Origin of the sequence: Chitinimonas viridis (genome assembly GCF_030409555.1) — a bacterium.
In the GTDB taxonomy this organism is placed as follows: domain Bacteria; phylum Pseudomonadota; class Gammaproteobacteria; order Burkholderiales; family Chitinimonadaceae; genus Chitinimonas; species Chitinimonas viridis.
Genome location: NZ_JAUFPU010000004.1, coordinates 1 through 57,671 on the forward strand (window position 1 = coordinate 1; position 57,671 = coordinate 57,671).

Genomic DNA, 57,671 nt, shown 5'->3' on the forward strand with positions numbered 1-57,671 from the left:
AACGACCGCACCGAGCGGGTGGACCACAACGAGAAGATCTCGATTGGCGACAACCGCACGGAGGATGTGGGCAAGAACGAGACCATCAGCATCGGTGAAAACCGTACCGAGGATGTGGGCAAGAACGAGACCATCACCATCGGTGGCAACCGTACAGAAAACGTGGGCAAGAACGAGACCGTCACCATAGGCCAGAGCCGCAGTCAGACCATAGGCAAGAACCACACGATACAGATCGGTGCGTTCAAGCGCGAAACCATCAGCCTGGCCTTTATGGAGAATGTCGGCCTCGCCAAGATGGTCAACATCGGCGCGGCGTACAACATCAACGTCGGCGCGGCCATGGTCAGCAATGTGGTGCTGGGCCGCATGGACTCGGTGGGAGTCTCGTGGAAGGCCAATGTAGGCCAGACCTATCACCTGCAGGCTGGCAAGGGCATCACGCTGGAGGCCGGGGAGTCCATCACCCTCAAGACAGGCGCCTCCACGCTGACCATGCACCAGGACGGCAGCATTAGTCTGAACGGCAAGAAGGTCAATATCGTGGGCAGCGATATTGTGGATCTGGACGGCAAGCTGATTGACGTGAACTAAGCCATGAGTGTCGAAACCATCAACACCACGCCGTTCAGCGTATTCAGCTTTGAACACATGCTGTTCAATGGCCGCCGTTATCAGATCGTCGTGCTCAAGCAGTCGTACGGCTTGCGTGATACCGGTGCGGTGGTGCAGTTGCACCAGCAGCGGCCTGTGCGGTTGGGCGATGTCCATCTGGGCGAACGGGACCGCAGCAGCGTGCTGCTGCCCACTGATCTGATTCCCTACAAGCCCAAATGTGAGGTCATCGTGACCGGCACGGCGCAGATAGCCCAGCCCAGCGACAGCTGGCTGGCGGGCATCGCCATCGGCGACTGGAAAAAAGCCCTGCGCCTGTATGGCCCGCGCCGCTGGCAGAAAACCCTGCTGGGCCGTTGGAAGCTGACCGATGCCGAACCCACCACCGGCACGCCGCTGCTGTATGAGCACGCCTATGGTGGACACTTTGAACTGCTGAATGAGCAGGGTGAGATGACCGTGGCGGCCTATGGCCTGAACCCCCCTGGCACTGGCTGGCTGGGCGAGCAGCCACACATCACGCTGACCAAGGCGCAGCGCAAGGCACTGGACGAGCGAGTAGCACAGCTCGACACCCTGCAGGCACCACGTATCGAGTATCCGCAGCAAGCCATCGGTACGCCAGGCGAGGATATCGCGCCAGCCGGCCTGGGCGCCTTCCCAGCTTGGTGGCGGGGCCGTACCCAATATCTGGATGGCATGGCGCCGATCAAGCCCGAGCAGCAAGGCTATCCCAGCGATTTCGACATGGCGCACTGGCAACAAGCACCGGCCGATCAATGGTTGCCGTTTGCGCTCAAGGGCGGCGAAACCCTGGTTCTGGCCAATCTGCTGCCCGAAGGGCGGCAGGAGTATGTGCTGCCACGCAGCCGGCCATTCCTGTTCCTGCGCAGTCCCACGGACCTGAGCATGTCGCTCGATATGGATATCGACACCGTGCTGGTTGATCTGGATGCCCGCGTGCTGGAGCTGACCTGGCGCCGCATCGTCCAGCTGGACGAGCTGGGGCCGGAACTGCAGATCGAAGTCATCAGTTGATCCGCTGCTGCGCCAGCGACTCCGCCGAATAATCCGGGGCGCTGACAAAACCTTGTGTCGCAGTTCAGGCTGGGCGAACGCACCTAGGCAACACCTGGGACGACCCATTCGCACCAGCAAGCCAGAACGGTTTTGTTAGCTGCCCTAAGTAGTGAACATAGGTAGTCAAACATGGGTAATGAATACATCGCCGAGAAACGCGTCGAGCACTCGGCCATCGCCTGCGAACCGGACATGATTGCGCCGGACCCCAGCAAGCCGATGATCCTGCTGCCGTTTGTGACCTACGCCACGTTTGATACGGCGGTGGATACGGCCAGCCACGGCAACGGCAACCAGTACCCGCTCTACATCAGCACCTCGCACGTGCCCCACTGCCTGGGTGGCCCACCCGGTGGCGTAGGCAAAACCTCCAAAACTTGGAATGGCAAGTTCAAGACCACCGAGAAAAGCAGCACGGTGAAGGTGGGGCCAGGTTGGCAGATACACCACCAGCATGCCGGCACCATCAACAATGGCAATGCCAAGGCCAAGGTCTACACCGCCGTCAACGCCGGCAGCCCCTCGCAGAAATGCCTGGCCATGCTGCGGGTACAGTTCGAGCGGCTGAAGCAGGGCTCCAAAAACCAACTGAGCGAACGGCCCGGCGGTTTCGTCAAGGATATCGGCACGGGTGCACTGGATACCGTCAAGGGCTATGGCGACATGGCGGCCGATGCGGGTAGCGCCGCCGCCAGCCTGTTCTCCTGGGAGGGGCTCAAGTCTGCCGGCAGGGCCATCAAGGGCGCGGTCAACTCGGTGGCGGATGCCATCACCGGCACCGTGCGCGAAGTCGCCGAGGTGGGCAGCGCCATCGTCAATGAAGAGCTGTCCATCGACGACATCGTTAACGGCATAGAAGACCTGGCCAGCGAGCTGGGCGAGGAAGCACTATGCGCGCTGGCCGCCCAGATGCAGGATATCGCCGACAAACCCGAAGCCATGGGCGAGGCACTGGGCGGCCTGATGACCGAAGTGGCCATACAGGTGGCGGCTGCGCTGGTATCGGGTGGCGCCGCCAATGCCGCCGCAGCCGGCGCAAAAGCCGCCAAGGCAGCCAAGGCCGGTGGCAAGGCCATGGACCTGGGTGCAGGCCTGGCCAAGAAGCTCAAGGGCATGGGCCTGAAGGACGGTGATTCCTTCAAGGATGTGATTAAGAAACTGAAAGAACGCCGCCAGAAGGGCCAGGACAAGACCCCAGAGAAAGCACCGGCCGCACCCAAGCAGGAAGGCGACGCCCCCACCCCACCCACCAACAAGGACTCCCACAACAAGGGCAAGGCCGATGGCGATGGCGAGGTCTGCCCGCTGTGCCCCACGACCGGCAGCCCGGTCAACCCGGTGCTGGGTTGCAAGGTACTGGCTGGCGAAAGCGAGCTGGACTTCAGCCTGCCCGGCCCCCTGCCATTGGTATGGCAGCGCAATTACGTCAGCAATAGCCGCGAAACCGGCTGGTTTGGCCAAGGCTGGGCCGTAATGTACGGCATGCGGCTGGAAGAGAGCGACGGCGGCGAAGTGATGGAACTGGTCGAAACCACCGGCCGCCGCATCCGCTTCCCCCGCGTGGCACCCGGCCGCAGCTTCTTCTCGCGTTATGAGCAGATCACCCTGGCACGCAGCGCCGCAGGCGAATACAGCCTGGTATCGGGCGATGGCTCGCGCCTGTTCTTTGGCCAACGCCACCCGCAAAGGCTGGATCAGTGGCTGTGCAGCGGCCTGGCCGATGCCAACGACAACCGCATCGGGCTGGAATACCAGCCCATCGCCGCCCGCCCCAAGGGCCCCAAGCCCGCCCTGCAAGCCCAGCCCTGCTACCTGATGGACAGCACCGGCGAAGCCCTGCAACTGGATTACAGCCCGGCAGGCCGCCTGCTGCGCGTCAGCCTGCTATGCGGGCTGAGCCCCAACCAGGGCGCCAGCGGCAGCGCGATAGCGGCAGAACTCCGTAGCCAGCAGATCGCCGATAGCGTGATGGCGCGGCTGGAGATCGCCCAACGCGACCAGATCGCGCTGCAGGCGCAGGTGCTGGTGGCCTACCAATACAGTCCGGAAGGCGACCTGATCAGCGTGGTGCGCGATGGCAGCGAAGCCCGGCGCTACCAATGGCGCGACCACATCATGGTCGGCCACACCGTACCAGGCGCCCTGCAGGCCCATTATGAATACGACCGCTACGACGCCGGTGGCAAGGTCATACGCCACTGGAGCAACGTCGGCCAGCAATGGGTCTTCGAATACAGCAGCGGCCACACCAAGGTGATCGAAGCCCAGGGCACCTCCGACGAGCGGGCCACCCTCTATCACTTCGACGACAAACGCCGCTGGACCGGCCTGACCGACGCGCTGGGCGGCCGCACCATCTTTGAACTCAATCAATACGGCCACCTTGTGGCCACCATCGACCCGGACGGCACCACCACCCGCTACACCCTGGACGGCAAAGGCCGCCCCCTGGCCGTGACCGACGCCCTGGGCCACAGCACCCAGGTGCTCTGGCATAGCGAACTGGAACTCCCCACCCAGCTGATTGACGCCCTGGGCCAAGCTACCAGCCTGGAATACGACGCACGTGGCAACCTGATCGGCGAGATCGACCCAGCCGGCAACGCCACCCGCTTCGAGCTGGACTCACGCGGTCTGCCCATACGCATCATCGACGCCAAGGGCGGCAACAAGCGGCTGGAGTGGGACCAGCGCGCCCTGCTGACCGCCTATACCGACTGCACGCAGCAGACCACCCGCTTCGCCTATGACGAGCGTGGCCGGCTCAGCAGCCAAACCGACGCCCTGGGCGCCACCACCACCTACCACTACGACATGGCCGGCCGGGTGCAGTCCATCGACTACCCCGATGGCGGTAGCGAACGCTTTGAATACGACCCAGCCGGCCGCCTGATCGCCCACATCGACGCCCTGGGCCACCGCACCCGCTACGAGCTGGACGCCGACAACCAGCCCACCGCCCGCATCGACGCCCTGGGTGGCCGGCTGGAATACCGCTACGACACCCACCGCCGCCTGGTGGGCCTGATCAACCAGAACGGCACACCCTGGCAGTTCCAGTACGACGCCCTGGACAGGCTGGTGGCCGAAACCAACTTCGAAGGCAAGTTCAGCGCCTACGCCTACAGCGCCGCCGGCCAGCTCATGGCCCAGCGCGAACTGCCGGCCCACCACCCGGACAGCATCCTCACCCGGTTCGAGCGCGACGCCCTGGGCCAACTACTGGCCCGCCATACCCAGGCCAGCGGCCAGGCACTGCAACGCACCCGCTACCAGTACGACCCCGCCGGACAACTGCGCCGCACCAGCAACGCCGACGCCGCCATCGACTTCGCCTACGACCCACTAGGCAACCTGCTGCAGGAAACCCACACCACCCACTGGCGTGACGAAGAAGGCAAGCGGCAACCTCGGGTACAGCAGCTGAGCCACCAGTACGACCCCCTGGGCAACCGCATCGCCACCACCCTGCCCGATGGCCGTACCCTCAACTGGCTGATGTATGGCAGCGGCCACCTGCACCAGATCAACCTCGACGGCGAGCTGATCGCCGATATCGAGCGCGACGCCCTGCACCGCGAAGTGAGCCGTAGCCAAGGCAGCCTGCACAGCCAGTTCCAGCTCGACGCCATGGGCCGGCTGCTGGACCACCGCGTCAGCGCCAGGAGCCTGGGCCAGCAGCCCCAGGTTGGTGTCGGCGCCCAGCACGGCAGCCGCATCGCCCGCCACTGGCGCTACGACCGCGCCGGCCAGGTGCTGGAGATCAACGACGCCCGCCGTGGCCGTACCGAATACCATTACGACGCCCTCTCCCGCATCCGCTTCACCACCGGGCCCAAGCTGGCCGAACAGTTCGAGTTCGACCCCGCCCACAACCTGCTGCCGGCCAACAGCCACAGCCCGCTCAAGGACAACCGCGTCACCGTCTTTGAGGACAAGCGCTACCGCTATGACAGCCACGGCCGCCTGGTAGAAAAGCGCAGCGGCAGCAGCCAGAACAGCACCGTGCTGCAACTGGAATGGAACGCCGAACACCAGCTGGTAAAAGCCACCACTACCCGCAGCAAGGGGCCAGGCCAAGCCAACCGGATCACCGAAACCCACTACGGCTACGACGCCCTGGGCCGCCGCATGAGCCGGCAGAGCCGTGACTGGATTGCGCCGGCTGGCGCTCCCACCGACGCCCCTGCCCATACCCCTCCCGGCCACAGCGCCTGGTTTGTGTGGGACGGTAACCGGCTGCTGCAGGAAATCGTGGTCAACCCACAGGCCGCCGACCCGGCCCAGCGCAGCCAAACCCACACCACCGTCTACGAGCCAGACAGCTTTATCCCCCTGGCCCGGCTAAGCTGGCGTACCGCTGCCCAGGACACCACCCTTGCGCCACCCCAGCCAGCCGACTGGATGGCGCAACGGATCGCCTTCTTCGACCAGGCCCAGGCGACCTACAGCCAGCAACACGGCCTGGCACCGGACGATGCGGACTTCCTCCAGCAGACATCCCAAGCCCAGGCTGGCCCCAGCAAAGCACCGCTGAATCCGGTAACCATCACCTGGTACCAGTGTGACCACCTGGGCACGCCGCAAGAACTGACGGCAGCCAACGGCGATATCGTCTGGCAGGCCAGCTACAAGACCTGGGGCAATACGGCCACGGTGGAGTGGGTTGCGGCGGACGGCGCGGCACAGACACGACAGCTAGCCGACCCGGCTGCCTTCGAGCACGCCCAGGTGCAGCCTTTGCGGTTCCAGGGCCAGTACTTCGACGCGGAGACGGGGCTGCATTACAATCGGTTCCGGTACTACGATCCGGATGTGGGGCGGTTTGTATCGAATGATCCGATTGGGTTGGCGGGTGGGGAGAACGTCTACCAATACAGCGTGAATCCTATTGATTGGATAGATCCACTGGGGCTCAGTAGCTCCGTGCTCAATGCCGCACTTGGCGGCCCAGTTGGAGATCACCATCAAGCGCACCACTTGATTCCGGAAGAGATATGGGCGAAAAAGAAATCATTCTTGGATAAAATCGGCTTGCAAGGACAGCGAGACAAAGCTGCAAACGGACTGTTGGTGCCTGACAGCCAAAGCCAAGCCGCCGCAAATGGGAAAAAAGTCTACCATTGTGGTAGCCATGGTAATTATTCACAGATGGTAAGTGACAAGCTTGGAAGGATTGAACGTAGTTATAATTCCGGTGCAATTACGGCGGCTGAAGCAAGGCGACGGGTTTCTTCTTTGCAAATAAGCCTACGGAAAAAGATCAATACTGGACGAATCAGCACCAAGGCTCCATGTGGGCGCCTAAAGTAAAGGAGTGACAATGTACTATGTTTTTGAAAGGAAAGAGGGAGTCGGTCGCCCTGTTTTTATTAATGGCATGCTGCATGAGAAATTCATTGAGGGCGGTGCAAATGTTGCCATGGAATACGACTGGAACTTTGCCGCACCGCCCGATCTTCCGGCAAAACTCCCAGAAAAACTGGTTTTAATATCAAAAGACAAGAAGTATGCTTTCGATCTTGCAAGCGACTTCAACGGACAAATAATTTCAGCACGACTGCTGTCTCTGATGATGCCCTTTGGGCTGGAGGACTGGGAAATATCAAGTCTTACGGTAGTAAATCAAAAGGGAGTATCGATCGTTGATCAAGATTACTTCTTTATTCGACTACCCATAACGAAACTCCAGAAGGACATTGTTGACATAGAGAAATCCAAACTGGACGTGCGAAAAAATGGCGAAATAAAGAAGATCTGGGATTTGGCCATTCAAAGCAGATCACTCCCCAACATATTCATGTCTAATGAAATATCATTGATAAATGTCATTTTTATTGGCTCAGAGGTTGCAGAGAAGCTGCAGACAGTGCGGCTTCATGGATTTAATATCGTGCCTGCCTCTCAGGCAGGGGTAATCAAGCCGGCCTAGTTAATTAGCCCTCTCAAAACCTAGAAAACCTTGGGGGGCTTGTTTTTTGCATGGCCGATAGATCTACATTGATACCTAGCTGCAGCGGGTCGGAGGGTACCCATTTGCTACCGCTGCCATCGCACCCGCTACGAGCTGGACGCCGACAACCAGCCCACCGCCCGTATCGACGCCCTGGGTGGCCGGCTGGAATACCGGGAAAGGCATCAACCCCCAACCGCTCAGATTGCTAAATTATGAGTGGTAGACCGAGTGGGGGAAGGTCAAACAACAATGCCCGGTCCAAGCCGGGCATTGGATTCTACACAAGCCCTAACAGCTACTTGAAGCTGCTGACAGCCTTCTTGTATTCCGGTGATTCGCGTGCTGCCGCCACAGCATTCCAGAGTTCCTTGGCGAAGTCGGCGTTCTTGCCCACAAACTGCTTGGACAACATCAGGTAATAGGGCTTCTCCACCAGCGGCGTGCTGACTTTCTCTACCTTGCCGGCGAATTCCGCTTGCTGGATGGAGTTGTCACCTTCGAGCGTCTGCAGTGCCACAGCCTGCAAACGTCCGGCTACCAGCTTGCGCAGGGTGTCATCAGCGCTGCGTGTGCCATCGTCTACCCGCACACCCATGCCCTTGAGCTGATCCACAATGGAATAGCCTTGCTGGGCACCTACCGCACTGGTCAGGTTGGCAATGGTCTTGCCATCAAAATTGATATTACTGCCCTTGGCCTTATACAGCGAATAGCCGTCCATCATCATGTGTTTGGTGGCATCGGCCTTATCACTGGCACCGGGGTAAAAGCCTACTGCCAGGCGGTCGGTCTTGAAGCTAGCAGCAAAGGCGCCATCCATATTGCCTTTGCCCAAGTCATCCAAACAGCGCGCCCAGGGTGTACGCACAAACTCGATCTTCACACCCACCTTTTGTGCCGCCATCTTCAGCTGGACAATATTGAGCCCATCCCGTCCTTCCACCACCCAGGGATAAACCTCTACATTGTCAAAACAGAGCTTTATCGAAGCAGGCTTATCAGCGCCTTGTACCGCCAAGCCGGCCACTGCCAGCAATCCAGACAGAATCAGCTTTTTGCCCATTACTCACTCCTTATACTAAGCACTGGGCCCATTCGGGCCCGCCGTATTGATGGTTATGTGTTGGCTATCAGCCACCCAGACGCTTGGCCATAATGGCGTTCACGTCTATTTTTTTCAGGCCTTCGTTGAATATCTTGGCGATACGCTGGCCCTCGGCATCTTTCTTGAAGCAGATGAATAGCTTTTTGTCCTCCAGCACTTTGGCGTTCATGGTCAATTTGCCTGCAAAGGGCTTGAGTTCGGGATCGGTCTTCATCAGGTAGTTAAAGACGTTGCTATCGACCACGGCCAGATCCAAGCGACCTGCACCTAGCTTGACCAGGTTCTTGCCATCGTCGATAGCCACGTCGACCTTCTGCTGCTTGGATGCCACGCGTGCGTCAAACTCGGTGGTATTCACATAGTCCTGCACCACGCCTATTTTCTTGGCAGACAGATCGGTGATCTTGCTCCAGCTGAATGGGGCATCTACGCGCTGCGCCAGACCCAGCGGACCATTGCCCATGGGGTCAGACAGCGTGAATTCCTTGCGCAGGTCAGCCGAGTCGTACTCGGGAAAATACCCCGCATAGCCGGGGTCACTCTTGCCCAACTGCACGGCACGGCTCCACGGAAAGAACTGTACCTTCAACTCGTAGCCCATGGCCTTGAAAGCCGCCTTGGCTACGGCCACGCTGGCGCCCTGCTCAGTCAGCTTGGCGCCGGTGTACGGTGGCCATTCCAATGATGCCAGGGTGATGGTCTTGCTGTCTGCTTGCGCTGGCAGCAACGCTATCGCTGCGAGCAAAGCGCCCAGAGCCAGGGTGAACTTGCGACGTATCATGGATGTATCCCTCATTGGTCTAAACCTTGAACTGCTCCACAGTGGCCTGCAAACGCACGGCCAGGCGGGCTACCTCCTCACTGGCAATCGTTGTCTGGCGCGAGCCATTAGCAGCCTCGCTGACAACCTTCTGTATTTCGCGGATGCTGTCGGTCACGCCCACCACCACCACCTCCTGCTGACTGGAGGCCGCAGCGATTTCCTCGTTCAATTCGGCGATCTTGCGGGCGGACTCGGCCAGGTGCTGGATCACGCCCCCCGCCTCACGGGCACGCTTGAGGCCCATATCAGCCTTTTCCTTGCTGATGGACATCACCGCAACGGCGCGGCTGGTACCGTTCTGCAGTTCGGTAATCACTTGCTGTATCTCTGTCGTGGAGTCGTGGGTACGGTTAGCCAGGGTGCGCACCTCGTCCGCCACCACGGCAAAGCCACGGCCGGCTTCGCCTGCGCGGGCAGCCTCGATCGCGGCATTCAGCGCCAGCAGGTTGGTCTGCTTGGCAATCTCGTTGATCACTGACAGCACGCTGCCGATCTTCTCGCTATTGGTCGCCAACTCGGCAATCACATGGGCGGCGTTCTCGACCTCATTCGTGGCTTCACTGATGGTGCTGATGGCGGCGCTTACCACCGATTGGCCTTTCTCAGCCTCGATATCGGCATAGTTGGCCGCATCGGATGCAGCACTGGTGTTGACCGATATCTCGTGTACCTGCCTGCTCAGCTCACCCGCAGCCACCACCACAGCCTCGCTCTCTTCCTGCTGCAGCTGTATGCCGGCGCTGCTTTGCTCCATGATGCGGCTGGTCTGCTCAGCCGCTGCGGCCAGTTGTGGCGCCGTATCGGACACCTGCCGCATCACCCCCTGAAGGCGTTCCACAAATACATTGAATGATTGCGAAACATCGGCAAATTCATTCTTGCCTATGATCGCCAGGCGGCGTGTCAGGTCAGCCTCGCCCGAGGCGATCTCCTTCAGCGCATTGTTAAGCCGCTTGAGCGGGCGCAGCACCACAGCAGACAGCGCGGCAGAGAGGGCGAATAGGAGCACAAGGTCGGCAATCACGATCTGTACTGCCAGCACGATCATGCTCTGCTTCAGTGCGGCATCCACCGATCCCTGGTCCACATAGATCTTGGCCGTCGCAACGTTCTTCTTTTGGCCATTGTCATCAAACTGCAGCTGCACCTCGCGCAGCACACCGCTGATCTTGGCATCGGCAGCTGCATTGGTGGCTTTACCGTCCGTGCCCCGGGTCAGGCCGCTGAGGTAATCCTTGCCATTCACCAGCTGGATGCCGTTAAAGGTAGGCGAAACCATCTCCGCCTCCAACACCTGGCCTATCTGGGTCTTGTCGAAATTCCAGATGGCAGCAGGCAGGCTCAATTGAAGCCGCACCGCAAGCGCATCGGCCTGTTCTTGTAGCCCCCGCTCCAAGCGTGCCTTGCTGGTGTAGTGGTTGTAACCCCCCATCGTTACCAGAACGAGAGTCACGATCAGCACAAAGAGCGTATTCAGCGTCGCGCTGATGCTGCGGGTAGATATCATTGCCTGCTCCCAGTCATCCCATCCCCCAGGAAAAGTGAATTGTGTGATAACCGTTCTTAATGGCGGCTACGCGCTGATAGCACTGGCCTACTGAGCTTAGTCAGCCATGGAAAAAAACCAAGGGCAATCGCACTCCAGAGAGCAGATATACAGCCGCATCAACTGGCTTGGAGCAAGCCTATCATATGAATTAGAATATTCTGATTTTTGAATATTCATAGGCCAGCCAGCTGTGCGCTTTATGACTCAGCGCCTGTGATGAATTGAAAGCCGCAGCCCAGTCAAAATGATGGCGAACGGCGGCTAGGTCGGGGGATAACATCAGGAAGATCCTAACGGATCAGGTCGCGCCGAGCCCTAGCACCAGGGTTGCCCGAGTGCCTGCCCCGTCCGTCACCACCCAATGACTTGCGCTCAAAGCAGGCTCTCCGGGCGCTGACTACGACCCCGGAAACTACCCGGCCCTTCGCCCTGCCAGCCTTTGAAGGCGTGATGGAAGGCCGCCGGGTCGCGATAACCCAGCAGGTAGGCAATTTCACCTATGGGCATGGCAGAACTGACCAGGTAATGCCGCGCCAGCTCATGCCGGGTGGTATCGAGCAGATCCTGGAAAGCCATGCCCGCCTCGGTCAGCCGGCGTTGCAGGGTGCGGGTGGAGAGATGCAGGGCTTGCGCCACATCCGCTAGCTTGAGGCCGCCCTCCCCCAGGTTGTTCAGCACTACCTGCCGTACCTGCCCCACGATGGCAGGCTCGGTTTGGTGGCGCTCACGCAAGAGCGCCTCTGCGTGGCCCTGCAGCAGTGGCAGCAAGCCATTGTTGGCCTGCGGTATAGGCAAGGCCAGCAGCTCAGCCGGGAACACCACCCGGTTGATCGGGCAGCCATACGCCACCTCCACCCCAGCTAGGCTGGCCAGGCTGCTGCCACTCGGTGCGGCATGGGTAAACTCCAGGGCTATCGGCATTACCGGACGGCCCGCCAGCCACTCGGCGCACGTCTTGATGCCAGAGAACACCGACTCGGCCAAGGCGCCGGCCACCGCATGCGAGGCCATGTCATTGCGCCAGCTGTAAACCGCCACACCCTCTTGCTGCAACAGGCTAGACCGCCCTAGGTCATGTACCAGCGCCTCGAATCGCAATACCTGCTCCAGTGCCAACCCCAGGGTGGGGCAGGCCAGCAGCAGGATGCCATTGACACCATAGGTGGTCGGCTTCACCTGCTGCCCCAGGCGCCAGCCAAACAAGGGGTCCGTGGCGGCCAGTGCCGCCTCGAACATCGCCAGGTAATCGGCCAGCGGCATGTCGGCCTCACCCTGTGGCATGGGCGCCGCAGCCAGCAAAAGCGACTCTGCCACCCCCTCATTGCGCGCAGCGTCCCACAGTGTGCGGGCATAGGGCGCCACCACGCGAGGGATTGGCGCGATAGCACAAGCGATTGGCGGAATAACGAAATGGCTGGGCGGCATCACTGAACTAGAGTACTGACAGATAAACAATCCGCATCGTGCGGGAGATCGGGAGCATAAGCCATGCGACGCTGGAACGGTTGGGGAGAAACCACCACCACCATGAACCTGAGCGACAAGGCCACCACCATGTTGCTGGAAAAGCTGGGCCCAGGCCGGCCACAACAGGATGTCGAGCAGCAGGCCTTGCTGGCGGCCATCCCGCCCTCCCGCCTGCCAGCACACCCCTTGATCCGTACCGACCCGGTCGTACGGCTTAGCGTGGCGCTGGGCGAGAGCTACCCGGACTGGCTGCGCAAGCGCTGCGGCACCACGCCTACCGTGCCCGATGGGGTGTCCTACCCCGAGACCAGCGAGCAGGTACAGGAACTGCTGGCAATGGCACAACTTGCAGATTGGATCGTGATCCCCTTTGCCGGCGGCACCAGCGTGGCCGGCCACCTCGATTGCCCGGTATCGCCACGCCCGGTGTTGTCGCTGAACCTGACGCGGATGAATCGGCTGCTGCATCTCGATACCGTCAGCCAGCTCGCCACGTTTGGCGCCGGCACAGCCGGTCCCGTACTCGAAGCCCAATTGCGCGCGCAAGGCTATACCCTGGGGCACTTCCCGCAATCGTTTGAATATTCCACTGTCGGTGGTTGGGTCGTCACCCGATCATCGGGTCAGCAATCGCTACGCTATGGGCGCATCGAACAGTTGTTTGCCGGCGGCCGCATGGAAACCCCCATCGGCACGCTCAATATGCCCACCCTGCCCGCCTCCAGCGCCGGCCCCGACCTGCGTGAGCTGGTATTGGGTTCGGAGGGTCGCTTTGGAGTGCTGACCGAGGCGGTCATGCGGGTCACACCGCTGGCCGGCCACGAGAGCTTCCATGGCCTGTTCTTCCCCGATTGGGATGCGGCAGAAGCAGCCGTACGGCAGTTGGTGCAGATGAAACTGCCGCTATCCATGCTGCGGCTCTCCAATGCCATCGAAACCGAAACCAACCTTGCCCTGGCCGGGCACGCCAACCTGATCGCCTGGCTGGAGCGCTATCTGGGCTGGCGCGGCTGCCGTAAGGAAAAATGCCTGCTGATGCTGGGCCTGACCGCCACACCCGCTACCGCCAGGCACGCGTTGTCCGAGGCCAGGCGAGTTACCCGCCAGCATGGCGGTGTCTACATCGGCCGCAGCCTGGGCGACCGCTGGGCGCAGAACCGCTTCAAGGGCCCGTATCTGCGCAATACCCTGTGGGAACACGGCTACAGCGCCGACACCATAGAAACTGCCGTGGACTGGCCATGCGTCAAGCCCCTGATGCTGGCCATGGAGCAAGCCGCCCGCGACGCCTTTGCCGAGGACGGCGAGCGGGTGCATGCCTTTACCCACCTCTCCCATCTCTATGCACAGGGCAGCAGCATCTACTCCACCTTTGTCTGGCCCACGGCAGCGGGCGGCTACGACGCCAACATGGCCCGCTGGAAGCGCTACAAGGCCAGGGTCTCGGAAGCGATCGTGGCACACGGTGGCACCATCAGCCATCAGCACGGCGTGGGGCGCGATCACGCCCCTTACCTCGCCGCCGAGAAAGGCCCGCTGGGTATGGCTACGCTGGCCGAACTGTGCCGCCATTTCGACCCCAAGGGCATCATGAATCCAGGGAAGCTGTTGCAGGATGGCGGACCGTGGAACGTCTGAGCCGCCAGGACAAGCTGAACCGGCTGGGCATTACCGATTGGGATCTGCTGGTCATCGGCGGCGGCATCAGCGGTGCCGGGGTGCTGCGCGAAGCAGCCCGGCTAGGCTGGAAAGTCCTGCTGATCGAACAGCGGGACTTCGCCTGGGGCACCTCCAGCCGTTCCTCCAAGCTGGTGCATGGCGGCCTGCGCTACCTCAAGGAAGGGCAGTTCCGCACCACCTTGCATTCGGTACACGAGCGGCAACGCCTGATGCGTGAAGCACCAGAGCTGATCGAGCCGCAAAGCTTTCTGTTTGCCGACTGCACTGGCCGGCAGCCGGGTCGCTGGCTATTCCAGCTGGGCCTGACCATCTACGACCACATGGCGGGAGAAAACAGCCACGCCTATTGCAGCAGCCAGGCCGTCGCTCAACTGGCCCCAGGGCTGGCACCCGACAAGCTGCGAGGTGGTATGGTCTACCGCGACGCCAAGACCGATGATGCCAGGCTGGTCTGGCGGGTGCTTGAAGAAGCCGAGCACGATGGTGGCATCGCCATCAACTACCTGGCGGCCCGCACCCCCATCATTGCGCACGGCCAATTGGCAGGCATGGTACTGGAAGACATCGAAACCGGGCAGCAGATCGCCGTGCAGGCCCGCACCGTGATCAATGCCACCGGTGCCTGGGCCGACCGCTTGCGCGCCACCTTAGGCCGCAAGCCCATGCTGCGACCCTTGCGCGGCAGCCATCTTATCGTCCCGTTCTGGCGTCTGCCGGTCGCTCAGGCAGTCAGCCTAATGCATCCGCGTGATGGTCGACCGGTGTTCTTCTACCCCTGGGAAGGCGCCACCCTGATCGGCACCACCGACCTGGACCATGCCGGCGATCTCGATACCGAAGCCAGCATTACCGATGCCGAAGTGGACTACCTCCTGGAAGCGGTCAACGACCAATTCCCCGCCATCCAGCTAGGCCGGGCCGATGTCTCAGCCTGCTATGCCGGCGTGCGCCCGGTGGTGGATGAAGGCGGCAACAGCCCATCCAGCGCCGGCCGCGACCATGTGGTACTGGATGAGCAAGGGCTGATTACCCTGACAGGTGGCAAACTCACCACCTTCCGCCTGATGGCGCAAGATGCCTTGGCACTGGCCGCCAAGCGCATGAGTCAGCCCTACCAGCCCAGCACAGCCCCGGTTTTCAGTGCCGCCAGCAACCTGCCGCCGCAGTTGGCGGGCGCCATGGCCCAGCGCTTGCGCGCGCGCTATGGCCCGCATGCTGCCGAGGTCGCCAACACCGCCACAGCCGATACCCTGGCCTTTGTGCCCGGCACCCATACCCTGTGGCAGGAACTCCAGCGCGCCGCCAGGGTGGAGTCCGTGGTCCACCTTGATGATCTGCTGCTACGGCGCACTCGACTGGGCATCTTGCTACCCCGTGGGGGGCTGGATCACCTGGTCCGCATACGCGCCCTGTGCCAACCCGAACTAGGCTGGACCGATGCACACTGGGAGGCAGAACTGCTGCGCTATCAGCAGTTGATCGCCCGCCACTACAGCCTGCCACCTACCAGAACCGAAAGCGCACCATGAGCAACGATTACCTGCTCGCCATCGATAACGGCACACAAAGCGTACGGGCCCTGTTGTTCGACCTGCACGGCAACCTGGTCGACAAAGCCCAGGTCAGCATCGATACCTATCAATCGCCCCAACCGGGCTGGGTGGAGAACGACCCCGAAGACTTCTGGCACGCCCTTAGCCGCGCCTGCCAGCACCTGTGGGCCAATACCAGCGCGCCCAAATCCGCCATAAGGGGTGTGGTCATCACCACCCAGCGTGGCACGGTGGTCAACCTGGACGCGGACGGCAAGCCCCTGCGACCCGCTATCCTGTGGCTCGATCAGCGCCGTGCCGACAAACTGCCCAAGCTTTCCTGGTGGTGGCGGCTGCTGTTCCGCGCCATCGGCATGCACAACACCCTGCAGCACTTCCTGCACGAGGCCGAGGCCAACTGGATAGCCCAGCATCAGCCCGATATCTGGGCCCGCACCCACAAGTTCCTGTTGCTGTCGGGCTACCTCAACTACCGCTTTACTGGCCGCTATGTCGATGCGATAGGCAGCCAGGTCGGCTATGTGCCCTTCGACTACAAAAAAGGCTGCTGGGCCCCCAGGCATGACTGGAAATGGCAGGCCATGCCCATCTCGCCCAGCATGCTGCCCGAGCTTGCCGCCAGCGGCACCATCATAGGCAAGGTCACGGCGCAGACCGCCGCCGATACCGGCATACCCGAAGGACTGCCCGTCATCGCCGGGGCAGCCGACAAAGCCTGCGAAGTCCTGGGCGCCGGCTGCATCAGCCCGGAGACAGCCTGCCTCTCGTTCGGCACCGCCGCCACCATCAATACCACTACCAAGCGCTATGTCGAGGCCACGCCCTTTGTGCCACCCTACCCTGCTGCGCTACCCGGCCACTACAACACAGAAGTACAAATTACCCGTGGCTTCTGGATGGTGAGCTGGTTCAAGGAGCAATTCGGCCTGCAGGAGCGCCTGACTGCCGAAAGCAGCGGTGTCGCCGTCGAAAGCCTGTTTGATGACCTGGTCAACGCCGTACCACCCGGTGCCCAGGGGCTGATGCTGCAACCCTTCTGGAACCCCGGCATCAAGGTGCCCGGCCCCGAGGCCAAAGGCGCCATCATCGGTTTTGGCGATGTCCACACCCGAGCCCACCTCTACCGCGCCATCCTAGAAGGCCTGGCCTACGCCCTACGCGAAGCCGGCGAGCGCATCGCCACGCGCAGCGGCGTCGCCATCAAACGTGTACGCATCTCCGGTGGCGGCTCACAAAGCGACGCCGCCATGCAGATCACCGCCGACGTCTTCAACCTGCCGTGCGAGCGCCCACACCTGTACGAAACCAGCGGCCTGGGTGCCGCCATCCTCGGTGCAGTTGCACTCGGCCTACACCCTGATTTCGATAGCGCCATCCGCAACATGACACGGGTAGGCAAGGTATTCGAACCCGTGGCCGAGCACGCCGCCATCTACCAGCAGCTTTACCCCAAGGTGTACAAACGCATGTACGAACGCCTGCAGCCGCTCTATCACGCCATACGCGAGATAACGGGGTATCCGCGCCGGGCTTAGGAGGCATATTGCTGTGTGGCCCTCATGCACAAAACGCTGACCCCCCCGCCCAGACCTGCAGCCAATATAAGGCGGATTGCGCCCATACTCAGCGGAGGCCTTGCTGTGGCACTGGGTTCTGGCCCTGCACCCTTTCCAGCCCACGCCTTGGCCGCCGTGCTACCATCCTGCGCACCCTCGGTGGCGCGGGCGCATGCTTGGTTGCGGGAAAAAAGCGGCACCAACGATGCAGCATTCTGATTCTGATGAAAAAACCAGAAAAGGGGCTTAGCTTAGTATGCCATTCAGTCAAAGCGGTCAGCTGTCCGCAATCGTACGTGAAATAGAACGATTAACACCCAGCTCCATACTGGATGTCGGGACTGGCATGGGCCAGTATGGTTTTCTTGCCAGAAACAATCTCGAAAATATCAATCTATTCATCATCGAAGAGGGCAAGGGAAGGCAGTCGCCCAAATCCCAGTGGCGCGTCCGCATAGACGGCATAGAAGGCTTTGCCGACTATCTCACCCCCGTGCATGAGTACGTCTACAACCAGATGATGATCGGGAATGCCCTGGATATCCTGCCGGGCCTGGCGGCTCGTCAGTACGAACTGGTCATGGCCATAGATATCCTCGAGCATTTCGACATGCCCACCGGAGAGCGCTTCTTAGCCGAACTCAAGCGTGTGGCGTCCGGCCATGTGCTGGTCAGCACACCTAAATCCTTCATCCATCAAGAAGTCGAAGCCAATCCGCTGGAAAACCATCGATCCCTGTGGACAGCAGACGACTTGGCAAGAAATGGCTTCACCCACCTGATCCCCGATGCGGAAAGCTGGATCGCGGTCTGCAACATTTGATGCCTCGCCCAAGCTGGTGCATTAGATCGCCCAGCTTGGCGGAGCTCAGCGCCTGCCCCGAACTTAAGTCGATGATATGAACGAAGCCCGTCCAGAATGATGACGAACTGCGGCGAGGGGGAATGATTGTGGCTAACAGAGGAGAGCCTACAGGTTCGGTCCACGCTAACCTCTGCCGGCAGGGTTGCCCTGGTGCCAGCTCAGTCCGCCCCCCGCCAGCTACGACTTGATTTCATAACAGGCTCATATAATACGGCCACCCCTTCCACCCCTGAGGCACCCACCATGAAGATGATCAAAACCCGTGCAGCTGTTGCCTGGGCACCCAATCAGCCCCTGAGCATCGAAGAGGTCGATCTGATGCCGCCACAGAAAGGCGAGGTGCTGGTGCGCATCGTGGCCAGCGGGGTCTGCCACACCGATGCCTATACGCTGGAAGGCAAGGATTCTGAAGGCGTCTTTCCCGCCATCCTCGGGCACGAAGGCGCAGGCATCGTCGAGGCACTGGGCGAAGGAGTAAGCAGCGTGGCCGTGGGTGACCATGTGATTCCGCTCTACACCCCGGAGTGCCGTGAATGCAAGTTCTGCAAATCAGGCAAGACGAATCTCTGCCAGGCTATCCGAGCCACCCAGGGCAAAGGTTTGATGCCAGACGGCACCACAAGGTTCTATAAGGATGGCAAGCCCATCTACCACTACATGGGCACCTCCACCTTCTCCGAATACACCGTGGTTCCCGAGATTGCCCTCGCCAAGGTCAACCCCGAAGCACCACTGGAAGAAATCTGCCTGCTGGGTTGTGGTGTCACTACCGGCATGGGGGCTGTCATCAATACCGCCAAGGTCAAGCAAGGCGATACCGTGGCCATCTTCGGCCTGGGTGGCATCGGCCTATCTGCCGTGATCGGCGCCCGCATGGCTGGCGCCAGCCGCATCATAGGCATAGACATCAATACCGATAAATTTGCCCTGGCCACACAGTTGGGCGCGACCGACCTGATCAACCCCAAGGATTTCGACAAGCCCATACAGGATGTCATTGTCGAGATGACGGGTGGTGGCGTGGATTTCTCGTTCGAATGCATAGGCAACGTCAACGTCATGCGCTCGGCCCTGGAGTGCTGCCACAAGGGCTGGGGAGAATCCGTCATCATCGGCGTGGCCGAGGCAGGCGCCGAGATTGCCACCCGCCCCTTCCAGTTGGTGACCGGCCGCGTCTGGCGAGGCTCCGCCTTTGGTGGCGTGCGTGGTCGCACCGAATTGCCGCAGTATGTAGAGCGCTACCTGGCCGGCGAATTCCGGCTGGACAATTTCATCACCCACACCATGCCGCTGGAGGAAATCAACACCGCCTTCGAGCTTATGCACGCAGGCAAGTCCATCCGCTCTGTCATCCATTACGCCAAGTAAGCCCCACATGAGCCAAGCCCTGGAACAGATCGCCAGCTTTCGCGCCTTTGGCGGCTGGCACAAGCGCTTTCGCCACCACAGCGCAAGCACTGGTACCAGCATGACCTTTGCCATCTACCTGCCACCCCAGTGTGATCAGGGCACCAAGGTAGATGTGCTGTACTGGCTATCCGGCCTGACCTGCACCGACGACAACTTTGCCACCAAAGCCGGTGCGCAACGTGTGGCCGCCGAATTGGGCATGGCCATCGTGATGCCGGACACCAGCCCGCGTGGTGCCGAGGTGGCAGACGACGACAGCTACGATCTGGGCCAGGGTGCCGGTTTCTACCTGAACGCCACCCAAGCGCCCTGGGCTGCCCACTACCGCATGTACGACTACGTGGCTGAGGAATTGCCAGCCCTGATAGAACGTGAGTTCCCGGTTACGCTACGGCGCAGCATCAGCGGCCACTCCATGGGCGGCCACGGTGCCCTGATGATTGCCCTGCGCAACCCAGGCCGCTATGCCGCAGCCTCAGCCTTTGCCCCTATCTGCCAGCCAACTGCCAGCCCATGGGGGCAAAAGGCATTCACCGCCTACCTGGGCGACGATAGCTCGACCTGGCAAAACTACGACAGCTGCCACCTGCTGCAACATGCCCAGCAAGCCCTGCCGCTATTGATAGACCAGGGCGAGCAAGACAACTTCCTGCCCACCCAGCTTAACCCGCAGGCGCTGGCCGACATCGCCCAAGCACGCGGTTGGCCCATTACCCTGCGGGTACAGCCCGGCTACGACCATAGTTATTACTTTATTGCGAGCTTTATCGAAGACCATCTACGCTTTCATGCGTACTGGCTCAGGCAGGTTGTTGGGGGGTAGTTCCAAACACCCTGCGGGTGACGGGAACTGCCGCCAATCCACGCATGGCTCCATACGCAATTAATGCGGATGGACTGGTTCGAACACCAGCAGAGGCTCTATATTTAGCACGTGCGCATGGTGTGCTTATTCCCGAAGACATTATTATTGGGCTAATGAATAAATGGGCGCAAATTGATGCTGATGCAGAATATTTTGCGCAAGGCAGGAACCACAAGCCGAACGACTGAGTTGAATGGGATGACTTTTATCATTCTGGCACGGGCAAAATTCCTGTTCGCATGAATGCAGCGATGCCAAATAGCGACGAAGCACTCGTTGCTCATTTGTCGCATGAAATGCATTAACTTAACTCTCCCAGAGAAATTTTTGAGGCTAATGGTGCCGCATTGCAGGCTAAGCGGCTCAATCATTTGACCGCACCTCAATCCGAAGGTGGCTTGATTGGGAACTTGCACGAGCAAGCCTGGGATGACGCGGATAAGTTGGTTTACAAAATAAAGAGTGGAGGCTGAAATGGGTAATTCGGTACTGCTGGCTGAGCTTGAAGATTTTTTTAGTCAGTATAAAGAGGGAATTTATACCGATGGAGAGCTAGCATCTCTGTGTCTTGAGTTAATAGGGAAAGAATCGTTTGCACAGATATGGGAGGCCTGATAAATGGCCGCCTAATTGATCAGCTTAGGAATTTTTCCGACAGTGATGACATCGTGACCTTTGGCCAAGGTGATGCACAGAAAGTTAAGGCGGAGATGCTTCGCGTAAAAAACTGGCTGATGGGTCAGGGGCTACTGAAATTTGTGCAAAAGGCGCCACAGTGAGGGGCGCTTTTTTCCAAACACCACTTCCTACCACAGCTTCGGTGAGCGGTCGCAGTGCACGTTTAGAATATATGGGCAGTACACCCGATAAATTTTCCAGAACAGGTAGAGAGTTTATGGAACGGATGAGGAATGATGGCCTTATCCGCGGTGAGGGGCTGCTAGTTCGTGGCGATCCGAACAACCTGCAAGTTAAGGGTCCAGATTGCAACTGGTATCGTATTGACAATACCGTTGATATGGCGCATACAGTGGATGCGGTCAGCTGGCGAAATGAAACTGGCCGTTTCCTGAGCCCAAAATCACCTGAAATACGAGCGTTTATGTTGGATTCAAATCACTATCGATTAGAGCCAATGTCGATAAATCGATCAGCCGGTGCCTCGTTGCGACAGATATACCTGTCACCTGCTTCGCCGACATTTGACATATTGGAGTAAGAGATGAGCTCGAATCAAATAATGCTGACAGATGCAACGCATCAAGAAATTAAGCGCTTATGTGCTCTAGGCGATGAGCTGGCTCTGAGCGGCCAACATGAGGACGCTGTAGCGGAGTACAACAAGGCATGGATGTTAGTTCCTGACCCCAAGAATGAGTGGGAGACATCCACTTGGATTCTAGCGGCCATTGCAGACTCGTGCTTTTTCCTCGGAAAGAAAAAATCTGCACGGCAAGCATTGGAATATGCGATGATTTGTCCAAGCGGATTAGGAAATCCTTTTCTCCATCTGCGCCTAGGGCAAATATTATTCGATCAAGGCGAAGTGGATTTGGCTGCGGATGAGCTTATGAGAGCGTACATGGGCGCTGGAGAAAAGATTTTTGAAAATGACGACCCTAAGTATTTGATATTTTTAAGATCGCGTGCCTACATATAGGAGTTCAAACATGGGGCATCCTGTTCGGCGTCCCAAGCAAAGCGTCCGCAACTACGGACGTTCTTGCAAGTATTTATCATGGAGCGCACTCCGTGGAAGGTCAGCTGAACGTCGATAGTCGGTACATAGCCAATGCTATCGACGAAGTTGCTGGTATCTTGCTGAGGACGATCGCCGAGAATTTCTGGTCGGGCTAGGACAAGTGTGCAAACGGTTTAACTGGCGGAATCAGGCCTATTAAGCATGGATGCGCTTCAGAGAAACCATCGTAGCACTTCCATTGCCACGTCCCTTACTATCAAACTGCCCCTAGCGCACCATATCGCGCCGCGATCATACTGGCCTGTATGTAATTCCCTGCCCCGATTTTCTCGGTAGCACCTTGTAGCAACTGCCGTGCTGCAAGGTGCGAGATATTCAATCTCTCTGCAATTTCAATCGCAGAATAACCAAAACCAAATACCCATTTAAGCGCTTCCAATTCGGTCTTGCTTAGATCAGCTTCGATCTGGTCTTGGGTATCGAACAGGGTAATGACTGCCCCTGCCAGCATGTCAGTAAAATAAGCCAGCTGCTTGGCCTGGTTGATCTGCTGTTCCAGCGTACCATCGAAAGCTGCATCGCGATCCATGCTCAGCATCATTCGCCGCCGGCCACCGGGGCGTGCGGCATGCACCACGCCATTGTGTATACCAATCGAGTTACCCAACTCCCATAAATCCGCCGCGCCCGCCGAAGCATAGGTCTCCGCTGTCCAGATAATGGTTTTAGGTACCGTGGTGGTTACAACTTCAGTCGTCACCGGATCCCTTGCCACAACAGTGCCGGCGTCCCAGGTACGGTTTGGCATGCGGTCTATCCAAAACGGCGCATTGGACAGTGTCGGGTTGACATAACCCAACATGAAATTACGAAAGCCCAGCGCGCTCGCCATGGCAGAAATCTGGTCAGCCAGCTCATCCGCCAGCCTCACATGCCCCAACGAGTCGCGCAGTGCTTCCATGGCCAAGCTTTATACGCCTGGGTTGATGATAGGCTGCTGTGAGTCGCCCTGTGGCTTCACAAGCGGAGCTGGTGCTTGTTCCTTAGGCTGTTCTGTGGCGGGGCTAGGTGTGGTGACGCCGAGCACATTGATCAGCAGCAGGATAAAGAGTTCAATCACGACTATTTCCTTTGTATACGGGGTTAAACCAGTCTACGTATCATACCGAGCACATCGGCCAACTGGATGGAGCAAAAATAGTGGCCTTCAATTAGGCGGGGCTGCATAGGTTCCGCGCACAACACGAGCGCAGGCACGTAGCGGCCACAGGCTGCACGAACAGCTTGAACAAACACCGGCCAATCCGACAGTGACTCATGCACGATCAGTAGGTTGGGTGCCTGCTTGAACTGCTCCGCCACCTGCGAGTCACCCTCCACATGCCAGATATCAAACTGGCGTAGCAAAGCTCGCGTCGCTTCATAGCGGGCATAGCTGGGGTTACTGTCCAGGTCTGCCATCGCACGGGCAGCAGACTGGGCTATCATCTGCAGAGGCGAGCGCTGCATGGCTTCGAGCAGCGCCGTACCGGTGGCGTATTCTACCGTCTGGCAGTGGTACTGTTGCAATTTCACCGCAAGTTCATTTGAGAGTGAGGTGCGGCCAGGCAAGCACACTGCGATACGCGGTTCTGTCTTGCGGGTCTCGCACAGCGAATCCACATAGTAGGCCACGTGCGCTGTTTCACGCGGGCCGCTACCACAGGCCTCCAGCCGCCAGAAACGTCCCTCCCCTGGCCTGCACACCATGGCACTGGCCTTATCTGTTGGCAGGGGCTGCAAGGATATCCAGGCTCGCCCCTGGCACTCCGTACCGTTCACCGAGATCAGGCAATCCACCATCTGTGTTCCCTGGATCACCGGTGCCAGCAAGACCGAAGGCGGCACCGCGAATGCCTGGCAGATGGCCATCATGTCTTCGACATTGCGAACACCATCGCTGCTCCAGCGACTCACCGTCTTCTTGTCTACGTTCAGCGCATTCGCCAGCGTGCTGGCATGTCGACGGGGGTTGGGCTCTTCGCGGTAGAGCAGAGAGGTAATCCGCTGATAGATGAGCGCAGGCTCTGGCAGCTCTGTGAGCCCAGATAGCGCGACGCTTGGCTGTGGTAGGACGGGGCTATTCATGACTAGGGATGTTACATCGCTCATGGACACTCCATAGGGCTCAGTAAGGGGCAAAGTACTTTCAAGCCCCCTGCTGTTGCTTTTACGCTAGCAAGCCGCACACCGATACCCACGCGGGGTAATCGGCAACAAAAAAGGCGTATCCGCAGACACGCCTTTTGCTTATCCGCTGCGCGGATTGATCTCTATTTTTTATCACTGCCGCCTGGAGGAAAGCCAAATCCAGTCCACATGTTCTTGGTGCGGTCCTGCAACTGCTGCTGCATTTCCACGAACATATTGGTGCTTTGCTCCAGGTAGCTGGTCATCATGTTCTGCATGGCCGGGGCCTGAAACTTCATGAAATCCCCCCAGAGATTGGCATTGCCTGCCAAGGGGTTCTCGCCTTGACCGTAAACCGTCTTCGATTGCTCCTGCAGGCGCTGCTGCATCTGGCTGAACAGCTGCAGGTTCTTCTCCAGGTAGTTGCCCATCAACCCCTGCATGGCATGGCCGTAGAAGCGGATGATCTGGGTCAGCACGTCGTAGGTAAACATGGGTGCACCGCCGCTCTCTTCTTCGAGAATGATCTGGAGCAACACGCTACGGGTGATATCTTCGTGAGTCTTGGCATCTTCCACCACGATCTCGACGTTTTCAAGCACCAGTTGTTTTACATCCTCAAGGGTGATGTAGCAGCTGGTGGCAGTATCGTAGAGGCGTCGATTGGGGTACTTCTTGATCACGCGCTTTGGGGTATCGGCCAAGTTTGTCTCCGTATTTTTCTGTGAATCAATCACTTAGCGAGCAGATATACTTTGCTGCATTGCAGCATATTATTCTTGACGCCACAGAACCCACTTCCTAGAATGGGTTGTGTTGTGCGAAGCAGCATAACTATAACGCAAGCCTAGGCGTACAGCACTCTTCCCCCGCGCCTGCGTACTGCCAACAACAACTGGCAGGACCTGCAGGCCATGCCAAAGCGTGCCATGCAGCATGGGTGGCCCACCCAGCTCCACGGTCTTGGACTTGCACACAGCCCCTACAGGCAAACAGTACAGACACATAACAAACCTGGAGAATGACATGGCACCATCCCCTCAAGCAGAGCTCACCCAGCAGCAACTGGAGATCGCACTGAAGCTTGCCCGCATCAGCATAGACAGCGCAGAGCGCATGCTGCAGTTGCAGCTGACTGCCGCAAAAGACGCACTGGAGGACTCTGCCAAGGTGGCCAACAAACTGGCGGAAGTCAAAGATCCACAATCCGCCCTGGCTGTACGCGCCGCCCTGACTGAGCAGGCTATGGGCTCGATGCTGGGCCTGTCGCGCAATATCTACGAACTGGCCGCCCAGACCCAGGCCGAATTGGCCAAGGTAAGCGAAGCCCGCCTGGGTAATCTGCAGCAAGAGTTCCTGGCCGGCTTCGATAAGCTCGGTCAGTCTGCGCCGGCCGGCTCCGATCTGTTTTCTGCGGGCTTCAAATCCAGCATTGCAGCCAGTCAGGCCGCTTTTGACAGTCTCACCAAGGCCAGCCGGCAGGTAGCTGAATTTGCCGACGCCAGCATCAAGGCCGCCAGCACCGCCACCGCCGATGCCGTCAAGAGCAGTAGCCGCAAGTAAGGCGCTACGCAGAACTGCCCCGTATCAAGGCCACGCAAGTGGCCTTGATACGGGGCAGTCGCCCAGATCGTACTACCGCAGGCAAAAGAAAAGCCGCTATATCAGCGGCTTTCAAGTCATCACAAGGCTTCCCGGCGCCCCTTATCTCCCCCGCGGCCCAACCACTGCCTGCCCTTGGCAGGTTACAGCGACCAGCGCCACGCTTTCACCGGGAGCGATAGCCTCCCTGGAGGTCTATCGCGCCTTGCGCCCGGTCAGCGACCGGGAATCGCGGCCAGCAATTTCTGCGTGTAAGCGTGCTTGGGCTCGCGGTAAAGCTCATCAGAATTGGCGTATTCCACCATTTCACCGTGGTGCATCACCAGCACCTCGTCCGAAATGTATTTGACCACGCTGAGATCGTGCGAAATGAACAGGTAGCTCATACCGTATTCATCCTGCAGTTCCTGCAACAGGTTCAGCACCTGCGCCTGCACAGACACATCCAGCGCCGACACCGATTCGTCACAGACCAGAATCTCCGGCTTCATCGACAGGCAGCGGGCAATGCTGATCCGCTGGCGTTGGCCACCAGAAAACTCGTGCGGATACTTGTGGAAGGCTTTCTCATCCAGCCCCACCCGACGCAGCAACTGGATCGCATGATCAGCGCGGTCCTTGTCGGTGTCGTGAATGCCATGCACACGCATGGGTTCCAGCAGGATGTCACCCACGGTAAAGCGCGGATTCAGGCTGGCATAGGGGTTCTGAAAGATGATCTGCAACTGCCGTTTGTAGGGCTGGAACTCGCGGTCGGACAGACCCATCAGGTTCTTGTTGTTGTAGATCACCTCACCGCCTTCGCAGCTATTGAGGCGCAAGATGGTCTTGCCCAGTGTGGTCTTGCCAGAGCCCGACTCACCCACGATACCCAAGGTCTTGCCACGCGCCAGCTTGAAGCTGACATCCTTCACCGCAGCCACTTCCTTATGGCTGAACAAGCCTTGCTTGACGCGGAAGGTCTTCTTCAGGTTATTGACCTGCAAGATGATGGGATCGGCCGGGCTGACACCACGGCTGCGCTCGCCCTGGGGCAATTCATGCTCTCGGCCTTGCAGGAAGTCCTCGACGATAGGCAGGCGGATAGGACGCTTGTCTATGGTAGGACGGCAAGCCAGCAAAGCACGGGTGTAAGGATCCTTGGGGGCGGTAAACACGCTCTCGGCCGGCCCCTGCTCCTTGATCACGCCACGGTGCATCACCACCACATGGTCGGCGATCTCACGCACCAGCTCCAGGTCATGGGTAATGAACAATACGCTCATACCATGGCTTTGCTTGAGCTTCATCAGCAGTTCAATGATCTGCTTCTGTATCGTCACGTCCAGCGCTGTGGTCGGTTCATCCGCAATCAGCAACTTGGGTTCGCAGGCAATCGCCATGGCGATCATCACGCGCTGCTGCTGGCCACCCGACATTTCATGTGGATAGCTGTTAATCCGTGTTTCCGGATCAGGGATACCCACCTCGCGCAGCAACTCGACCGCGCGTTTCTTCGCCTCATTCTTGCTCAGGGGCTTATGCAGGCGCAGCACTTCGACGATCTGGTCGCCCACCCGGTAAACCGGGTTCAGCGAGGTCATCGGATCCTGGAAGATCATCGAAATATGCTTGCCGCAAAGGTCACGGCGCTGCTTCTCGGTCTGCTTCAGCAGATCGGTGCCTTCGAACACCATGCCACTATCGGCGGGTATCTCGGTATTGGCACGTGGCAACAGATCCATGATGGCCATGGCCGATACCGATTTGCCCGAGCCCGATTCACCAACCAGCGCAACCACGCTGTTCTTGGGAATCACATAGTTGACGCCCTGCAGCGCCTCAAAACGCTCGTTCTTGCCGAGCCTGAAGGTAACGCGCAGATTCTTGATTTCAAGCAGGTTTTCAGTGGTCATCGTGCATTCCTTAGCGGCGGCTGGCCTTGGGGTCGAGCGCATCGCGCAACAAGTCGGTAAACAGGCCAAACGAGACCACGAAGGTCGACATGACCACAGCTACCGTCGCCAATTGCCACCACTTGCCCAGCACAAGCTCAGGCATGACTTCGTTGATCATGATGCCCCAGGACACCGAGTCCGTCGGCACGCCGAGACCCAGGAAGGACAGAATGACTTCTGCCTTGATGAAATCCACCACCAGCTGCGAAAGCTGAACCAGTATCAAGTGGGAGACGTTAGGCAGGATATGTACGAACATCTTGCGGCCATGCGAGGCGCCAATGGCGTTCGCTGCCATGACATAGTCACGGCCACGCTGCTTGATGTATTCGGCACGGATGAGGCGGTAAGTACCAGTCCAGCCCACAAAACCCAGAACCAGGATCACGGTACTCACACCCTTGCCAAAAACAGCGGCAAACGCGAGAACCAACAGGATGTAGGGGACCGATGTGAAGATGTTGTAGAACCATTCCAGCAAATCGCCGAGCTTGCCACCGAAGTAACCGCCCAGCGCGCCCAGCACGGTACCGATGAACACGGCCAGCAATGCCGATGCCAGACCAATGCTGATGGATACCTGCCCCGCCTTGATCACCTTGTCTAAGACGTCACGGCCCCACTTGTCGCCTCCCAGTAGCAGCGTCCAGCTAGGCTTGACCTCAGCCTTTTCATAGGCTGCAGCGTTCTTCTCTATCTCTTCGTAGTAAGGCGCCAAGGGATCGACAGCCTTTTGCTTTTCATCAATCACCAGCACATCCTGGCTAATGATGCTGTTCTTGCCTTGTGGATTTGGGTAGTCGTCCCCCAGGAAAGACGGGTTGGCGTATGACACACCAACCTCCTCGTTCCAGTCTTTCGCCACCCAACCCATACCCGCCGCGCCTGCGACCAGGAAGTACACAACCAGAACGGCCATGCAGAATCGCGCCAGCTTGTCCGCCCAAAGGCGTTTTCCGGCGGCGCGCCAGAATCCATACGATGCTTGTTGCTGAGTCATTGTCGCCGCCTCACTTCAGTTCGACACGCGGATCGAGTCTCTTATAGAGGACATCGACCAGCAAATTGACAGCCATGGCGAACATGGCCAGGTAGACAGTGATCGCCTTGATCACCGGGAAATCGCTGCGTTGCACCGCATTGACGATTTCCTTACCCAAACCCGGGATGGAGAAAACCATCTCGATGAGGAAGGAACCCACGAACAGCCCTGGCAACGCCAGGGCCAGATTGGTCACGATGGGTACGGCAGCATTGCGCAGTACATGGACAAACATCACGCGGTGCTCGGAAGCACCTTTGGCGCGGGCGGTCCGGGCATAATCCTGGCCGGTTTCCTCCACCACAAAGGAGCGATACAAGCGCAAGCTCGGCGCGATGGAAACGAACAACAGCAGAAGAATCGGCAGCGGTGCGTAAGTGCTGACGTTGGTCCAGAAATCATCACTCCAGCCCAGCACCGGGAACCACTCCAGCTTATAGGCCAGCAGCCACTGACCCACCACCACATACAGCAATAGCGAGATGGACATGGCTGCGGTACAGATGCCCATTACGGCGCGATCGGTAAACGAACCGCGCTTGTAGGCGACGGCGACTGCCAGCGTCACGGCAACAATGGCGTCCAGCAACCAGACCTGCAACATGACGGTCAGCGAGACCGGTGCTTTCTGCAGGATGATGGCCGAAACAGCCTCGTTGGTACTCCAGCTGGCGCCAAAATCAAAGGTGAAAACCTGCTTGACGAAAATCCACAGTTGCACCCAGATCGGTGCATTCAAGCCCAACTGCTCGCGGATGGCATCAATTTTCTCCTTGCTGGCCACCTTGCCGGCAAGGATGGCGGCAGGATCGCCGCCAAACACGTTGAACAGGAAGAAGACCAGCAGCATGACCCCGGCCAGGGTCGGTATCATCTGCCAAATACGGCGTAACAGGTAGGTGCTCATTATTTAGCCTCTGCAGCCTTCTGGCCGGTGATTTCGCGGAAGAAAGCATCGGAACTCGGTTCACGGCCCAGGAACTGGCGAACCAGGTCCATCTCTGGCACTTGCGAGCCGTTCTCCAGAATGCTCTTGCGGAAACGCATACCCACTGCCGGATCCATGACATTGCTACCGAAGGCCGAGCGCATATCCAGCGCCAGCACCTCGGACCACATATAGCCGTAGTAACCGGCCGCATAGCCACCGACGATATGGCCAAATGCACCCGGGAATTCCGTACCCTTCACATAGCCCAGCGGTGTGGCGGCTTCCATCTTCTGCCACAGCTTGAGTGGATCCTGCGGCACCGGGCCTGCCAAGTTCATGTCATAGGCGGCATACAGCCATTGGCGGGCGTACTTGGTACCCGCACCAAACAGCCGCGATTCATTCATCTTGGCCACCAGTTGCATATCGATAGGCTTGCAGCTGGCACAGACTTCGTTCCACAGTGCCAGCGAAGCGGGATTACGCGCCCACTCCTCGAACATCTGCGACGGTGCCTCGACAAAATCACGCTTGGTATTGGTGCCTGCATTCAGGGTATAGCGGGTGCGGCTGAGCACACCGTGCATGATGTGACCAAACTCGTGGTACAGCGTTTCCAGCTCGTCCTGATCAAAGCCCTTGCGGTTGAAATTGGTCACCAGCGCCGAAACCGGCGTCTGACCTGTCAGCGTGCTGGACTGGCGTACCGTGAAGGCTGCAGCATGCTTGTACTTGCCATCGCGAGGGAACAGGTCCAGGTAGAAGGACGACAGGTACTCACCCGTTGCCTTGTCGAATACATCGTAGCCCTTCACATCCTCGTGCCAGACTGGCAGCTTAGCGTTCTGGCGGAACTCCACGCCATACAGACGGCTGGTCACAGCCATCATCCAGGCGATCGTCGGCTCGGTGGGGAACTGGGCGCGCACAGCCTCCTGATCAATCTGGAAGCGTGCCTTCTGCACCCGGCGCTCATAGAAGGCCTGATCCCAACGCTGCATCACAGCCTTGGGGTCTTGGGTGTAAGTAGCCTTCTCCTTGGCCAGTTCAGCCAGTTCGCGCTTCTCCACCTCGGTCACGGTGTTGCGGACCTTACCCAGGAAATCCAGCACAACTTCCGGCTTGCCCACCATGTTGTTACGCGTAGCCCAAGCCGCATACGAGGGGTAACCCATCAGCGTCGCCAGTTGCTTACGGATATTGGCCACTTCATGGAGGATGGCGAGATTCTTTGCACCGCCGCGGCGTGCGTAGGCGTACTGCATCTGCCGGCGGGTTTCGCCACTCTCGGCCGATTCCATCACAGGCAGATATTCGGGGTAGTCGAAGCCAACCAGGTAGTTACCCTTGGCATCACGCTTTAAGCCCTGCAGTACATCGTCAGACAAACCCTTGAGCTGCTCCGCAGTGAAAGCCAGCTTTTGCTTGTTCTCACGTACGTTGCGGGCAAAGTCCTGTTGCAATTTATCCAGGCGGGTAAACAGCTTGCCTGCCTGGGCTCGCTTGGCAGCCGGCAAGTTCACGCCCTTGTCTTCAAATTCGGCCAGAATGCCCTTGAGCGTTTCGGCATCAATGGCATCCGCCGGCTTCACAGCCTTGAAGCGCTGATAAAGCGCCTCTTGCTGCATCAGCTTGTTCATGGCGTCCGAAATCTTGAGGTCGCAAGTTTCTTCAGCCTGGCGCAGCTTCTCGTCTGGGTGCACGTTGGCAACCAGGCCACCGCCCCACCAGAACTCGACCAAGCCACCCATGGTCTTGCTCCAGGGCACCAGCACAGTTTGAACATTGGCCTCGGCCAGTGGCAATTTCTGCAGCTGGGCGGCAGCGCCATTCAGGTCGGCAATTGCCTGGCTGCATAGCGCCGGCACTGCCTCAGCCTTGGAAATACGGATCTCGCCACGCTCGGCGGCAAAGGCCGCCGGCAGGCAGAGCGCGAGTACGAGTGGTGTAAGTTTACGCATGCGGGTTTCTCCCGTTTCGGTCCACGTCTTTTGAACGATTCGATGTATTACTTGCTGGTGGCAGCGCGCTGCTTCTCGACATCTACATCGAGGTAGTACCAGTGCGGCATATTGTCCGGGTGCGGCTTGTAGCCACTGACCCAAGGATGAGCGATGTGGGTACGGATACGGTTGACGTTATATATCCAGGGCACATAGGCAGCCACGATACGACTCATCTGACGTAGCCGTTCGTTACGCGCTTCCGATTGGGGTTCGGCAGCAATCTGCTCGTACAGCTTGTCGAAGTCCTTATTACGGAAACGTGATTCGTTCACAGGACCGGCATTGGGGCCATACAACAGTTGCATGAAGTTTTCAGCATCCGGGTAATCTTGTCCCCAGGCACCGCCAGCGAACTGATACGTGCCGCCCTGACGATTCTTCAAGAGATCGGAGAAGTTCATCTTGACGATTTCGAGCTTGATGCCGATAGCGCCAAAGCCCTTGAGCAGCAACTCTTCTTGGTCACGGCCATCAGCACCGGTACTGGCCATATAGGTGATCGTCAAAGGCTTGCAGCCCGGCTGCTCACGCAAGCCATCGCCATCGCAATCCTTGTAGCCAAACATGTCCAGCAGCGCATTACCGCGCGACGGGCTATAGCGGCCCAGCACATTCTTGAAATTCGGATCGTAGCCGTTGATCTGCGGAGCCAACGGTGATTGTGCCGGCAGGCCCTGACCATTGCGGATAATGGACAGTTCCTTGGCCTGGTTATATGACAAGGCAATGGCACGGCGCAGGGCTATACGCTCAAGCGAGTTACCCCCCACAACCTTGTCGTCCATATTGAACATGTAATAGGTAATATCCGCCTCAGCTTCGCGGAAATAGCGCCAGCCCATCTCCTTGTATTTGGGGGATAGTTCGTTACCAGGCGCCACAATCTTGGAGTAGTTGTTACCCAGCCGTGGGTGGATATCCAGCTGTGCACTCTGGAACGACAGCCAGGAAGCCTGCGGCGTTTCAATCACGCGGATATCAATCGTCCCAATACGCGGGAAGGTCTTGCCTTCCAACTGCTTGGCGATAGCCTGATCCACTTCGATACCTGGGCCACTGACAGGCTTGTACTGGAAGCCACGGTAGTTAGGGTTCGCCACCAGAATGATGCGGTTACGCCGCTGCCAGGACTTCAGCATATAAGGGCCGGTACCTACTGGATGCGCTTCCGAATTCTCGCCATAGGCCTCGATAGCTTCGCGCGCTACCAAGCCAGTAGCGGGCGCCGCCATGATGTAAGGCAGGTTGTAGTCAGTGCGCTTGAGTTTGATCTGTACTGTGTACTTGTCCAGTGCCTGCAGGCCCTCGATCGGCTTGTCAAAGTCGAAAGGCTTGTTCTTGGCCGCCTCAATCTTTTCGTCCAGGCCTATCACCTTGCCCTTGAACATGAAGTCCCAAGGTGCGCCGCGGCTGTTGGGGTCAACAATGCGCTGTATGGTATAGATCACATCCGTGGCAACCACTTCACGCTTCTTACCCTTGAAGACAGGATCATCAGCAAAGTAGATACCAGGGCGTATCTTGAAAATAAAGGTCTTGCCGTCATCCAGCACTTGTGGGAGGTCGGACAGCCTGGGGATCAGGGTTTGCGGACGGGCCAGGTAATCATAAGCCAGCAGGGATTCGAAGATGCTGCTGTTGACTTCGCCAGAGTAATGGTCGGAATACTTGGCAGGGTCAAAACCGGATTCAGGCGCTTCGAAATAGGTATGAAGCGTCTTGTTCATGTCAGCCGGCTGCGCGGCAACTGGGCCCGCCAGGCCGGCGACAAACAAGCTCAGGCCTGCAATGGAAGCAAGTTTCATGGTGTGATGTCGCTTTGGAAAACTGCAACTGGGAAATCGCATACAGCACGGTCATATCCGCCGCTGTCATGCCCGGATGGTTATGCCATCAGGCATAGCAACGGGCAAGACCGGTAGGTCTTGCCCGTTGCATACTGCCGTAATCAGTGCTGCTGGGCGTGGAGCGTCCAGAGACGGGCAACGTCTGCAGTACCGTCTTTACCCTGCACGGTCTTCAGCATCTGCACGGCCTTGGGCTTCTGGCCAGCCATCAGATACGCAATACCGAGACGCAGCTTGGAGTCTTCAGGACGCTTGAGACCGCCCTTCTGTATGCCCTGCTCCATCATGGCAATGCCCTTGGCCGCTTGTCCGGCACCCACCAGGCTCATACCCAGATTGACCAGCAGGCTGCCATCAGCCGAGGCGTTCGCCTCTTTTTCCAGTTGTGCAAACGTGGCCGCCTCAGTTGCTACACGCTTGTTTGCAAGATCCAGCAAACGCTTCTGCCGCTCAGCTTGTGGGCCCTGGCCCAGGACATTGGCAGCGAAGCCTTTTTCAACCACCTTCTTGCCTTCGGCATTAAAGCCTTCCTGCATGGCTAGCTGGGCCATCTGCATATAGTCCTCAACCGAGGCCATATTGTTGGTGGCAAACTTCAGTCGGTACACTTCCAAGGCCAGACGATCGGCAAAGCCGGTCTTGCGCGATACGCGCGAGATCACATCAGTCCAGTAGGATGGCTTGGGATAATAGGTAACCAGCTTCTCCAGCGTCGCCAGATAGCCATCAGTATTCTTCTGGTTCAAATAGGCATTGGCCAGCAACTGCAGCTTTTCCTCAGACGGCTTGCGGCCTGCCTTGATGTCGCCCGCCACCTGGGCACTCAGTTCACGTGCAGCGCCAGCGGAATCACCGCTCATATAGCGCAACTGGGCGGACAGGCCGGTGATCTGGGCGTTGGTGCCGCCGGCACGGGTGTAGCGGTCAGCCCATGCAGCAGCACCCTTGAAATCTTTGGCACGATAGTAAGCGCTGACCAGCGCTTCCATCGCGGTCAGTTTTTCGGAGCCGGACATCTTGCCCGAATCCATGGCGGACTGAAGCGCCTTGGCGGCTGTTTGCGCATCGCCCGCGCTGGCGGCGGCAAAGCCCATCATGCGATCAACCACAAACGACTCATAAGCCGATTTACCACCGACAGCATCGGCCTCTCGGGTCTTGGCTAGCGCTTCCCTGTGCTTACCTGAACGCATCAGGTTGCTTGCTGCGGCCAGCGGCTTGCCCACCTCGGGGCGCACGGCTTCCTGGGCCATGGCAGCGACAGGGCTGCTATGCAAACTAACAAGGGCGGGGGAGCCAATGGCTGCCCAGATAAGCAGTCCAAGGCAAAGAGGACGAGCGCGCATTTTTGTTCCGAATTGGTTGGTGGCTTCTAAAAAGCAAAGCGCGGCGACACCGTCTAGACGATGTCGCCGCAACCCGTTTTGTTACATGAACTGTTCGTTACCGATCATACCGATCTTGGTCACGCCCAGACGCTGCGCGGCAGCCATCACGCCTGCAACCGTCTTGTACGGTGCCAGCTTGTTGGGGCGCAGGTGCACCTCAGGCTGTTCAGGCTGAGCGGCATATTCACGCAGCTTGGCCTCAAGCGTAGCGCGATCCGTGACGATGCCATCCACATAGATGGTTTCGTCGAAATCGATATCAATGCGATGCACAATAGGCTCGGTTGTCTGCGGCGGGGGATTACCCGCAGGCATATCAAGCTTCACTGCGTGCAGTTGCACCGGGATAGTAATGATCAGCATGATCAGCAGCACGAGCATCACGTCGATCAACGGCGTGGTGTTCATGTCCACCATGACTTCCGGATCACCGGAATCACTACCTGAGCCTACATTCATGCCCATGGCTTATCCTTCGCAATTATTTCAACTTAGCCGCGCGGCGGAGGCTCGGTGATAAAACCGACCTTGACGATACCGGCACGCTGGCAAGCCACGATTACCCTACCCACGAACTCGTAACGGGCGGTCTGGTCACCACGAATCTGGACTTCAGGCTGAGGCACCTTCACCGCCTCTTCCTTCAGCTTGGTCACCAGCGTTTCGTTATCAGGGATCAAAGCCATGTTCCAGAACACATCGCCATCCTTGTTCACGGCGATATTGATGTTTTCCGGCTTGGTTTCGTTCGCCTGGTTGGTCTCAGTAGGCAGCTTGACCGGGACGGTGTGTGTCGCGACGGGGATGGTGATCAGGAAGATGATCAACAGCACCAGCATGACATCCACGAGCGGGGTAGTGTTGATTGCCGACACTACCTCGTCATCGCCGCCGGATTCTCCGACGTTCATCCCCATGGCTTAGCCCTTTTTCGCCTGGCTGTTGCTCATCAGCACATTGTGCAGATCGGCACCGAAGGCACGCACTTGTTCCATGCCAGACTTGTTGCGGCGAACCAGCCAGTTGTAACCGAGCACGGCAGGCACGGCGACGGCCAGACCGATGGCAGTCATGATCAGCGATTCACCCACGGGGCCGGCCACCTTGTCGATGGAAGCCTGACCGGACATACCGATCTTCACCAGGGCGTGGTAGATACCCCAAACGGTACCGAACAGACCGATAAACGGTGCAGTGGAACCCACGGTAGCCAGGAAGGCCAGGCCATCCTGCAGGCGGTTCTGCACGTTCTCTATGGAACGCTGGATGGACATGGTCACCCAGGTATTGCGGTCAATCTGCTCCAGCAGGGCACCTTCGTGGTGCTCGTTGGCATTCACACCGCTCTCTGCGATGAAGCGGAAGGCGCTGCCTTCTTCCAGGGTGCCCACGCCGGCCTTGACCGAACCTGCACTCCAGAAGGACTCACGCGCTGCCTTGGCTTGGCGCATCAGCTTGAACTGCTCGAACAGCTTGGTCACCATGACATACCAGGTGCCCATGGACATGATCAGCATGATCACCAGGGTGCCCTTGGCCACCATATCACTCTGGGTCCACAGTGCCTTTAGGCCGTATGGGTTGTCAGCAGGCACGCCAGCGTCTGCTGCAGGGGGTGCAACAGGTGCTTCGGCAGCGGCATCAGCCGGGGCTGCGGCAGCGTCTGCCGGAGCAGCAGCGGCGTCAGCAGCAGGGGCGGCAGCATCAGTCGCGGCGGGCGCTGCAGGTGCAGTCGCTGCGGGCTCTTCGGCATAGGCAGCGGGAGCAACAAAAACGGTCACCGTCGGAGCGGCAACGAGGGTAAATGCCGCGAAGAGTGCGGACAGACGGTTTGCAACGGACATAATTCTTCCAGCTCCTTAGCTAGGCTGACCCGATCAAGAGTCGACACAGAAATCACCTGACAGCGAACAAGTACGCCACCAGAACAAACTTAAAAACCAAGCAACAACCGCTTAATCGTTCAACGAGAAAGGCACGTCGTAACCAAATACCTGCTCTGCGGGCACACTACACTTAAGACGACGCATCACCGACTTGACCAGATTGGCCAGCGCTGGGTGAGAGGACGACTTGATGCTAACAACAGGTGCCTCACCCGGTTTGACCGAGATACGTGCCTCAACCCTGCCCTCAGTCAACCCTTCCGCATCTGCAATCGCAGGCCACTTGTCGCTCATCTGCTCTTTCAGATCATTCACATTCGAGCAACTGCCGGACAAGGACGGAGCAGGTGCCGCAACCACTGGACCAGGCGTCGGCGGCGTAATGGACGGCGTCGGGGTGGTAGGCTGCACACTCGTCGTAGCCGTAATAGTCTGCACCGGCGTAGGCGGAGGCGTAACAGCAACCTCAGGCGGCGGAATAAACGAAGGGGGCGGAGGCGGCGCCTTGAAATCAGGCGGGGGCGGGGGCGGTGTTTCAGGCGGAGGTGGCGGCGCTACCTCCTCGATGATCTTGGTCTCAAGAGGATCCTGGATGACCTTGATGATATCCCGATGAAGGCCAATCATCAGACCGTAGGCAATACCAACGTGCAGAAGGACGACAAAGCCGATACCAGCGAGGTGCTTGGTCGGATTCCTCTGCTGCTGTGCAAAATCCATGTATCTACCCTCTAGGCCTGCCACTTGGGTAACGGCAGGGTTAAGCTAAATTAACAAGCCCAAACGGATCACGACGAGCTTGCCACTACAACCAAGCATTAACGCCCAACCCATGTGGAACTAACACCACTCTAACACCACATAGGGCGCGACGTAAATTACTCAAGCCCGCAGCAAGCCGTTATTCACCGGCCGAACCAAGCCCAGCAACAACAAGGTACCAACATCAATCCAAGACCACTCCGGCATAGCCAGCAAGTACATCCAAATCTTGATGGAACCCTAGTCAGCACTTAACACCACTTTAACACCACAAAAGAGACAACGTAAATCTGCAGTGCAACATAAATGGCAGCCTGCCAACCAACTTACCTGCGACGTTCAACCTTACAATCGCCGCAAGCTCAAACCCAAGACAATACCAAGAAAATTAGCCATCAAGAATATGGCAAAGAAGACAAGCCCGCTTTGTTGTTAAAAAGTCACAAACGCACTCAGGATCCGGCACAAGGGAAAACCCCAAAACCCGCTCCAGGCAAGGCATTCAAGGCAACCACACGCTTGCATGCGGGTAGCAAGCGATTGTCGCAATTTGATTTTGGCCTTAGCAGACCCCCGCCGTTTTACCACACCCAAAATGCAATGCACGATATTCAAAACAAAGCAAGCGATAGATAGTCGCTATTTACGCAAGTCGGCCCACGCCAGAACGCACCAAGCAGAGCCCGGCGGGGCGCATAACACGGACACGCAGAAACGACAAAGGCCACGAATGTGGCCTTTGTCGTTTTAATACTGGCGCGCCCGAAGAGATTCGAACTCCTGACCCCTTGGTTCGTAGCCAAGTACTCTATCCAGCTGAGCTACGGGCGCATTATCCTGATTCACTGAAGTGCTGCTGTTTGCTGGCGCGCCCGAAGAGATTCGAACTCCTGACCCCTTGGTTCGTAGCCAAGTACTCTATCCAGCTGAGCTACGGGCGCACTGCACAACAACAATTCAAACTTGGCGGAGAAGGAGGGATTCGAACCCTCGATACAGGTTTATGCCCGTATGCTCCCTTAGCAGGGGAGTGCCTTCGACCACTCGGCCACTTCTCCGTCTCGCTCAAGAGGGCGCCACTATAGCGGCGCCCCTAAGGCTCGTCAAGCGTTCATGGCTCCTGATCGAGAGAAAAAGCTTTGTGAAGCACCCGCACAGCCAATTCCAGGTACTTTTCGTCCAGCACTACCGAGATTTTGATCTCGGAAGTAGAGATCATCTGGATATTGATTCCCTCCTCGGCCAAGGTACGGAACATGGTGGAAGCGATGCCCACATGGGAACGCATGCCCACTCCCACCACCGATACCTTGCAGATCTTGTCGTCGCCAGAGATGGACTTGGCGCCAATATGGCCTTGCACGCCCTCCAGGATGGCCAAGGCCTTCTGGTAGTCATTACGCGGCACGGTAAACGAGAAGTCGGTATGCCCCTCTATGCCGACATTCTGGATGATCATATCGACATCGATATTGGCGTCAGCCACCGGCCCCAGTATCTGATAGGCGATGCCAGGCTTGTCGGGCACGCCGGTCACATTGATGCGCGCCTCGTCACGGTTGAATGCGATGCCCGAGATGATGGCCTTTTCCATATTGTCTTCTTCCTCGAATGTGATCAGCGTCCCCTCCCCTTCCTCCTGGAAGCTGGAGAGCACGCGCAGCTTGACCTTGTACTTACCGGCGAACTCCACCGAACGGATCTGCAGCACCTTGGAGCCCAGGCTGGCCATTTCGAGCATTTCCTCGAAAGTCACCGTCTTCAGCCTGCGAGCCTCCGGCACTACCCGTGGGTCCGTGGTATAGACGCCATCCACATCGGTATATATCTGGCACTCATCGGCCTTGAGCGCAGCAGCCAGCGCCACGCCTGTAGTGTCCGAGCCCCCTCGCCCCAGCGTGGTGATGTTGCCCTCGGCATCCACCCCCTGGAAACCCGCCACCACCACCACGCGCCCTGCCTTCAGATCAGTCCGCATGGCGGACTCATCAATGTGCTGGATACGTGCCTTGGTATGTGAACTGTCAGTCAGTATCTTGACCTGAGTGCCGGTATAACTGCGGGCATCCAGCCCGATATCCTTCAAAGCCATCGACAGCAAGCCGATAGTGACCTGCTCACCCGTGGAAATGATGACATCAAGCTCACGTGGATCGGGTTGGGCCTGGATTTCCTTGGCCAATGCAATCAGCCGATTGGTTTCGCCACTCATGGCCGACACCACTACCACGACCTCATGCCCCTGTGCCCGGTAACGGGCAACGCGGCGAGCCACACTCTTGATTCGCTCAGGCGAACCCATGGATGTGCCGCCGTACTTCTGGACGATTAGCGCCATTCCTTCCCTCAGGTATTGCGTAAAAAAGAAATCGAATCTAATGAAAGCCTTGTGTGAAGACAAGGCGGGTTTGACTACATGAATTAGAATATTTCGGACAAGCCTACAGACCGCAGGGCTATATGTCTCCCCTGATATCGCAAGCAGATACCGGTCTTGTCTAGTCAGCCTTGCCACCAGCAAGCGCTTATTCGTACCTGGTTTATTGCCATCTTCTCAAGGTTGCATAGGCCCACCCTGCGTCCCAGTATCTGGCCAGCCCCGTTCCTGAACAGGCATTGCGCCTCGAAGGAAACTGGCCGGTGATACTGTCTATCCCCCTGCTTCTGCAGGCACCCACAGCCATCAGCGAGCCGCCACGGCCTGAGTCACTGCAATCCGGGCGATACATCGCGCAACATAGGCCGTGTGGTATAAAGCCGCTTCCTTCATACTGCGCCTTTGCCCAAGCAAGCGACGCCTTCTGATGAATCGCGGTTTCTACACCATACTCGCAGCCCAGTTCCTGTCCGCACTGGCCGACAACGCCCTGTTCATCGCCGCCCTGGCCTTGCTCAAAGTGCAGGAAGCGCCCGCCTGGCATCAATCCATGCTGCTTTGGTGCTTCACCGTCTCCTATGTGGTATTGGCCCCGTTCGCAGGTTCGTTTGCCGATTCCATGCATAAAGGCCGGGCCATGATGCTATGCAATGGCATCAAGCTGTTTGGCTGCATAGGTATGCTGGTAGGCCTGCCGCCGCTGCTGGCCTATGCCATCGTCGGTTTCGGTGCCGCCGCCTACTCGCCGGCCAAGTACGGCATCATCACCGAGTACCTGCCCCATGAGAAGTTGGTGGCTGCCAATGGTTGGCTAGAGGGCGCCACCGTCAGTGCCATCATCTTTGGCACCGTGCTGGGCGGCCAACTGGCAGGCCCCAATGTCGGTGCATGGCTGGCCACGACGCCGCTGTCCTTCCTGTCTGCGCCCGTATTCGCCATAGTCGTGCTCTGCCTTATCTATCTGGCAGCTGGCTGGGTGAATATGTATATCCCAAAGCTCAATGTCGAACTCAAGCCCATACACTTTGATCCGAGCTACCTGATCCGGGAGTTCTGGGATTGTGTCGTCAAGCTCTGGCGCGATCCGCAGGGCCAGCTCTCGCTGGGTGTAACCACCCTGTTCTGGGGTGCTGGTGCCACCATGCGGCTGGTCGTCATCAACTGGGCCATCCTGTGGCTGGGCTTCAGCCTGGAGCAAGCCACACTGATGATCGCTGTCGTTGCCGTGGGCACTGCGCTGGGCTCTGTCATTGCCGGCAAGTTCATCCCCCTCAATCAAGCTTTCCGGGTATTGCCTGCCGGCGTCGCCATGGGCTTCATGGTCATCAGCATGTTGTTCATCTACGATGTCAAACTGGCTGCATTCCAGATGCTGGTCGTTGGCGCCCTGGCGGGCTTCTTCGTGGTCCCGCTCAATGCCATGCTGCAGCACCGAGGGCATATGCTGATGGGAGCCGGCCATTCCATCGCCGTCCAGAACTTCAATGAAAACCTGGGCATCCTGGTCATGGTTGGGGCCCACGCCATGCTGGTGAAATACTTCAGTACACCGTTAACCGACAATATGCACGGTCAGGCGCTCGCCTACTTCCAGAATCTCGGCGGCATTCCCCCCATGTACGGCATCATCATCGGCTTTGGCCTGCTACTGAGCGTCCTGATGCTGATCATCATGCACCGCTACAAGCGTGGCGTGGCTGCTGGCCTGATGCACGACTAGGAATCTTCCCATGATTACCGTAACCGACCTTGCCGTACTGGGCCGCTCCCTGGCCGTCGACACCGACCACCTGCTGACGCGCCTGCAGGACGGTGCCGCCTTGCTCATCCATCTGGCGCCACCTGCCGACTACCCCTATGAATCGCACAAGGTCGAGGAGCGCATCGTCTGCATCCAGGGCAAACTCAATCTTGAGACCGAGGCCGGTACCTGCCACGCCCTGCTTGCCGGCCAAATGGCACTCATACCTCCTGGCTTGCGCCATCGTTTCGCCGCAGATAGTGATGGTGTCATCCTCACCTTGTTCGGCGGCGCCTAAACCATCCCTGCCGCACGCGACTCCTGCAACAAAAACGCCGCATTAAATGCGGCGTCTTTATTGGTGGTCAACAGTGCTCCTGCTTCAGCCCGTATTTAGACCAGCGCCCAGTCTATGGGAGTCCTGCCCTGCGCCAGCAAATAGCGGTTGGCCGCCGAAAAATGGCCATTCCCTATGAATCCTCTATGGGCAGAGAGCGGCGAAGGGTGGGGTGAAGTCAAGACGCAGTGACGTGCGGTATCGATCAAACCCGTCTTGGCCTCAGCGTAAGCCCCCCACAGCATGAACACGATACCGGCATGCTCCCGCGACAACCGGGCCACCAGCGCGTCGGTAAACCTCTCCCAGCCGCGCTTGCGGTGCGAGCCGGCCTTCTCGGCCTCCACCGTCAGTACGCTGTTAAGCAGCAACACACCTTGGCTGGCCCAGGCCTGAAGATGGCCATGCTGAGGGGGATTGTGTCCAAGGTCCCGTGCGATTTCCTTAAAGATATTCTGCAGCGAGGGCGGTGGCCTGACGCCATGAGGCACCGAGAAACTCAGCCCATGCGCCTGGCCAGGTCCGTGATAGGGATCCTGCCCCAGGATCACCACCTTGATATCTGCCGGTGCCAAGCTCGCCAATGCCGCATAGCGTAGCTCACGGGGTGGATACACCGCCTTGCCCGCATCGGCTTCAGCCGCCAGGAAAGCATGGAGCGACTGCCAGTAGGGCTGGCTGGTCTCATCGCCCAACCATTGCGCCCATGTGGCAGGCAGTTCATTCATCATGGGAATGCTTTCGTTCAAAGATTTCACGCCTATGTCGCCGGAAAATAGTCTTGTCCAGCCAGTCCTGCAGCTCAGGTTCCAGCCGGTTGAATGTCACGGTCACACGTGCCCCATCCGCCATCGGCTCCACCGCAATGACCGTGGCAGGTAGTTGCAGCGGCTGCGGAATGCGGCTGGAAAGATAAAGGGCCAGCGTACCCGCCTCACCCAATGGCGGTGGTGCCGGCATGGACCAACTGGCTGTCTCGCCACTCAGCTGGAAGCTGCACACAGGTGGCCGTGGCACACCGCGAGCCAACAATTGCCCCAGCAGTTGCAAGGTCAGATCCACCCTGGCTTCCAGCGCTTGCCACCGCAATGCGTCCGGGCCATCCTCATCATCCAGATGTGGCGGTGCCGCCTCCATCAGTGCCAGCACGCGCAGCAGCAGCACGCCATCGCTGGCCGCCTCGGGCTCACCAGCCTGCCACGCCCCGGCAGCGCTCAGTTGTATGCATATTGTGGTCGGCATATCGTCTCCTGATGCCAATTATACGCTGCCGCACTCGCGACTCCGGCTCGCCGCATATCTTTGCGCCAGCGCAATGCCATAGCCGCAGCGGTGAGAGTAGAATCCGCCCTTCAGCAACGTCGCCTCCCGGTGACGCCGTCATCGTCGGAAGCAGTAAATGCACACCCATTCCTTCTCCCCCGCAGAACTCGACCGTTTTCATGAGCAAGGCTTCATCGTCATCAAGGGCCTGGCCGACGCCAGTTTGCGTGCCGATATCCTGGCGGCCGGCAAGGATCACCTCGGCCATGCCATCGAGCCGATAGAGTACGAAGCCGATACCCACTACCCCGGCGCACCCAGCTCGCGCGAGGCTGCCGGTGGCCGTACCGCACGTCGATTGCTGCAGGTCTACGCCCGCCACCCGGCCTTCCAGCGTTGGGCCATGAGTCCCCAGGTGGCGGAGCGGGTCAAACAACTCTTGGGCAGCCCTGCCGTTGCGCTGACACAGGCCCACCACAACAGCCTGATGACCAAGCAGCCAGCGTTCTCCAGCGTGACCCATTGGCACCGCGACATACGCTACTGGAGCTTCGAGCACAGCAATCTGGTATCCGTATGGCTGGCCCTGGGACAGGAAGTTCGGGAGAACGGCTGCCTGGGCTTTCTGCCAGGCACGCACACCATGGAGCTGGACACAGAACGCTTTGAGAATCGGGCATTCTTGCGCACCGATCTACCGGAAAACAAGACATTGATCGACAGTGCCGTGTTTCCTGAACTGGAAGCCGGCGACGTGGTGTTCTTTCATGCCATGACCTTCCATGCGGCAGGCTGGAACCGCACGGAGGCAACCAAGTATTCCCTGGTATTTGGCTACCATCGCCAGGACAACCTGCCATTGCCAGGCAGCCGCAGCGCCAGCCTGCCCTCCATCCCACTGGACTGACGCACAGCATGGCCGCGCCAGGGACTGGTGGTACAGACACTGGCGGCAGCAACCTATCTGGCCATACGGATCCTGATATCGCGCATGATGGGGGCGAAACGATCGTGAACAGGCTCTTACCCACGACCTCACTGATCAACAGTGCGTCCAGAGTCCAAGCCTAAGAGCCTGTTCAAAGTCTTTTCGCCGTGTCGCGGCCCGCTGGGCTCGCAGCCTTGCCAGATGAAGGGCAAGGCGCAAGCCGCGCAGCGGTACTGGTACCGTCAGCGGCTTGCAACGCCGCCGTTCACCGGCAAGGCTGCGAACCCATAGGGCTGATCTGGAAAACGGCCATTCGCTGCGTTGTGGCGCTCGGTAGTAACTTGTTATTGCCTGCGCACCACGCCTTGTGCCTGGCCATTTTCCAGATCAGCCCAGCGGGCCGGCGCACGGCGAAAAGACTTTGAACAGGCGCTTAGCAATTGGCTACGCCGCGTGCAGCAAGCCCCCAGGACTTTTCCGGTCTGACGTGGACGGATATCTACTGCCCCTTGCCTGCCTTGCGTTCGCGGACTATCAGTTCGTCGATAAAGGCGAACATGCGCTGCTCGTTGCCGGCCTGGTGTGGCGAGGTAACAAACTTCCCATTGATGATGAAGGTCGGTACGCCCTCGATCCGGTAGGTTTTAGTCAATTGCTTGGCGCGACCCAGCTGTGCACCGATGCCAAATGACTTGTAGTTGGTCTCGAATTGGGCGCGATTGACACCTCGCTTGGCAATCCAGTCGAACAACACCTGCTCGTCCCGCAACTCCACCTTGGCGCCATGCACCGCCTCGAATACCGCGCGATTGTGCTTGGGCAGCAGGCCCATCATGCGCAAGGTGATGAAGAGCTTGGCATGGCCTTCCATATCACTGCGGCCATCCCACAATACATGTTCACGGCGAAATACCACGTCCTTGGGTAGCGTCTTCTCCCAAGCTTCGACGGTAGGCTCCACCTTGTTGCAATGTGGGCAGCCATACCAGAAGAATTCGATCACTTCGATCTTGCCAGGGGTCTCTACCGGTTGCGGATTCGCCAGCGGCATGACGGGGTTCTCATTGCTATGATCGCCGCCTGCCAGCGTCTGAACGCCGGTAATCGCCAAACCCAGGGCAAGCAGGGCACGGCCAAACAATCGCTTGGTATTCATATAAGGTATTCCTCAAAGGTTGGGTTAGGTAAAGCAAATCAGCTTTGCTGCAACAGCATGGCCTTGCATCATGACGCTACTTTCTAGACACGGGATGCGGTGCGGCGGGCGGGAAGTTGAACCAGGCAATCGAGTGAAATCTGGTCCATATAGCGGCGTAGTTCGGCACGCAATCTTAGCCCCTGGCCTAGCTCCAGCAGCTCTAGGATCTGTCCATGATTGATACGCAGCGCCTCGGCATAACGATCCGGCTCCTTGGCCGGTGGCGCTGGATAATTCCTGGCCGATTCAATGCCATACCAGCGACGCAATCGTTCACGTAGCTGCGTCGCCTGTAAGCGCCGTAGCCGCAGTTCCGTCTGCGCAAGCGCTCGCAGGTGCTTGTCGCTCCCCTCCGCCAGAAATGCCTGAGACAGCTGAGCAGCCTGCTCAAGACGCCCAGCCAGTGTATCCAGCAGTACCTTTTCAGAATCCAGGGTCACAGGCTGGCCAACGGCGCTCACGGGTAGCGCACTCAAGGCCAACAAGGCGATCGCAAACAAAAGCAACCGCCTCATGGCAAGGCAAGCGTTGCCGATTGCGGCGTATAGCAAAGTCCTCGGGTTTCAAAGCAGCCCTGGTATCGGGTCAGCAGGGTAATCGGCCCCGTGCCGTCCCCCGCCAACTCCACCTTGATGCTAAAAGGCTTGGTATAGACCTGCGTGTCGCCGAAGGTGAGGTCGTTCTTGGTCAAGGCAGGCGGGAAATCAATCCCGCCTATGCGCCTGCCTGTCGTGTTCTTCAGCACAATCACCAGCTTATCCTTGTACAGGTAATAAGCCGGCGTCACCGCAAAGTCGACCATGACTGTCTTGATATCAACACGCCGGGCCTTTACCGAGAACGCCAACTCGGGTGGCAGTGGCTCGCTGGAAGACTTGTTAACCAGTTTCCCCAGCCAATCGTCAGAGCTGGCATAGGCTGGCAGTGAAAGGCCCAGGACAAGGCATAGCAATGGGTAAGAAAGGTATTTCAAGTTGAAGCTCCTGGCGCGGGAGTAACACCACTACGCCCTAGCCATGCACTGGCGAGCACCAATAAGACAGCACCGCCTATCACGAAAACGTCGGCCAGGTTGAAGGCAGGCCAATGCCAACCCCGCCAATGCAGATCCAGATAATCCACCACGGCGCCAATGCGGATGCGATCCAGCACATTGCCCATCGCACCGCCGATCAGCCCGATATAAGCAAGCGTTTCTATCCTGCTGCTTACCCCTCGCCATAGCCAGAACAGCAGTAAGCCACAGACGCCCAAGCCCAGGAGCGTAAAGAAGTAGCGCTGCCACCCGCCCGCTTGGGCCAGAAAAGAGAAAGCCGCGCCGGGGTTAAGCACATGCACGAGATTGAACCAAGGCGTCACTTCGACGCTGCCGTGTAGCGGCAGCCAGGCGCTCACGCCGTATTTGACAGCCTGGTCAAAGGCGATCAGCAACAGGGCCAGCAGCAGCCAGGGCAGAAAGTGTGTACGTGAGGTGTAAGCCATGTTCTTTAGCTCAAATGATCGCGCGTTGGCCCAGGCTGTTTGGCTTGATCCTCACCGGCTTGCATGATGGCGCGCAGTTCCACCGGTATCTCCATCGGTGCGAAAGGGCTGACATTGGCGCCGCCGGTATTCCCCAGCGGTAGCCGTCCGGTCAGATGACCAAAGGGGGTAAGGAACAAGCGCCAAAGCTGGCCGATGGCCTCGCGCGCATCACTACGCGCAAGGGCCACCCTAAGCATCCATACATGCACTACCCAGTGCGGCCAGAGCTGGCGCTGTCCCAGCACATGCGCGCGTTCCAGAAGCGCGAAGGCTGCTGCCGTATCACCGTCCTTCAGTCTATCCTTGGCGTTTTGCATGGCTTGCTGATAAGCCAGCGCGGCAGACGTGGTGCGGTTCATGATTGTCCCTTTACAGCAGGCCTAGCTGCAGCGGGTGTCGCGCATCGCACCCGGTCAGGTTGCGTTGCGCATGTCAGTTCATCTGCTTGCATGGTCACTCCGGACACAGCGCTACTTGCGCAACAGTCGCAGGCCGTTGCCCACAACCAGCAAGGCGGCGCCCATATCGGCAAACACAGCCATCCACATCGTGCCCAGCCCCATAAGGGTAAGCGCCAGGAATATTGCCTTGATGCCCAGCGCCAGGCTGATGTTCTGGACCAGTACAGCGTGTGTGCTGCGTGACAGCTGCACAAAGCGCGCGATCTTGCGCAGATCGTCATCCATCAAGGCTACATCGGCTGTTTCGATAGCGGTGTCGGTGCCTGCCGCGCCCATGGCAAATCCAATGTCTGCCCGTGCCAGCGCTGGCGCATCGTTGATGCCATCACCCACCATGCCGACCTTGCCCATCTGGGCAAAGGCTTCAATTGCCTTGAGCTTGTCCTCGGGGAGCTGATTGCCGCGCGCCTCATCCACGCCTACCTGCTTGGCGATCGCAGCAGCGGTATGCGGATTGTCCCCGGTAAGCATCGCTGTCCTGATACCCAGCGCATGCAATGCCTTGACTGCTTCCCGGCTGCTGTCCTTCACCGTATCTGCCACTGCAAACAAGGCCAGCACCTTCCGCTCGGTGGCGAGCAGAATGACGGTCTTGCCCGCCTCTTCCAGCGCAAACAGGCGTTGTTCCAACTCTGGCGAGCACACCCCAAGTTCTTCGATCAGTCGATGGTTACCCAGGTGGAGAAGCTCACCTGCCACCTGGCCGCGTACACCTCGCCCCAGCAAGGCGCTGAAATCTGCAACCGGCAGTATGGCCACATTCGATTGCTTACCAGCACGGGCGATGGCGTGTGAAACGGGATGATCGGATCGGACAGCCAGGCTGGTCGCCAGTTGCATGGCATCGACGGATGCATCCAGAATGACGCTATCGACCAGTTCCGGCTTGCCATGCGTGATGGTGCCGGTCTTGTCCAATGCCAGCCAATTCAGTCGGCGGCCTTCTTCCAGATACACCCCGCCTTTGACGAGAATGCCATGCCGCGCAGCGGCAGCAAGGCCGCTGACTATGGTCACTGGCGTGGAGATCACCAAGGCGCAGGGGCAGGCAATAACCAGCAGCACCAGTGCCTTGTATATCCACGCATACCAATCGCCCCCCATCAGCAAGGGGGGTAGCAAGGCGACAACCAGGGCAAGGACAAATACCAGCGGGGTATAGATCCTGGCAAAGCGATCGACGAAGCGTTGGGTAGGCGCGCGTGCGCCTTGGGCTTCCTCAATCGCATGGATGATGCGGGCCAGGGTACTGTTGCTGGCTGCGGCGGTCACGCGGTATTCGAACGAGCCCGCGATATTGATGGTGCCGGCAAAGATCGTGTCGCCTACTACTTTATCTACGGGGATGCTCTCGCCTGTAATGGGTGCCTGATTGACCGTCGAGCCCCCACTTACCAACACGCCGTCCAGACCGATACGTTCACCCGGCTTGATCCGCACCACAGCGCCCATGGGCACGGCCTTGGCCGCCACCTCAAGCCACTGACCATCGGCCTGCAGCATGGTGGCTCGCTCTGGCGCCAGTTGCATCAAGCCACGGATGGCATTGCGGGCGCGATCCAGGGACTTGGCCTCGATAAGCTCGGCAATGGTGAACAGGAACATCACCATGGCAGCCTCTGGCCACTGGCGTATCAAAACCGCACCGGTAACGGCGATGGTCATCAAAGCATTGATGTTGAGCTCGCCGTTCCTGAGGGCAATCCAGCCCTTCTTGTAGGTGCCTATGCCGCAGAGTGCAATGGCAGCCAGCGCCATCACTGCGCTCAGCCACTCCGGCCCTTGCAGCCAATGGACGATCTCCGCACCCAGGGCGAGGCCGCCGGATACAGCCAGCGGCCACCAGGGTTTCCTGGGTGCCGGTGCTGCAACAGGTGCCGCGTGTTCAGTAATCCCTTCCGCCGTCATGCCCAAGCTACGGATCGCCACCTCGATTGCGGGCAGCGCATCAGGGGTATGCACCACCGTCAGTACCCGCTGTACCAGGTTGAACTCCAGCCCTTGCACCGCAGCCATGCCGCCCAGCTTCTTGCGGATCAGCGCCTCTTCCACAGGACAATCCATCTGCGCAATGCGTAGCTGGCTGCGCACACAGCCTGCAGGAAGCATCGTGGATACCTGGCTCGGTTCCATGATGCCCACCAGCGGCGCCTTGGCACTCCCGCCACAGCAAGCCGGCGTACAGGCGCCCACTCCCTCGGTCTCCGCAATGGCTATGGCGGCCGCATCGTGATCGTGATCGTGATCGTGATCGTGATCGTGATCGTGATCGGCAGCATGATCATGGTGATGGTGATGGTGATGGTGGGCATGATTACCCTCGGCCTGCTGGATACCATGATCACAACAAGCTTTTCCGGCCGATTTTTCATACACATGGGCGGAAGACATGAGTGGGCTTTCCATATTGTGATGGCGCCATCTCACACCCTGAAGCTACTATAGAGTCAAGTCATGAATCGGATTATTTGGAGCGCACATGAAAATCGGTGAACTAGGACAGATCGCGCAGTGCACCGTCGAAACGGTTCGCTACTACGAAAAGGAAGGGCTGCTGCCGCAACCAGAGCGCACCGCCAGCAACTTCCGTAGCTACGGCCCCCAGCATCTGGAGCGCCTGCGATTCATCCGCAATTGCCGGGCCCTCGACATGACGCATGGTGAAATTCGCACCTTGCTGGAAGTGATGGATGCGCCCGCCGCAGGATGTGGCCGAGTCAACGCCTTGCTGGATGAGCACATTGGTCATGTTGATGCACGCATCGCAGAATTGATGCAGCTGAAACAGCAGCTTGGTGAGTTACGGCACCAATGCCAGGCAGAACAGCCCGTAGCAGCCTGCGGCATATTGCAGGGACTGGTCAGCATGGAGAGTGAGGCACGGCAGGAGCGGCACACCCATTTGGGCTGAGCGTCCATTCAATCTGCCGGCGTGTTACCTCAGCATGACGCTTGAGCCGGCGGTACAGGCCGGGCCGACTGCTCGGACGTCAGCCCCAGAACCTGCTCAAGGTGGCAAAGTGTCCTGCCATGGCCACCGTCACAGTCAGCTTCCGCAGGCACACACCGTGCCTGCCGCCTTGTACCCAGAATGACTAAGCTAGGCCATACCTCTCGAAACTTGGTATGAACCTAAACCATTGAAATACTGAGGCTCATCAAGCATGAGGATGGACGGGGGATGCAATCAGGGGAGTCCGCTGATTGAGGCTGCGCAGCAGCCCAGTCAGCACTCATCAATGACTTGAGCCCATAGGGGGCTCCCAGGAATGCTGCCATGCCCAACGCCCTGCTCTATGCCATCGCCACACTGATCTGGGGGTCAACCTGGCTGGCCATCACGTTTCAATACGGCAGTGTGCCCGCCAGCGCCTCGGTGGCATATCGCTTCTTGCTAGCCGGCCTGTTGTTGCTGGGCTGGTGCAAGCTACGCGGCGAGCGCCTGCAGCTGAGTCGCACCGAAATGGCCTGGTCGGCGTTGCAGGGCGCGCTGATGTTCGGGGTCAGCTATATGCTGGTCTACGAGGCCGAAAAACACATCGCCTCAGGCTTGATGGCCGTATTGAACTCCAGCATGGTGGTCATCAATCTGGTTGGCATGAGCCTGGTGTTTGGCCGTCGGATGGATCAGAAGTCCATCCTGGGTGCGGCCTTGGGCATACTGGGTATCGCCCTGGTGTTCTGGCCGGAATTGACCGATGTCCGCACCGCCTCAGCCTGGCTGGGTGTTGCTTGTGGCCTGGGGGCAGCCTTGCTGGCCTCCCTGGGCAATCTGGTGGCCCAGCACAACCGCAATCAGCAAATACCACTACTACCGTCCATAGGCTACGGCATGCTGGTGGGTGGCGGCATCGCACTGATCTTCACGCTCATCCATCACCAAGGCCTGGTATTCGATACCCGCCCCAGCTACCTTGCGTCCCTGCTCTATCTGTCTATCTTCGGCTCGGTCCTGGCGTTTGCCGCCTATCTCACGCTGCTGGGGCGCATAGGTGCCGCCAAGTCCGGCTATATCGCCGTTGCCGTCCCCATCGTAGCCTTACTGCTGTCTGGCTGGTTCGAGGGTTTCCAATGGCGCATCTGGACGGTAGCCGGCATAGCCTGTGCCGTTGCTGGCAATATCATCATGCTGCTGGACATCGCCCCGGTATTGCGCAAGCTGGGCCTGACCAGGCTGGCGGCAAGGCTGGTCTGAGAACGCCCCCTTCATGCCGAGAGCGTCTGGCGCAGCCGCTCATACAGGCAGATGGCCGCCGCGGCGCCGACATTGAGCGATTCCAGCCCAGCCCTCATCGGTATGGCCAGACGCAAATCGGCCAGCGCCAGCACCTCACGACTGACGCCCTGCCCTTCGCTGCCCATCACAAGCACGAGATCGCCCCGCAAATCGGCCTGGTAGAGGGAGATGCTGCCATCCAGCACAGTCACTGCCTTGCGTCCGGCAAAGTTGGCCAACAAAACAGGCAAGTCTGCCCGCTCCACCACAGGCAGCAGAAAATGCGCCCCCATGCCGGCACGCAGTACCTTGGGCGACCAGACATCAGCGCAACTGGGGCTCAGCCATACCTGTGCTACGCCAGCTGCTGCAGCAGTGCGCAGCATGGCACCCACATTGCCAGGATCCTGCACACCGTCCAATGCCAGTACCAGGCCACGCTGCAACGGTGCGGGTGCTGGCGGCGGCGCCCACAGCGCCAGTACGCCGGATGCCGACTCCAGCTCGGTCAATTCGGCAAAAAGGGCATCGGCCACCACCGAGACCGGCCCTTCGAAGCGTGCCGCCAGCGCAGCCACCTCGGCGCGCTGGGGTGCACTCTGTGATAGCAGCAGGCGTTCCGGTGCCTGCCCCGCATCAAGGGCCGCAGCAAGCAGATGGGGCCCATCCAGCAAGGTCTGACCGGTTTTCAAGCGCTCCCGCCGATTTTCCATCAGCTTGATGCAGGCCTTGATCAAGGGGTTCTGGCGAGACTGTATGACATCCATAAGGGGCGATCACAAAAGCAAACCAGGCCGGCAAAGCGGCCTGGTGGATAATTAGACAAGATGGTAGCTTACCAACGGCTATGGCCGCGGATTCAACCCAATTCCAGCCGCTTGGCCTGGCGGGTAAGGCACTGTCCCGTCATCAGGCAAACCTGCTTGAAGCCATTGTACTGCGCCTCTGTCAGCGCACCACCCTGATTGTCGGCGTAGAACAGGCCCACGGGCTTCTCCTCCACAAACAGCGACATGGCAACAAACTCCCCCTCGCCCACGGCCTGCCGCAGGCCGCGTGGCAACAAGGCGTCGTACTGCGCACGGTTGCTCGCATTCAGCCAGACGGACTGCGGCTTAAGCATCAACCGCGTAAAGATATGCGGTGCAGAGAGATCGACCTGGAAGGTCCGCAGCGGATCATTATCGGTCGCGCCCACAATGTAGCGCGTCTTCAGCAGGTTGTGCCCCGCCATCAGCAGGCCGAACATAATGCGCTTCATGCCCAGTGCCTCGGACTGCGCCCGTATGGCCAACCCCATGATCTGGTTGAAGGACGCACCACTCTGTCCCGCTTTTTGCATCTCGCGCAGGATATCGTTCAGCGAAGGCCGCGTCGGTTCCTGACTCGTAGCCCCGGGGCTGGCCTTGGCCTGCGGCTTGGGCCACTCACCCGGCAACATCACCAGCCAGCGAGCGGGCGCGAATATCTGGGCGTAAGGCCAGTCCTTGTGGGCAAAGTGCAGCATGGCCTTGCACACCAGTTCCCAGGCCTCCGGCTGTTCCACACCCAGGGTGTGGGCGGCAAGGTGCAGATCGGTGTTCAGGCTCTCGTGCCACCAGCCCTGCTGCAATCGATCCGCAAGCCGCAGCGCAGCCTGTTGCAGCAAGCTGCGCTGGCTGGAAGCCGCACTGTCATCCAGCAGGGTATTGAAGACCTCGGGCAGGCGCCAGCGGGCAAACAAGGGCAAGGCCACGCTACCCAGGTCGACTAGTGGCGCCTTATCCGGCAGGCCTATCTCCAGGTAACGCAGCATGCGCGGCAGACCTGCCAGCAAAGCAGTGATGTAGATTTCATCGAGCCTGGCATCGTAGCGCAGCACCCCAAAATCGCGCGCCAACCTGGCGGCCAGGCGTGCGGCAGCAATATCGCGCAGCAAACCAAAATAGTGTGCGGGCTGCTTGGGCAGCAGCAGCGACTCCACGCTGGGCAAGCGGGCAAACTGGCCGACAAAGGCATCCACCCCCATCAGCAGCACGACACTCTCGATGGAAACGATATCGGCGGCCAAGCTGCCGCGCTCGCGCTGGTTGATCAGCCGCAGGGCATGGGCGGTGAGCAAAGGATCGCGCAATACCAGATCGACGATCTCATCGGTACGCACGGTCTCTACCCGTGCATTCAACCCCGCCAGGGCCGCCTTGGTAGACTGCAGTATGGGTAGCGGCCGGCGCGCCCAAAAGGCCAGCCAGGCTTCATTCCTGTCATCGTGCTTGGTCGCTGCTGCCGCTTTGTCGGCAATCAGGGCATTCGCCATAAATGTAGCCTTGCGCCCTTCCAGTCGTTGACTTCGATAATACGATCCGCCGTCACATCGGGCACGGCAAAGGTATTGCTGATCAGTAAACTGCCACTGGCCATTTCCTGCCTGGCCTTTTGCCAAACCGCCGGCATGGCAGCGGGTGAAAGAAAGGCATACACCACGTCAAAATCCTGCAGCGACACGGCCATCATATCGCCGCGCAACCAGGCAATCGGGCGGCCGGTCAGGCGCAAGCGGCACCAGCCCAGCAACCACGGCAACCATGCATGCTCCACCCCCGTCAGCTGCAGATCGCTACGCCGCCCTAGCGCCGCCAGCACCGTACCGGTGCCTGCGCCGATATCGAGCACGCTGGCGCCCTTGGGCAGCAGGGGCTCAAGGGCGGCCAGTGTTGCCTGGTTGCTCAGGTATAGCGGCACCCGGCTACGATCTATCCGGCCAAACAAAAGCCAAGCCAGCGTAAATGCCAACAGGTATATCCAGGGCGGTAGATCCAGCCAGAGACCCAGCACGATGGCGGGTGCAAACAAGGCATGTATCAGCAACCACCAGCGCGGTTGGCCCAGCTTGTGTGCAGCCAGGACTGCCAACCCCACCTGCACTGGCAAGCAGTAGCCAACAGCCAACCAGCCCAACCACACCAAGGACAGACTCACAAGGCTGGCGCCAGCCTGTACCAACAAACCTAGCCAGGCCGGCGTCACGGCGTCGCCGGTACAGCAGCGGGTTCGGTCGCGGCTGCAGCACCTGCCTGGATGGCACTTGCCGGGTCGCTCACGGCTTCTGCATCACCCGCCGCCTTGCCCGCCAGCTTCATGATGTTTTCTTCGGCTTCCTTGTTCAACACGATGATGCTGATACGGCGATTCACCGGATTCGCCGGATTGGCCACATCAAAAGGCACCGAATCGGCCAGACCTACCACACGCAATATCTTGGTTGAGGCCATGCCACCGGTCAGCAATTGCCGCCGGGAGGCATTGGCCCTATCGGCCGACAATTCCCAATTGCTGTAGCTGTTATCACCAGTAGAGAAACCTGCCGCATCGGTATGACCGGAAAGTGAAAGGCGGTTGGGTACCTCGTTCAGGATGGTGGCGATCTCCTTGAGTATCTCGCCGGCATAGCCTTCCATCTGGGCACTACCGCTTTTGAACATAGGGCGATTCTGCTGATCGATGATCTGCACCCGCAAGCCTTCGGGCGTGATATCGAGCAGGATCTGATCCTTGTACTGGGCCAGCTTGCCGTCTATGGCCTGCTTGATCTTCTCTTTCAGCTCATCCAGACGCTTCTTTTCCTTGCCGCCGTCACCACGGCGCTGCTCGCCGGCCTTCTTGGAAAGGTCCATGCCGCCACCCTGCAGCACGCTTTGCGATTCGCCCGCACCGGAACCACCGCTCAGGGCGACCTTGAGCGGGTTTTGGAAGTACTCGGCAATGCCGCGCAAATCACCCTTGGTGGAGGAGCCCAGCAGCCACATCAACAGGAAGAAGGCCATCATGGCCGTCACAAAGTCGGCGTAGGCGATCTTCCATGCCCCACCGTGGTGGCCATGGCCGCCTTTCTTGATCTTCTTGACGACTATGGGCCGTTGCGAATCGTCGCTCATCGTCTCTCTCCGCTATAAACGCTGACGATCAGCCTTTTTTGTTCTTCACGAATTCTTCAAGTTCCAGGAAAGAAGGACGGATGCGACCTTCCATGGCCTTGCGGCCAAATTCCACAGCGACCTGCGGCGCATAGCCATTCAAGCTGGCCAGCAATGTCACCTTGATGGTCTGGAACACCCGCGTGCTATCGGCCGCCTTGCCATCCAATATCCAGGCCAGGGGATTGATGAAACCGTAGGCCAGCAGGATACCCATGAAAGTACCCACCAGCGCCGCGCCAATCAGCTTGCCCAGCTCGGTCGGCGGCAGGTGCAACGAACCCATGGTATGCACCACGCCCATCACGGCAGCCACAATACCGAATGCAGGCAGGCCATCACCCAGCTTCTGGAAGAAACCCACCGGAATTTCTGCCTCATGGTGGTGGGTTTCGATTTCCACATCCATCAGGTTCTCGATTTCGAAGGCATTGAGATTGCCACCCACCATCAGACGCAGGTAGTCGCAGATGAATTCGACGACATGGTGGTCCTTGGCAATGCTGGCGTACTTGGCAAACATGGGGCTGGCGTCGGGGTTCTCAACATCGCCTTCTATCGACATCAGGCCCTCTTTGCGCACCTTGGAGAGGATTTCATACATCAGCGCAAACAGGTCCATATAAAAGGCCTTGCCATAAGGCGAGCCTTTGAACAGCAAGGGAATGGAGCCGAAGATGACTTTAAGGTTGGGGCCATAGGCCACCAGCATGGCGCCCAGCCCGCCACCGAAGATGATGACGATTTCAGACGGCTGCCACAGCACCGCCAGGTGGCCGCCATGAGCGGCATAGGCGCCAAAAATACAGACGCACATGAAAACGTAGCCAATGACGACAAACATCGGATCCTGCTCCCATCAGCTCTTGAGGCCGGTTGGCGCGCCAGCGAGCGACGCAACGGTTGGATATTAGTTGTCGTACAGGGGTTATGACAAACCCAAACTTGAGAATAGCTGTAACAGCAGCGCTTGGTGCTTGTTTTGACAGGGTATTGCAAACCGGCATGGCCGGCTTGTCCAACACAAAACCCAACGGTTCTGGGCTACCAAAGACTGATCTGGCGCGCCTCTACCTGGGCACGCACTGGCCCAAAGCTACGCCGGTGTGCCACACAAGGGCCCAGCTCGACCAAGGCGGCAAGGTGAGCAGGCGTGGGGTAGCCCTTGTGTACGGCAAAGCCGTAGCCGGGGTAGCTGGCATCCAGCGCAACCAATTCGGCATCCCTGGCTACCTTGGCCAGAATAGAAGCGGCGGAAATCGCCGGCTCAAGCGCATCACCGCGCACTATCGCGCGAGCAGCGCAGGGCAGGCCCGGTGGCACCCGGTTGCCATCTATCAGGGCCTCTGCCGGCACCACCTGCAGTGCCTCTACCGCACGACGCATGGCCAGCATGGTCGCCTTGAGAATATTGTGCTCATCTATCTCTGCCACCGTGGCACTGGCAATGGACCAGGCCAGGGCGCGTTGTTTGATGGCTTCAGACAATTGCTGGCGCCTGCCTGCAGTCAGTACCTTGGAGTCAGCCAGGCCCTCGATACCATGATCGTCACCCAGTATCACCGCAGCGGTGAACACCGAGCCGGCCAGCGGCCCCCTGCCCGCCTCGTCCACCCCACAAACCAGCCTCACGATCTACCCCGAAGATAGGCCACCACAGCATCGGCCGCACGCTCGGCCGCATCCTGCCGCAGCGCCTCATGTTGCTCGGTAAACAGCGCATGCAGCGACTGAGCCAGTCGGCGATCATCCACATAGTTGCCCAAGGCCTGCGCCAGGTTGGCTGGTGTTGCCTCATGCTGCAGCAACTCGGGCACGACAAAGCGGCCCGAAAGTACATTGGGCAAGCCCACATAGGGCAGCCGCATCTTCTTCTT

54 protein-coding genes and 3 tRNA genes (1 of these 57 running past the window's edge) are annotated in these 57,671 nt (G+C 58.9%); 20 read left to right on the forward strand and 37 right to left on the reverse strand.

Translation table 11 applies throughout. The features are described 5' to 3' along the window. The 4 genes from QWZ03_RS04060 to QWZ03_RS04075 form a co-directional block, all read left to right on the forward strand. Positions 1–594, forward strand: a 594-nt coding sequence (locus tag QWZ03_RS04060; protein ID WP_441302631.1) for a bacteriophage T4 gp5 trimerization domain-containing protein, incomplete at its 5' end; no start/stop codon positions are given. A gap of 3 nt (positions 595–597) precedes the next feature. Then, positions 598–1,653, forward strand: a complete 1,056-nt coding sequence (locus QWZ03_RS04065) for a DUF2169 family type VI secretion system accessory protein (protein WP_290331579.1) — start codon at positions 598–600, stop codon at positions 1,651–1,653. A gap of 171 nt (positions 1,654–1,824) precedes the next feature. Continuing rightward, on the forward strand, positions 1,825–7,008 hold the full coding sequence (locus QWZ03_RS04070; protein ID WP_290331580.1) for an RHS repeat-associated core domain-containing protein: 5,184 nt from the start codon (positions 1,825–1,827) through the stop codon (positions 7,006–7,008). Between the two features lie 10 nt (positions 7,009–7,018). Further along, positions 7,019–7,627: an Imm43 family immunity protein gene (locus tag QWZ03_RS04075; RefSeq protein ID WP_290331581.1), complete on the forward strand. Its 609-nt coding sequence runs from the start codon at positions 7,019–7,021 to the stop codon at positions 7,625–7,627. Positions 7,628–7,946: 319 nt separating this feature from the next. On the opposite strand, the gene QWZ03_RS04080 is transcribed toward QWZ03_RS04075, so the two are convergent. The 4 genes from QWZ03_RS04080 to QWZ03_RS04095 all read right to left on the reverse strand — a co-directional run bounded on the left by QWZ03_RS04080 (position 7,947) and on the right by QWZ03_RS04095 (position 12,442). Next, positions 7,947–8,714: a substrate-binding periplasmic protein gene (locus QWZ03_RS04080; protein WP_290331582.1), complete on the reverse strand. Its 768-nt coding sequence runs from the start codon at positions 8,712–8,714 to the stop codon at positions 7,947–7,949. Between the two features lie 67 nt (positions 8,715–8,781). After that, complete coding sequence (locus tag QWZ03_RS04085; RefSeq protein ID WP_290331583.1) at positions 8,782–9,537, reverse strand: substrate-binding periplasmic protein; 756 nt, start codon at positions 9,535–9,537, stop codon at positions 8,782–8,784. Between the two features lie 19 nt (positions 9,538–9,556). Next, entirely contained in the window at positions 9,557–11,086 is a 1,530-nt protein-coding gene (locus tag QWZ03_RS04090; RefSeq protein ID WP_290331584.1) for a methyl-accepting chemotaxis protein, read from the reverse strand. Between the two features lie 414 nt (positions 11,087–11,500). Continuing rightward, positions 11,501–12,442 carry an AraC family transcriptional regulator gene (locus tag QWZ03_RS04095; protein ID WP_290331585.1) on the reverse strand — a complete coding sequence of 314 codons (942 nt, stop codon included), beginning with the start codon at positions 12,440–12,442 and terminating at the stop codon, positions 11,501–11,503. Between the two features lie 174 nt (positions 12,443–12,616). Here QWZ03_RS04095 and QWZ03_RS04100 point away from each other — a divergent pair, with 174 nt between their 5' ends. From QWZ03_RS04100 to QWZ03_RS04130, 7 genes are all read left to right on the forward strand, one after another. Beyond that, positions 12,617–14,233 (forward strand): FAD-binding oxidoreductase, encoded by a 1,617-nt coding sequence (locus QWZ03_RS04100; RefSeq protein WP_290331586.1) that lies wholly within the window; start codon positions 12,617–12,619, stop codon positions 14,231–14,233. Further along, a complete protein-coding gene (locus tag QWZ03_RS04105; RefSeq protein WP_290331587.1) occupies positions 14,221–15,804 on the forward strand; it encodes a glycerol-3-phosphate dehydrogenase/oxidase in 1,584 nt (527 codons plus the stop codon). Before QWZ03_RS04100 ends, QWZ03_RS04105 begins: the two co-directional genes overlap by 13 nt. Then, complete coding sequence (locus QWZ03_RS04110) at positions 15,801–17,363, forward strand: FGGY-family carbohydrate kinase (protein WP_290331588.1); 1,563 nt, start codon at positions 15,801–15,803, stop codon at positions 17,361–17,363. The genes QWZ03_RS04105 and QWZ03_RS04110 overlap by 4 nt, the downstream gene beginning before the upstream one ends. 277 nt (positions 17,364–17,640) lie before the next feature. After that, entirely contained in the window at positions 17,641–18,207 is a 567-nt protein-coding gene (locus QWZ03_RS04115) for a class I SAM-dependent methyltransferase (RefSeq protein WP_290331589.1), read from the forward strand. Positions 18,208–18,492: 285 nt separating this feature from the next. Beyond that, complete coding sequence (locus tag QWZ03_RS04120) at positions 18,493–19,617, forward strand: S-(hydroxymethyl)glutathione dehydrogenase/class III alcohol dehydrogenase (protein ID WP_441302632.1); 1,125 nt, start codon at positions 18,493–18,495, stop codon at positions 19,615–19,617. Between the two features lie 19 nt (positions 19,618–19,636). Further along, positions 19,637–20,482 (forward strand): S-formylglutathione hydrolase, encoded by an 846-nt coding sequence (fghA, locus tag QWZ03_RS04125; RefSeq protein WP_290332045.1) that lies wholly within the window; start codon positions 19,637–19,639, stop codon positions 20,480–20,482. A gap of 1,264 nt (positions 20,483–21,746) precedes the next feature. Then, the gene (locus QWZ03_RS04130; protein WP_290331590.1) at positions 21,747–22,184 is read left to right on the forward strand and encodes a tetratricopeptide repeat protein; all 438 of its coding nucleotides are present in this window, start codon (positions 21,747–21,749) and stop codon (positions 22,182–22,184) included. Positions 22,185–22,482: 298 nt separating this feature from the next. Here the strand turns inward: QWZ03_RS04130 and QWZ03_RS04135 are convergent, their stop codons facing one another. The 4 genes from QWZ03_RS04135 to phaR form a co-directional block, all read right to left on the reverse strand. Further along, positions 22,483–23,187, reverse strand: a complete 705-nt coding sequence (locus QWZ03_RS04135; RefSeq protein WP_290331591.1) for a helix-turn-helix transcriptional regulator — start codon at positions 23,185–23,187, stop codon at positions 22,483–22,485. Between the two features lie 9 nt (positions 23,188–23,196). Beyond that, complete coding sequence (locus QWZ03_RS04140) at positions 23,197–23,346, reverse strand: hypothetical protein (RefSeq protein WP_290331592.1); 150 nt, start codon at positions 23,344–23,346, stop codon at positions 23,197–23,199. A 23-nt stretch (positions 23,347–23,369) separates the two neighbouring features. Then, complete coding sequence (locus tag QWZ03_RS04145; protein WP_290331593.1) at positions 23,370–24,353, reverse strand: helix-turn-helix domain-containing protein; 984 nt, start codon at positions 24,351–24,353, stop codon at positions 23,370–23,372. A 185-nt stretch (positions 24,354–24,538) separates the two neighbouring features. Continuing rightward, on the reverse strand, positions 24,539–25,099 hold the full coding sequence (phaR, locus tag QWZ03_RS04150) for a polyhydroxyalkanoate synthesis repressor PhaR (RefSeq protein ID WP_284197331.1): 561 nt from the start codon (positions 25,097–25,099) through the stop codon (positions 24,539–24,541). Positions 25,100–25,421: 322 nt separating this feature from the next. On the opposite strand from phaR, the gene QWZ03_RS04155 reads away from it, so the two are divergent. Continuing rightward, a complete protein-coding gene (locus QWZ03_RS04155; RefSeq protein ID WP_284197332.1) occupies positions 25,422–25,958 on the forward strand; it encodes a phasin family protein in 537 nt (178 codons plus the stop codon). A 254-nt stretch (positions 25,959–26,212) separates the two neighbouring features. On the opposite strand, the gene QWZ03_RS04160 is transcribed toward QWZ03_RS04155, so the two are convergent. The 10 genes from QWZ03_RS04160 to QWZ03_RS04205 form a co-directional block, all read right to left on the reverse strand. Then, complete coding sequence (locus QWZ03_RS04160; RefSeq protein WP_290331594.1) at positions 26,213–27,892, reverse strand: ABC transporter ATP-binding protein; 1,680 nt, start codon at positions 27,890–27,892, stop codon at positions 26,213–26,215. A 10-nt stretch (positions 27,893–27,902) separates the two neighbouring features. Further along, a complete protein-coding gene (locus QWZ03_RS04165) occupies positions 27,903–28,853 on the reverse strand; it encodes an ABC transporter permease (protein ID WP_290331595.1) in 951 nt (316 codons plus the stop codon). A 91-nt stretch (positions 28,854–28,944) separates the two neighbouring features. Next, positions 28,945–29,883 carry an ABC transporter permease gene (locus tag QWZ03_RS04170; RefSeq protein WP_284197335.1) on the reverse strand — a complete coding sequence of 313 codons (939 nt, stop codon included), beginning with the start codon at positions 29,881–29,883 and terminating at the stop codon, positions 28,945–28,947. Next, positions 29,883–31,868: a M3 family metallopeptidase gene (locus QWZ03_RS04175; protein ID WP_290331596.1), complete on the reverse strand. Its 1,986-nt coding sequence runs from the start codon at positions 31,866–31,868 to the stop codon at positions 29,883–29,885. Before QWZ03_RS04175 ends, QWZ03_RS04170 begins: the two co-directional genes overlap by 1 nt. Positions 31,869–31,915: 47 nt before the next feature. Next, the gene (locus QWZ03_RS04180) at positions 31,916–33,718 is read right to left on the reverse strand and encodes an ABC transporter substrate-binding protein (RefSeq protein WP_290331597.1); all 1,803 of its coding nucleotides are present in this window, start codon (positions 33,716–33,718) and stop codon (positions 31,916–31,918) included. 143 nt (positions 33,719–33,861) lie between these two features. Then, complete coding sequence (locus QWZ03_RS04185) at positions 33,862–35,013, reverse strand: tetratricopeptide repeat protein (protein WP_290331598.1); 1,152 nt, start codon at positions 35,011–35,013, stop codon at positions 33,862–33,864. A gap of 174 nt (positions 35,014–35,187) precedes the next feature. After that, on the reverse strand, positions 35,188–35,613 hold the full coding sequence (locus tag QWZ03_RS04190) for an ExbD/TolR family protein (RefSeq protein ID WP_284197339.1): 426 nt from the start codon (positions 35,611–35,613) through the stop codon (positions 35,188–35,190). 26 nt (positions 35,614–35,639) lie between these two features. Next, the gene (locus QWZ03_RS04195; RefSeq protein WP_308447054.1) at positions 35,640–36,059 is read right to left on the reverse strand and encodes an ExbD/TolR family protein; all 420 of its coding nucleotides are present in this window, start codon (positions 36,057–36,059) and stop codon (positions 35,640–35,642) included. Between the two features lie 9 nt (positions 36,060–36,068). Beyond that, positions 36,069–36,992, reverse strand: a complete 924-nt coding sequence (locus QWZ03_RS04200) for a MotA/TolQ/ExbB proton channel family protein (RefSeq protein WP_284197341.1) — start codon at positions 36,990–36,992, stop codon at positions 36,069–36,071. Between the two features lie 111 nt (positions 36,993–37,103). Beyond that, the gene (locus QWZ03_RS04205; protein ID WP_284197342.1) at positions 37,104–37,754 is read right to left on the reverse strand and encodes an energy transducer TonB; all 651 of its coding nucleotides are present in this window, start codon (positions 37,752–37,754) and stop codon (positions 37,104–37,106) included. Positions 37,755–38,102: 348 nt separating this feature from the next. On the opposite strand from QWZ03_RS04205, the gene QWZ03_RS04210 reads away from it, so the two are divergent. Beyond that, positions 38,103–38,432: a hypothetical protein gene (locus QWZ03_RS04210; RefSeq protein WP_290331599.1), complete on the forward strand. Its 330-nt coding sequence runs from the start codon at positions 38,103–38,105 to the stop codon at positions 38,430–38,432. A 118-nt stretch (positions 38,433–38,550) separates the two neighbouring features. On the opposite strand, the gene QWZ03_RS04215 is transcribed toward QWZ03_RS04210, so the two are convergent. The 4 genes from QWZ03_RS04215 to QWZ03_RS04230 all read right to left on the reverse strand — a co-directional run bounded on the left by QWZ03_RS04215 (position 38,551) and on the right by QWZ03_RS04230 (position 40,134). After that, positions 38,551–38,627, reverse strand: a tRNA-Arg gene (locus QWZ03_RS04215). A 33-nt stretch (positions 38,628–38,660) separates the two neighbouring features. Continuing rightward, a tRNA-Arg gene (locus QWZ03_RS04220) sits at positions 38,661–38,737 on the reverse strand. 23 nt (positions 38,738–38,760) lie between these two features. Continuing rightward, positions 38,761–38,854, reverse strand: a tRNA-Ser gene (locus QWZ03_RS04225). Between the two features lie 53 nt (positions 38,855–38,907). Beyond that, entirely contained in the window at positions 38,908–40,134 is a 1,227-nt protein-coding gene (locus QWZ03_RS04230; RefSeq protein WP_284197343.1) for an aspartate kinase, read from the reverse strand. A gap of 466 nt (positions 40,135–40,600) precedes the next feature. On the opposite strand from QWZ03_RS04230, the gene lplT reads away from it, so the two are divergent. Beyond that, positions 40,601–41,893, forward strand: a complete 1,293-nt coding sequence (gene lplT, locus QWZ03_RS04235; protein ID WP_290331601.1) for a lysophospholipid transporter LplT — start codon at positions 40,601–40,603, stop codon at positions 41,891–41,893. 10 nt (positions 41,894–41,903) lie between these two features. Next, positions 41,904–42,212, forward strand: coding sequence for a cupin domain-containing protein (locus tag QWZ03_RS04240; RefSeq protein ID WP_290331602.1), 309 nt, complete (start codon positions 41,904–41,906; stop codon positions 42,210–42,212). A gap of 95 nt (positions 42,213–42,307) precedes the next feature. Here QWZ03_RS04240 and ung read toward each other — a convergent pair whose 3' ends face one another. Next, complete coding sequence (gene ung / locus QWZ03_RS04245; protein ID WP_290331604.1) at positions 42,308–42,982, reverse strand: uracil-DNA glycosylase; 675 nt, start codon at positions 42,980–42,982, stop codon at positions 42,308–42,310. After that, the gene (locus QWZ03_RS04250; protein WP_290331605.1) at positions 42,972–43,493 is read right to left on the reverse strand and encodes a PilZ domain-containing protein; all 522 of its coding nucleotides are present in this window, start codon (positions 43,491–43,493) and stop codon (positions 42,972–42,974) included. Before QWZ03_RS04250 ends, ung begins: the two co-directional genes overlap by 11 nt. Positions 43,494–43,650: 157 nt before the next feature. Between QWZ03_RS04250 and QWZ03_RS04255 the strand changes: the two genes are divergently transcribed. Continuing rightward, a complete protein-coding gene (locus QWZ03_RS04255; protein ID WP_290331606.1) occupies positions 43,651–44,421 on the forward strand; it encodes a phytanoyl-CoA dioxygenase family protein in 771 nt (256 codons plus the stop codon). Positions 44,422–44,941: 520 nt separating this feature from the next. Here QWZ03_RS04255 and QWZ03_RS04260 read toward each other — a convergent pair. From QWZ03_RS04260 to QWZ03_RS04285, 6 genes are all read right to left on the reverse strand, one after another. Next, positions 44,942–45,598, reverse strand: a complete 657-nt coding sequence (locus tag QWZ03_RS04260; RefSeq protein WP_290331607.1) for a thiol:disulfide interchange protein DsbA/DsbL — start codon at positions 45,596–45,598, stop codon at positions 44,942–44,944. 83 nt (positions 45,599–45,681) lie between these two features. Continuing rightward, complete coding sequence (locus tag QWZ03_RS04265; RefSeq protein WP_290331608.1) at positions 45,682–46,140, reverse strand: hypothetical protein; 459 nt, start codon at positions 46,138–46,140, stop codon at positions 45,682–45,684. 11 nt (positions 46,141–46,151) lie between these two features. Further along, a complete protein-coding gene (locus QWZ03_RS04270) occupies positions 46,152–46,613 on the reverse strand; it encodes a protein-disulfide reductase DsbD N-terminal domain-containing protein (protein ID WP_290331609.1) in 462 nt (153 codons plus the stop codon). Next, complete coding sequence (lspA, locus tag QWZ03_RS04275; protein ID WP_441302633.1) at positions 46,610–47,071, reverse strand: signal peptidase II; 462 nt, start codon at positions 47,069–47,071, stop codon at positions 46,610–46,612. The genes QWZ03_RS04270 and lspA overlap by 4 nt, the downstream gene beginning before the upstream one ends. A gap of 56 nt (positions 47,072–47,127) precedes the next feature. Next, a complete protein-coding gene (locus QWZ03_RS04280; protein ID WP_290331611.1) occupies positions 47,128–47,523 on the reverse strand; it encodes a DUF3703 domain-containing protein in 396 nt (131 codons plus the stop codon). 111 nt (positions 47,524–47,634) lie between these two features. Then, positions 47,635–49,734: a heavy metal translocating P-type ATPase gene (locus QWZ03_RS04285; protein WP_290331612.1), complete on the reverse strand. Its 2,100-nt coding sequence runs from the start codon at positions 49,732–49,734 to the stop codon at positions 47,635–47,637. A 1-nt stretch (position 49,735) separates the two neighbouring features. On the opposite strand from QWZ03_RS04285, the gene QWZ03_RS21045 reads away from it, so the two are divergent. The 4 genes from QWZ03_RS21045 (at position 49,736) to QWZ03_RS04305 (ending at position 51,820) form a co-directional block, all read left to right on the forward strand. Further along, complete coding sequence (locus QWZ03_RS21045) at positions 49,736–49,858, forward strand: hypothetical protein (protein ID WP_290331613.1); 123 nt, start codon at positions 49,736–49,738, stop codon at positions 49,856–49,858. Next, a complete protein-coding gene (locus QWZ03_RS21050; RefSeq protein WP_290331614.1) occupies positions 49,855–50,070 on the forward strand; it encodes a hypothetical protein in 216 nt (71 codons plus the stop codon). Before QWZ03_RS21045 ends, QWZ03_RS21050 begins: the two co-directional genes overlap by 4 nt. A gap of 34 nt (positions 50,071–50,104) precedes the next feature. Further along, a complete protein-coding gene (gene cadR, locus QWZ03_RS04300; protein ID WP_290331615.1) occupies positions 50,105–50,536 on the forward strand; it encodes a Cd(II)/Pb(II)-responsive transcriptional regulator in 432 nt (143 codons plus the stop codon). Between the two features lie 366 nt (positions 50,537–50,902). Continuing rightward, a complete protein-coding gene (locus tag QWZ03_RS04305) occupies positions 50,903–51,820 on the forward strand; it encodes a DMT family transporter (RefSeq protein ID WP_290331616.1) in 918 nt (305 codons plus the stop codon). A gap of 11 nt (positions 51,821–51,831) precedes the next feature. Here QWZ03_RS04305 and QWZ03_RS04310 read toward each other — a convergent pair whose 3' ends face one another. The 7 genes from QWZ03_RS04310 to lpxB all read right to left on the reverse strand — a co-directional run. After that, positions 51,832–52,608 carry a TrmH family RNA methyltransferase gene (locus QWZ03_RS04310; protein ID WP_290331617.1) on the reverse strand — a complete coding sequence of 259 codons (777 nt, stop codon included), beginning with the start codon at positions 52,606–52,608 and terminating at the stop codon, positions 51,832–51,834. Between the two features lie 92 nt (positions 52,609–52,700). Further along, positions 52,701–54,137: a hypothetical protein gene (locus QWZ03_RS04315; RefSeq protein ID WP_290331618.1), complete on the reverse strand. Its 1,437-nt coding sequence runs from the start codon at positions 54,135–54,137 to the stop codon at positions 52,701–52,703. Beyond that, positions 54,122–54,799, reverse strand: coding sequence for a class I SAM-dependent methyltransferase (locus QWZ03_RS04320; RefSeq protein WP_290331619.1), 678 nt, complete (start codon positions 54,797–54,799; stop codon positions 54,122–54,124). The genes QWZ03_RS04315 and QWZ03_RS04320 overlap by 16 nt, the downstream gene beginning before the upstream one ends. A gap of 44 nt (positions 54,800–54,843) precedes the next feature. After that, positions 54,844–55,755: a flagellar motor protein MotB gene (motB, locus tag QWZ03_RS04325; RefSeq protein ID WP_290331620.1), complete on the reverse strand. Its 912-nt coding sequence runs from the start codon at positions 55,753–55,755 to the stop codon at positions 54,844–54,846. A 28-nt stretch (positions 55,756–55,783) separates the two neighbouring features. Then, entirely contained in the window at positions 55,784–56,638 is an 855-nt protein-coding gene (gene motA / locus QWZ03_RS04330; protein ID WP_284197360.1) for a flagellar motor stator protein MotA, read from the reverse strand. A gap of 200 nt (positions 56,639–56,838) precedes the next feature. Beyond that, entirely contained in the window at positions 56,839–57,420 is a 582-nt protein-coding gene (gene rnhB / locus QWZ03_RS04335; RefSeq protein WP_373322370.1) for a ribonuclease HII, read from the reverse strand. A 2-nt stretch (positions 57,421–57,422) separates the two neighbouring features. Then, on the reverse strand, positions 57,423–57,671 hold the final stretch of the coding sequence (gene lpxB / locus QWZ03_RS04340; RefSeq protein WP_290331622.1) for a lipid-A-disaccharide synthase. The gene runs 924 nt beyond the window's last position; 249 of the gene's 1,173 nt are visible here — the last part of the coding sequence; its start codon lies beyond the right edge, outside the window; the stop codon is at positions 57,423–57,425.

Coding starts and splice junctions, on each gene's coding strand:
- QWZ03_RS04065 (WP_290331579.1), top strand. CDS start 598: ATGAGTGTCGAAACCATCAACACCACGCCGTTCAGCGTATTCAGCTTT.
- QWZ03_RS04070 (WP_290331580.1), top strand. CDS start 1,825: ATGGGTAATGAATACATCGCCGAGAAACGCGTCGAGCACTCGGCCATC.
- QWZ03_RS04075 (WP_290331581.1), top strand. CDS start 7,019: ATGTACTATGTTTTTGAAAGGAAAGAGGGAGTCGGTCGCCCTGTTTTT.
- QWZ03_RS04080 (WP_290331582.1), bottom strand. CDS start 8,714: ATGGGCAAAAAGCTGATTCTGTCTGGATTGCTGGCAGTGGCCGGCTTG.
- QWZ03_RS04085 (WP_290331583.1), bottom strand. CDS start 9,537: ATGATACGTCGCAAGTTCACCCTGGCTCTGGGCGCTTTGCTCGCAGCG.
- QWZ03_RS04090 (WP_290331584.1), bottom strand. CDS start 11,086: ATGATATCTACCCGCAGCATCAGCGCGACGCTGAATACGCTCTTTGTG.
- QWZ03_RS04100 (WP_290331586.1), top strand. CDS start 12,617: ATGCGACGCTGGAACGGTTGGGGAGAAACCACCACCACCATGAACCTG.
- QWZ03_RS04110 (WP_290331588.1), top strand. CDS start 15,801: ATGAGCAACGATTACCTGCTCGCCATCGATAACGGCACACAAAGCGTA.
- QWZ03_RS04115 (WP_290331589.1), top strand. CDS start 17,641: ATGCCATTCAGTCAAAGCGGTCAGCTGTCCGCAATCGTACGTGAAATA.
- QWZ03_RS04120 (WP_441302632.1), top strand. CDS start 18,493: ATGAAGATGATCAAAACCCGTGCAGCTGTTGCCTGGGCACCCAATCAG.
- QWZ03_RS04130 (WP_290331590.1), top strand. CDS start 21,747: ATGAGCTCGAATCAAATAATGCTGACAGATGCAACGCATCAAGAAATT.
- QWZ03_RS04135 (WP_290331591.1), bottom strand. CDS start 23,187: ATGGAAGCACTGCGCGACTCGTTGGGGCATGTGAGGCTGGCGGATGAG.
- QWZ03_RS04145 (WP_290331593.1), bottom strand. CDS start 24,353: ATGAATAGCCCCGTCCTACCACAGCCAAGCGTCGCGCTATCTGGGCTC.
- QWZ03_RS04155 (WP_284197332.1), top strand. CDS start 25,422: ATGGCACCATCCCCTCAAGCAGAGCTCACCCAGCAGCAACTGGAGATC.
- QWZ03_RS04160 (WP_290331594.1), bottom strand. CDS start 27,892: ATGACCACTGAAAACCTGCTTGAAATCAAGAATCTGCGCGTTACCTTC.
- QWZ03_RS04165 (WP_290331595.1), bottom strand. CDS start 28,853: ATGGCCGTTCTGGTTGTGTACTTCCTGGTCGCAGGCGCGGCGGGTATG.
- QWZ03_RS04170 (WP_284197335.1), bottom strand. CDS start 29,883: ATGAGCACCTACCTGTTACGCCGTATTTGGCAGATGATACCGACCCTG.
- QWZ03_RS04175 (WP_290331596.1), bottom strand. CDS start 31,868: ATGCGTAAACTTACACCACTCGTACTCGCGCTCTGCCTGCCGGCGGCC.
- QWZ03_RS04180 (WP_290331597.1), bottom strand. CDS start 33,718: ATGAAACTTGCTTCCATTGCAGGCCTGAGCTTGTTTGTCGCCGGCCTG.
- QWZ03_RS04185 (WP_290331598.1), bottom strand. CDS start 35,013: ATGGCCCAGGAAGCCGTGCGCCCCGAGGTGGGCAAGCCGCTGGCCGCA.
- QWZ03_RS04190 (WP_284197339.1), bottom strand. CDS start 35,613: ATGGGCATGAATGTAGGCTCAGGTAGTGATTCCGGTGATCCGGAAGTC.
- QWZ03_RS04195 (WP_308447054.1), bottom strand. CDS start 36,059: ATGAACGTCGGAGAATCCGGCGGCGATGACGAGGTAGTGTCGGCAATC.
- QWZ03_RS04200 (WP_284197341.1), bottom strand. CDS start 36,992: ATGTCCGTTGCAAACCGTCTGTCCGCACTCTTCGCGGCATTTACCCTC.
- QWZ03_RS04205 (WP_284197342.1), bottom strand. CDS start 37,754: ATGGATTTTGCACAGCAGCAGAGGAATCCGACCAAGCACCTCGCTGGT.
- QWZ03_RS04210 (WP_290331599.1), top strand. CDS start 38,103: ATGGCAGCCTGCCAACCAACTTACCTGCGACGTTCAACCTTACAATCG.
- QWZ03_RS04230 (WP_284197343.1), bottom strand. CDS start 40,134: ATGGCGCTAATCGTCCAGAAGTACGGCGGCACATCCATGGGTTCGCCT.
- lplT (WP_290331601.1), top strand. CDS start 40,601: ATGAATCGCGGTTTCTACACCATACTCGCAGCCCAGTTCCTGTCCGCA.
- QWZ03_RS04240 (WP_290331602.1), top strand. CDS start 41,904: ATGATTACCGTAACCGACCTTGCCGTACTGGGCCGCTCCCTGGCCGTC.
- ung (WP_290331604.1), bottom strand. CDS start 42,982: ATGATGAATGAACTGCCTGCCACATGGGCGCAATGGTTGGGCGATGAG.
- QWZ03_RS04250 (WP_290331605.1), bottom strand. CDS start 43,493: ATGCCGACCACAATATGCATACAACTGAGCGCTGCCGGGGCGTGGCAG.
- QWZ03_RS04255 (WP_290331606.1), top strand. CDS start 43,651: ATGCACACCCATTCCTTCTCCCCCGCAGAACTCGACCGTTTTCATGAG.
- QWZ03_RS04260 (WP_290331607.1), bottom strand. CDS start 45,598: ATGAATACCAAGCGATTGTTTGGCCGTGCCCTGCTTGCCCTGGGTTTG.
- QWZ03_RS04280 (WP_290331611.1), bottom strand. CDS start 47,523: ATGAACCGCACCACGTCTGCCGCGCTGGCTTATCAGCAAGCCATGCAA.
- QWZ03_RS04285 (WP_290331612.1), bottom strand. CDS start 49,734: ATGCTTCCTGCAGGCTGTGTGCGCAGCCAGCTACGCATTGCGCAGATG.
- cadR (WP_290331615.1), top strand. CDS start 50,105: ATGAAAATCGGTGAACTAGGACAGATCGCGCAGTGCACCGTCGAAACG.
- QWZ03_RS04305 (WP_290331616.1), top strand. CDS start 50,903: ATGCCCAACGCCCTGCTCTATGCCATCGCCACACTGATCTGGGGGTCA.
- QWZ03_RS04310 (WP_290331617.1), bottom strand. CDS start 52,608: ATGGATGTCATACAGTCTCGCCAGAACCCCTTGATCAAGGCCTGCATC.
- QWZ03_RS04315 (WP_290331618.1), bottom strand. CDS start 54,137: ATGGCGAATGCCCTGATTGCCGACAAAGCGGCAGCAGCGACCAAGCAC.
- motB (WP_290331620.1), bottom strand. CDS start 55,755: ATGAGCGACGATTCGCAACGGCCCATAGTCGTCAAGAAGATCAAGAAA.
- motA (WP_284197360.1), bottom strand. CDS start 56,638: ATGTTTGTCGTCATTGGCTACGTTTTCATGTGCGTCTGTATTTTTGGC.